This window comes from Levilactobacillus namurensis DSM 19117, from assembly GCF_001434785.1.
Classification (GTDB): Bacteria; Bacillota; Bacilli; order Lactobacillales; family Lactobacillaceae; genus Levilactobacillus; species Levilactobacillus namurensis.
Genome location: NZ_AZDT01000063.1, coordinates 30,944 through 88,614, shown reverse-complemented (window position 1 = coordinate 88,614; position 57,671 = coordinate 30,944). Strand labels below are relative to the sequence as shown.

The following is a 57,671-nucleotide window of genomic DNA, read 5'->3' as shown; positions in this document are numbered from 1 at the left end:
GTTTGGGGCCAACATCCAGATGATGGGCTAATTTCGGTTACTGGAAAACATCCGCAGAGGGGGGAGTTTATTCCTAGCTTTTGTGGGGTATTCGCCTTATCGGCCAGCGGTTAATAACCACGGATTCAGACGGCCCCAGCAGCCGATTGGCAGGGCCGTGACGCCAGTGGGCACGACTTTGAGCTTCGCCAAACCCGCGAATCTCAAAGCTCGGCCTTAGCCTAAGGCCAGAAACCCGCTGGCCTAACGCTAATTTCACCGGCTGGGCCCTATCGGCTGTTGGGTCCTAACGGTGGTGGTCATGTTTTTGGCACGCGAGGTCCAATTCAACGGCTAGTGTCAGCCGAGAGGTCGGCCAGACAGGGCTCAGCCGTGAAATTTTCCTTGGTGAGCGTCTTTCAGCTCGCCTAGGAAAAGGCCCAGCTTCGAGACCGCTCTGTGGCTCGAAGTGGTGCCCACGGCGTTCCAGCCCTGTCTGGCCGGCCGGTAGGCGAATGGAACCGACGTTAAAAAAACTGGGTCCAGCATAGGTGACTTGCTGGACCCAGTTTTAGTTGGGGTTAGCGGACCAGGTAAACGTGGTCCTTGATGAGATCAATATTGGTGTAGTGGCGGTTCAGCTTCCGGGTAGCGGCGTTTTCCACGAACTCGGCGTTGTCCCAGAATTCAGTGGAGCCAGTCGCGCCGTGGGGTTCGCCCAAGACCACGAAGTCGACCTGGGCGGAAGACTGGCGGATGGCTTGGAGAAGTTCCCAGTCCAGCGGTAAACCGTCTGGGGACCAAGACATCACGACCACGCCGACCTGCTCGCCGTATTTGGCGAAAGCGTCGCGGGCGCTCAGGGGTTCGATGGTGGTCAGGGGATGCCGGCCGGTCTCGTTCTCCGCGGTCCAGGCCTGACTATCCGTGGCGTAGACGGTCTTGTGGGCGTCACGCAAGCCCTTAGAGATGTAGCCGTTACCGGCCATGACTTCCAGCACGGCTCGGTCACCGACAAAGTCGGCCAGATCGCTGATAAACGGGCGGGGCGTATAGGCCCACATGCCGTAGTGTTCTTCGAGGTAGTCGCGGAAGTACCGCAGGTCGTGGTCCAGGTGCGGCAGGGCCCCGGTGAGCTTGTCCCAGAGCTTGTCGCCGACCGGATCGCCTTGAGGGAACTTCTGGTTGAGGTTCTGGTAGATCAGGTCCTCACTATCGTCGGGCAACTGCAGTAGGGGTAGCTGCTGGGGGAGGTCCCCGGCAGCTAACATCTTATCGGCCAACAGAACGTTACTAATCAACAGTTTAATGGCGGGATAGTCGTTAAATTCGTGGTAGTAAGCGGTCATGCGGTCGATATAGGCCGTCTTCTGTTCGGCCAATGGCTGGTGGCGGAACTGCTTTTTGAGTTTTTTAAGTTTACGTGGATTCAATCGTCTCATCCTTTTAGCGAAAATTTGAATACCCTAAGCTTACCATACTCCGTGGAGCCTGGCTGACGACGGCCTTAATGCCGTAACGACCGGACTAGAGCCGGCCTTAGAATTAATGGACTCGTGGGTATGATTAGGCAATATGGAAACGTGGTGACGAAGCATGAGTAAGCCGTGAGGCCGGCCAGACAGGGCTCAGCCGTGAAATTTTCCTTGGTGAGTGTTTTTCAGCTCGCCTAGGAAAAGGCCCAACTTCGAGACCGCTCTGTGGCTCGAAGTGGTGCCCACGGCGTTCCAGCCCTGTCTGGTCGGCCGGTAAGGCGCTGGCCAGCACCATGGATAAAAGAAAACCAACCGCCCGCAGGCAGTTGGTCACAAGTTAATGGTCGTCTAAATGCAGATCCAATTCTTCTTGTTGGTTGGGCTGAGTGTCGGTACCGCGGTGCTCCTTGCCGTGCAGGTAACCATCGATCAACTGGTAGATCTCATAGCGGTCCTGACCACTGAGAACGTCGCGATTGAAGCTCAGTTGCTTGCCGGAGAGGAACAGGCGACCCAGGTCGTAGGCGTCGCGTTCCGTCTTCCCCGCCAGGTAGTCCATGGTCACGTCGAAGTATTCCGCTAATTTTCGTACTTCGACGAAGGAAGGCGTCCGGACGCCCCGTTCCCAGTTGCCAATCTGTGACGCGGTGTTGGTGTGGTCGTCGCCTACCGTGTTCTGTTGATTCAAGGCGTCTGCCAGTTGCTCTAAAGTAATGTGCTGACCGCGCCGTAATGCCCGAAGTCGTTCCGGAAACATCTACTCACCCGCTTTATCTTGATTTAAACTGAATGTCTAAACCTATTATACCACGAAGCGTTGGGTCCTACCGGCGGTTCGTGGGTTTCACGAACGGTTCGGTCAGGTGCATGAATTCGGCCACGTCGCGCTTGATCAAGGCCACACCGTTGAGCCAGAAGTCCGGTTGGGTCAGGTCGACACCCAGGTGCTTTTGGGCCAGTTCTTCCGTGGACATGTTGGCAGTGTCGCGTAACAGAGCGATGTAATCGTCTTCGAAGTTCGCGCTTTGTTGCGCCTTGGCGTAGATCCCCAGGCTGAAGAGGTAGCCGAAGACGTACGGGAAGTTGTAGAAGGCCGGGTTATCGATGTAGAAGTGTAACTTGCTGGCCCAGAGGTGTGGCGAGTAAGTCGACAGGTCGTGACCGAAGGCTTCCTTTTGGGCGTTGAGCATCAGTTCGTTCAACTCGGCTGGCGTGACCAGCTTTTGTTGCCGTAACTGGTAGAAGCGCGTTTCAAACAGGAAGCGGGCCCGGATATTTAAGAACATGGCAACGGGATTATCCATTTTAGCGTTGAGCAGTGAAATCTTTTCGGCGTCCGTTTTAGCCGCTTTGACGTTGGCGTCGGCGACGATTAGTTCCCCAAAGGTCGAGGCGGTCTCGGCCACGTTCATGGCGTAGTCTTGCCGCAGGAAGGGCAGGTCGGTCATCACGCTGGAGTGAAAGGCGTGTCCCAGTTCGTGAGCCAACGTCGAGACATCGTTGGGGGACCCGGTAAAGGTCATGAAGATGCGGGCTTCGTGGGTCTCGGGCGCACTCTCCATCCAACCACCAGGCGCCTTACCCGCGCGGTCTTCGGCTTCGATCCAGCGGTGCTCGAAGGCGTGCTTAGCCAGGGCGGCCATCTTCGGGGAGAACTCGCCGTAGTGTTGAATAATGAAAGCGGCGGCTTGGTCGAAGGTGAAGTGGCGTTCGGTACTGCCAGGCAGGGTCAATGGTGCTTCGACATCCTGCCACCCGGCGTGCTTCTTACCCAGTAGCGCGGCTTTGCGGTCCAGGTAGTCGAGCAAGAACTGCTTGTTATCGTCGACCACTTTCCAGATTGTCTTAAGGGTCTGGGCGCTCAGCCGGTTTTGCTTGAGCGGTTCCTGTAAGAAGTCGGTGATGCCGTGCGCCTTGTACTGGGTCAGCCGGAAGCCAGCTAGATGGTTCAAGGTGTCGGCGAAGAGCTGCTCCTTATCGGTCCAGGCCTGTTCCCAAGCGGGTAAGAGGTCGGCCCGGTATTGCGGGTCGGCGTTGCCCAGCAGGTTGTTATCCGCTTGGCCCGCCGAGAGGGTCACGGGTTGACCGTTGGCGTCGTGGAAGGGCACGTTGACCGTGGCGACCAGCGAGTCGTAGTGGGCGCTCCAGGCGGACTTACCGTCGAGGTCGAGTTGGTTGATCAAGGATTCCGTCTTGTCGTCCAAGAGTTCCTTCCCGTGGTCACGCAGTTCGCGAAGGTTAAAGGCGATCGGGGCCAGTTCGGGACGGGCGAGCATGGCGTTGAAGTGGTCGTCTGGAACTTGGACCAGGACCTTTTCAAGCTTGTCGCTGACGGTCTGAAACTGGGTGCTGAGGTGTTGTAACCGGGCGTCCATGGGCGCGACGTCGGGGTTGGCAATGTCGGCCGAGCCGATTGCGGTGATGAAGATGCCGGCTTGGCCGATTCCGGCCGCAATGGCCTGTAGCTGATTCACGGCTTTGATGAATTGGTGGTAATCGGGTGCGTCCGTGGTGACGTCCCAGCGGTCGAGCAAATCACCTAAAGAAGCTGTGTCCGTTTTGATTTGGGAAAATTTCGCTTTGAGCTGTGCGGAGTGGATCCCGCCACTGAAGAGGGTCTCTAAATCCCAGTTTAACGAGTAAGTCATGGCAAAACCGCCTTTCTAAGTCTAGATTGGCTTCATTATAGCAAATTATCTCGGAATTGCGCTGGAAAAAAGAAACTCGTATACTAGGAGCATTGCAATTAGTCAGGGGGGTGTTGCAATTTTTAAGCAAGCGCGAAACACCCGCTAAATGACGGCTTATTGGAGGGAAAGAGAAATTGAAAAAACAACATAAGTGGTGGTTGTGGGGCTTGGGAACCCTAGTTGTGATCATCATTGTCGCCTTGATCGGGGCCAGTCTGTACTTTTATAATCTGACCGTCGCCCGGGGCAAGAAGAGCTTTATCGGGGGCCCAACGGCGTTAAAGACCAGCGACCCCTTGTACACCCAAAAACACTGGTTTGAGACCGCTCATAAATATCGGTGGACGGAGACCGCTGCGGGGGCCAACTTTAAGTTGGTCGCCGATTACGTGCCCGCCGCCAAGGCCACCAAGAAGACCGTGGTGCTGGTTCACGGGTTCGCATCCAGTAAGGAACAGATGGGCGGTTACGCGGGACTGTTCCACCAATTAGGCTACAACGTTCTGGTGCCCGATGACCGGGCCCAGGGGCAGAGTGGCGGTAAGGCCATGAGCTACGGGTACTTTGAAGCCCGAGACTACCGGAAGTGGATCAACCAAGTGATTGCCAAGCAGGGGCCCCAGTCGCAGATTGCCCTGTTCGGGGTGTCCATGGGGGGCGCGACGACCATGATCGCCAGCGGCCTCAAGATGCCGAGTCAAGTGAAAGCTTACATTGAAGATTGCGGCTACACCACGGCGGACGCGGAGATCGGGTACCAGGCCAAGCAGATGTACCACTTGCCGTACTGGCCGATGGTGCCTCTGACCAGCGCGGTGACCAAGTTGAAGGCGGGCTTTACCTTTAAAGACGCCGATGCGGTGCGGGCGGTTAAACGCAACCACCGGCCGATGCTGTTCATCCACGGCGGGGCGGACACGTTCGTCCCGACTAAGATGGTCTACCAGGTCTACCGGGCCGATGCGGGGCCTAAGGAACTGATGGTGGTTCCCGGTGCCAAGCACGCCGCTTCCTACAGTCACAGTCCTCAACGCTACCAGCGTAAGGTCCAACACTTCTTACGTCAGTACTTGGGTGAGTAGTGAGTGGCATTCGCCTTACCGGGCGCCCAGATAGGGCTGGAACGTCGTGGGCACCACTTCGAGCCACAAAGCGGTCTCGAAGCTGGGCCTTTTCCTAGGCGAGCTGAAAAACGCTCACCAAGGAAAATTTCACGGCTGAGCCCTATCTGGGCGCCCTCTCGGCTTACAATTGGCGTGAAGTGGGGACTTACTGGCTACTAGGGACTATCCGCGGGTCCAGACGGCCCCAACAGCCGATTGGCAGGGCCGTGACGCCAGTGGGCACGACTTTGAGCTTCGCTAAACCCGCGAATCTCAAAGCTCGGCCTTAGCCTAAGGCCAGAAACCCACTGGCCTAACGCTAATTTCACCGGCTGGGCCCTATCGGCTGTTGGAGCCTAGACGGTAGCGAAAATTATTTAAATCACGTCTAATCCATTTTTCGGCTTACGGTTGGCGTGAATTAGGTAATGTTGTTAGGGTTTAATGGCTGCCAGGGACTAACCGCGACAAGGGCTGATGCCACTCAGTAGTTGGTGAGTCCGGGTAATCCAGTGCGTTCTCGTCATTAGTGGCGTGATTGACCGGATAAGGTACAATGACTAAAGCTACTGGGGAAGTTGTTGGGCAGCTAGGACTGCCTACAAACTAATGAGAAGATTACTCATGACTAAGAAGCCTACGCCTCCGAAGCGGTCAACTATCATTAGGTTTACATGCCTGTGAGCCTTGTTTGCCTGTCCGGTAAGACGGATGATGATTGTGATTGCTTTTAAGACGGGCCCAGTCTGGTGAAGGGAATTGCCCTAGGCGTCTTAAGTTTCCAATTGAAAATTTAACAAATTTCACGGCTGACGGGAATTGGTTGGGCCGGGCGCTGACGTAGCGGCCCGTTCAATCAGTGACCGCCAGCCGTTTTGCGTTCAGTCAGGGAGGAGTGCGGTGATTCAGTTGGGGACTCTCGCCGTTTGAACAGTTGGGTTGTGCGTCAAAATGGCGTATAATTAACGAGAACCTGACCAACCAGCGGGAAGCCTCCCGCGGCCAATTAAGGAGTAATTATTTTGTTAGAAACCGGATTGATTATCGGTCTGCTTGTCATCGGACTGATTCTAGGGTACCTCGTCCGGCGTCACCGACACTTAGAGGCGTTAAAAGCCGTTCAGGCCCAGGCCCGAACCCTCATCGAAGAAGCCACCGCGAAAACCAAGCAGCGGGTGGCCGACCTCAAAGCCCAGAGTCGGCGCGAGACCTTAGCGTATCAGCAGTCCGTCAAAGATGAACTGACCGAACAAAAAAGTGACATTGCCGTGCGTGAACAACGCCGGCACCAACGCGAGCAGCTATTGAACCAGATGGCCGTTCGGTTGGATGATCAGACTCAGATGTTAGACCAACGCAGCCAAGCCAACCACCAGAAGCGTCAAGACATCCATGCCTTACACGACCAGGCGGACGCCTTACGCGAAAAGCGGCTGACCACGTTGGCGACCCAGGCGGGGATGTCCCCCGAAGAGGCCCAACAAGAGATCTTGCATCGCGGCGAGTTGGCGTTGAAGCGTGATCGGGATATTGAGATCAAGGCGCTCAACGACGATGCGGAAGCCAACGCCGAACGGTGGGCCAAGGATGTGGTCCTGGCCGCTACGGAGAGTGGGCCGCAAGACTTACCTAAGGAACACCTGGAGCACACGGTGACCGTCCCGAACGGTGAGATTCGCAGTAAGATCATCGGGCGCGACGGCCAGCATATTCGCCTGTTGGAGACCCTGACCGGAACGGACCTGATTTTTGTGCCCGATGACAACACCACGTTGTTCATCAGTACGCACGACCCGATTCGTCGGGAAGTTGCTCGGACGGCGCTGACCAACTTGGTCGCCAGTCGCCGTATTTCGGCCAACCAGATTGAAACGCAGGTCGAGAACGCCTTACGCGACGTTAATCACAGTCTCTGGGAAGTCGGCGAACAGGCGGTCAGTCGCCTGCACGTGGGCTGGATGCACCCGGACTTGATGAAGCTGATTGGCCGGTTGAAGTACCGGACCAGTTACGGGCAGAACGTCCTACAACACTCGATTGAAGTGTCCCAGTTAGCCGGCGCCATGGCGGCTCGCTTGGGGTATAATTCACGGTTAGCGCGCCGGGCCGGCCTGTTGCACGATTTAGGGAAGTCAATCGACCATGAAGTGGAAGGGACTCACGTGGAGATTGGGGTGGAATTCGCTGAGAAATACGGAGAAGACCCCATCGTGATCAACGCGATTGCGGCCCATCACGGCGACGTTGAGAAGAGTTCACCGATCGCGGTCTTAGTTGCGGCGGCCGACGGTATTTCTGGAGCACGTCAAGGTGCCCGGAGCGAGTCCGTCGAAGACTACATCAACCGCCTGCGGTCGCTGGAAAAGATTGCCAACGACCGGCCAGGGGTCACGGAAAGCTACGCCATCCAAGCTGGTCGGGAACTCCGGATCATGGTCAACCCGCAGACCTTGGACGACCAGGCGGCGGCGACCTTGACTCAGGAAGTGGCCCAACAGGTTGAAAAGCAGCTGACGTATCCTGGGAAGATTCGGATCACCACGATTCGCAAGCTCACGGCCGTCGAGTACGTGGGCGATGAAAAAAAGAAAAAGAAGAAGAAAAAGAAGAAAGCAGCCAATGCTTCCTAGCTTGCTATAGTCCCCCTTAGGGTTGACAGATGAAAAACTATAATTTCATCTATCAACTCTAAGGGGATTTTACTATGCCTAGCAGCAAATTCACGGCCGAAGAAAAGCTAGAAATTATCAAGGGGCTATCAGAGACCGACCTAACTAAAGCTGTGTATCTTAAGCTGCACAACGTCGGCCCCAAAGCCTTTAGACGCTGGCAGAAGTTTTACGCACAGGACGGCTTAGAGGGATTGTGAGAGCGAAAATGCTGGACAAAATATAGTTCTAAACTCAAGCAACAAGCTGTGACGGCCTATCTGAACCAGGAAGGTAGTTTGGATGATATTCGAATTAGATTTGGTCTAAGAAGTAAATCGCAACTTCGAGACTGGATCAAGAAATTCCAGTATAATGGGGCCAATCATTCATTGACGGCAACTCCGTCTAGAAAGCAGGTCCGCATTATGAGTCGGAAAACAACCTTTGAGGAACGTATCGAAATCGGCGAATACGTGACAGCGAGTGGTCACACTTATAGTCAAGCAGCTGAACACTTCAACGTCTCTTATCAGCAAGTTCGTTCTTGGGTCTTGAAAGCCAAGAGCGGTGGTTACCCAGCACTTAAAGACCGTCGTGGGCGGACGAAGTCCCGCGAAGAGATGACCGAAGTCAAACGGCTTAAACTTGAAAATCGGCAACTCAAGACTCAGCTCAGAGAACAGGAAATCTACGATATCTTCTTAAAAAAAGTCCGAGAAATCCGGAACAGGGAGTGACTGCACAACACAAACTAGCGTATCAAAACATCCAAGAAATCGGCGCCAATAGCCATGGTGCCCAAGCCATTATTCTTCGTAAACTAGGCCTTTCACGGCAAGCTTACCATCAATGGCTCCAACGTGAACCGACCCCCTGGGCCCAACAAGAAGAGCTACTTAAGGGCAAGATGACTAAACTCTTTAAGCAACATCGTCAATGCATCGGAGCTGGGAAAATGAAGCTCTATCTTGAGCATGACGAGTCGATTGACTTCTACGTTTCACTTAAGCGGGTTAAACGCTTGATGACGGTTCTTCACTTCAAGTGTCAAAGCCGAATCAAGAAGCATCACCGGGTAAAGCAGGAAGAGCAGGAAGTCCGTGACAGCATCTTGAACCAGCAATTTGACCAATCCACGAAGCCCAATCAGGTCTGGTTGTCCGACTCTACTGAGGTTCGTTACGGGGCCAATGGTGAGCATAAAGTTCGCTTGTGCGGAGTCCTCGATTTACACGGTCGATACCTTTTGGCTTATCATCTAAGCCCTACGGAGACCAGTGAAGCCATGATTGAGACCTTTGATCAGGCCTTCCAAAATGCCGGTGACGTCCATCCGTTAGTGCATACTGACCGTGGATCAGCCTTCACGTCCAAGGCGTTCAATGGTTTTATGACCGACCACCAAGTGATCAGAAGTATGTCTCGACCAGGCACACCCTACGACAATGCGCCTATCGAACGGTGGTGGAACGAGTTCAAGTTGAACTGGCTAGCTAGCCATCCGATGCCGAAGACCAAGCAGGAACTTATTGGCTTGATTGAAGCTGGCGTTTATTACTTCAACTACATCGATCGAACGACACAAAGAAACGGCTTCACGGCGAATGAATATCGCCGTGAAGCCGCTTAAGCGCCACTCCAAAATTATATTATTTCGTCTGTCAACTTGACAGGGACTAGTACAGTAGCCTCGCGAGATTACTTGGTAGTACCCGATAGCCTCTAAAATATAATCTTTACTGCCGCAGGATTTTAGTACCAATGTTTGTGGCTTGTTTTCGTGCTCTCAATCTTTAGTTCGTTGTTAATGGTCTGGGGATAAGCGCCCAGCCGACGAGCGTTTGTTCAATTAGACCTCTATTGGTGTATTTTAACAATTTTTTCACATTCAACTGTGGCTAGATGGTGCCCCTTTGGTCGAGACAGGGTGAGCTGTTCTTGAATCAAGATAAAAGACTTTTTCATGGTTTTGTTGTGGGACCTCCAATGATATCAAGCTTTTCTATGCTCAGTGTATTTATTTTGTAAAAGTAGTTAGTTTAATTTTAAAATCCACAATTAAAATTTTTCTTATCGTAAAGATACATAATACAATAAAATTATTATTAAAAAAGTTGTGCATGCTTTCTTTACATGATACAATTCTCTTTGTCGTTTTTAATCATATAAATCCAGGGGTGGAAAATAACATGAAATTTTCGCGATACTTTATTACGGAGCAGAATGAATTTTATATTTTTACAAAAGGGTTAGAAGATGTTGTGTATTTACTAATTACAGATACATTCTCAAAGGCCGACAAATCATTTGGGCTTAAGTTTTTTGATACAGATTTTGAGCCAAATGACAATCATATTAAGGTTCAGGCGGCAACTTTCAGGGATTTGACTGATGAGGAAGATGCTTTCATTAATAATTTTGTTGAAGGCCTTTTTTCTTTTAAACCTAGTATTGATATATTTATTGACTATTTAAGAATTGAAGATGAGTTAAGCTTTGATTATCCAACTGATTCTGGGTTTGAAGATATGGTCAAAAAAATTAATTTGATATTTAAATCATCGGTAATCATGAAAGAGCCCCGAACTATGAATAATTTAATTCAAAAATAAGTGGGGTATTTTAGTGAAGAAGATTGTTAAGATTTTTTCCTTATTTGCAGTATTAATTACAATGTTGACAGTTATGACTGTTAGTGCCAGTGCAGCACACAGCGTCAATGTTAATCTCGGTTCTGGCTGGCGAGCTAGAATAGACGGCCCGTTGAATGCACATCAGGGGAAGTTTCATGGGCATGTTTACCATGGTAACAAGCAAATTGGGGCAGAAAATGTTGATGGGACTAAACATGATGGCCGCAGTTTTAGTAGTGTTCCTAAAAAGAAAGTAGCAAAGCTTAAGGGGAGTGCTAAATGGAAAGAAGCCAAGGAAAAAAATGGAAAATTAATGAAGCAGCGTAGTAAGTTGACTTTTTCCAATATCGGGTACTGGATTAGTAGCCATACGATGATTTTAGAACTCTAGACGAGTTTTGACTCCGTACTAACGTACTAGCCTGGTTTTGTATGTTTTTTGTGGACGACGTAGGTCTGGAATAAAATTCCCAGTTCAATCGAAATATTTATTTTAGAGACATAGAAGTTACCTGACAGGGGCTCCTATGCCTCTATTATTATATATGGTGGTGGGGATTTCAGAAAGACAAGTATATAATTATGTGAATAATTATCGGACTCGGATTTAAAATTGAAGTGCGACACATAAAGGACTGAACCAAAAGATTATGAAAAATATTCCTAAATCATCCACGAATTAAGAATAGGAATCCATAGCCAGAATATCACGCATCGTCATTACCAACAGCTTCAATATGCTGAATGCCATTTAATCAAAAAGTGGTTAAATGAAAATTCTACTGAGAAATTTCTCGTTGCTGGGTCATAGTGTAACAACTATCAGTCGCGAGATTCAACTTAATAAGGTTATTCAGATTGTCCATAATTAAAAGGTTCAAGAAGCTTACCTGAGTATCGGTTCCTTAGTTCATTGGGTCAAAGCTGCTATACAGCTTTACCTTATCTGTCGCCCTTACTGTCTATTGTTGTTACATTTGATGTGGGAGTTCTTGATTTTATCTATCAATGAAGTTTCGTCAGCGTGTTAAATGACCGGGAAAACGATATGTACGGATGAAGAAACACGTGCTGGATTAATCCATTGAAGCATATCTGCAAGTAACTAATGATTGTACAGAAATTGGTCATTGGGAGGGCGATTTGGTTAAGGGAGAACGGGGGGCGTTAGCGAGCCCGTAATTATGATGTTAACAGAGCGTTCTAGTTGTTACGAGATTACATTGTACTGGTAACTGACTACTATGTGGGCACCTGTTGTAAAGTACTTCAAGGCGGCACTAACAACTATGGTCTGGAGTACTTTAAGAGAGTGATTTTCGATAACGTTTCGGAATTCTCAGGACTTTCGCAAGTTTCTAGAACAGACGTTTACTTCGTCTACCGGTACTTGGGAGTGGGTAAACAACGAGTGCCAAAATCAATTGATCCGTGGGTTTAATCCATGAGAGGTTTTACTTTGGTTGGTTCCCCAACCCGCCCGAGATAGAGATAATGGACATGTAAAGTATTAGATTATCGATTGGCCGTTGAAGTCTCACCAGATTTCTACTAAGATACCAATTGATGAGAATAGGTTATGGGGACTTCATTTTATTTGATAATTCAGGATTTGATTTTATAATTCACCTGTGGAACTCATATGTACCTTATGTGGTTAGTGTCATGCCCATGATTGAATACTATCGTATTTGATGAGACGGATGAAAACAAAAGGCCGTGTGCTCTAGGGATTAACGACAAGGTTAATCTCCAGGGCACACGGCCTTTTTAGCTGGTTCGGTCTCGCCGCTAGTTGCGCGGTTCGTTGACGATTTGGAAGTTTTGGTTGGTCGTGGCATCGACGACGGGGTGGGCCTGCAGGTAGTCGGCAATCAATTCGCTCATCGCACTTTGGCTCTCCGCGACAATCTTGTTGGCGCCGAACATGCTGTAGTGACCGCCCCCCACGGCCCGGTACTGGTTCAAGACGATGCGCAAAGGTTGGTCGTCCGTCACGGGTTGGCCGTGGTAGGTCAGGGCTTCGACCCGGTGACCCATAGGTTGGGCGATGTTCAACCGGTAGTCGATACCTTCGTACATGTCGTAGTTGTACTGCCGGTGTTTAGGATGGATAAAGGCCGGGTTGACCGCAATCTCACCATCGATAATGGTGAAGTAGCGCGCACTGACCTCGAGGGCGGCCCGTAAGTCGGCCCCCGTGATGTTCAGTAGGGACAAGCCGTTAGGGTAGACGTAGTTGGTCATGATGTTGCGCATGGTGATGGGGTTCTCGAACCCGCGGGCCTCATTACTGAAGAGGGCGGTAGCCGAGATATCGGCGCCCATGGTCGCCATCTGGACCCGTTGGATGAACTCAATATACGGGGTCTCCTTGAGGCGTGCCTGAACGGGGTCGTCGAAAGTCATGTCGCCCGTGATGTGACCTAATGGTTGGTCTAACCAATGGGCGACTTGATCATTGAGCCCCTTAGCGGCCGTTAAGACCTGCGGATCAAGGGGCGCTTCGGCCGCAGAAACCAGGGCGGTATCGTAGTTGGTCACGGTGACCTTCCCGTCAGCGTCCCGGTCGAGGTCTAAGGTGATTTTGCCGATGGCCTGGCCCCGGAACCCGGGTTGGGTCGTCGGGGTGTCGAAGAGGCTGGTGGCGATTTGGCGGTGTTGGTGGCCGGTGACTAAGGCATCGATGCCGGGAATCGCCTGTAACATGTGGTAGGCTTCGTTTTCCCCGACATGGATGTCGTTAGGTTCGCCAGTGGCCAAGTCGCGTTCAAAGCCGCCGTGGTAGCAGACAATCACCACGTCCGCCTGTTCCCGTAAGATGGGCACGTATTTCTTCGCGGCGATGTAGGCCGATTCGAATTGGAGACCGTCGATGTTGGTGGCTTTCTCCCATTTATAGACGGCTTGGGTGGTCAGACCCAGGACGCCGATCTTTAAGCCGTCCTTTTCTAGAATGGTGTAGGGCTTGCCATACTCGGGTTGACCGGTATGGTCTAAAATGTTGGCACATAAAATCTGGCGGTCGGATTCCCGAATCGCCGCTTGTAGGTAGTCTTGGCCGTAGTTGAACTCGTGGTTGCCCAGGATCCCGCAGTCGTAATGAATCTGGTTATAAATGTTCATCAGGGCTTGGGGGTCGCGGTGGTCTTGGACCCGGGCGACGTAGTAAGCCAGCGGTGACCCTTCCAGGAAGTCCCCGTTCTCAATGGTCACCACGGGACCCTCCGCGGCAGCCTGTTCCTGGGCGATGACGGTCGCCGCCCGGGCCAGGCCAAAGCCTTGTTGGGTCCCCTTCTTCACATAGTTTGTGGGGTAGACGTACCCGTGTGTGTCACTTGTCGATAAAATTGTCAGCTTCAATGTTGTCACCCTCCAATTACGTCTAACTGGCGCTATTCCGAACCGTCCAGTTGCTAGCAAGAGTGTTCGCCGAAAACGCGGAATTGTAACGTGTTAAAGAAATTATAAGCTAGTTTACCAGATGTGTAAATTTTTGATGGCGTTTTTTACCTGATTATGAGTGATTTTCTAACCAAAAAGCGCCGGGTCACCAACCAGGATGACATCCGGCGCTTTCGGTTAAAGCGTAAATTACGCGGTACACGGACGCCTGCACACAGCAAGCCAGTCCGGGTAACAATTACTTTGGAGGAGTAAAATTTCGTAACTTATTCATTAGATTCGTAAGTTATATTTTCACTATACCCCTAAATTGTGAAGAAAATGTGACGGACTAGAAAAATTAAGGGTCAACAGTGTCGGTTTGTGAAAACTGGCGGCCGTTCCGGTCAGGCGGTGGGGCGGCGGAGTACAGACGGGACGCTTTTCAGCAAGCTTTCATCGATCGGGTAAATTTGGAAAGGGGAGCCGTTGTGAACGGGCGTCAACCGGTGGGAAAATTTTAAGCTAAGCTTGGAGGTTACGGTTGCCGGGAAAGAAAATAAAATGGTTAACCCTGCCTCTCTTTCGGGGGCGTGGCGAATTTTTAGCCACTTTGACGGGACTGTGGAAGCCGTAAATGGGTGAAAGTGCTTGCTTGCATGAATGAATATCCAATATAAATGAATAAAATTACAAGTAAGCGTTCTCGAAGATGATGGCCCCATTTTAGTGAGATTGGGTAAAAAATTGGGGGACTATTCATGGACGGGCACAACCTTGTGAAAGATTTGAGGCCGGAATAGGACCTGATTCCCCGCGAATATCACAAATTTAATTGCAAACAAATGAATTGTTTTCTGAACCAACCAACCCCGAATCGGAAATCAAAAATAATTTAGAAACTTTCCAAAAAAGGTTGATTATTCATTCAATTGTGGTAACATATAAATTGGTTCTACTGGATAGTTCAATGAATTGTTGGTAGTGAACCAAAATGAGTCAGTTGTTGTTTTCTATCGTTAACTCAATCCAACGATGAGGAAGTGCTGAGATATGATTAATTTGTATATTGCACCAAGTAGTGCATCCAGTCGGAAAGCGCGGGCATGGTTGAAGGACCACGAGATTGCGTTCCAAGAACGGAATATTAAGTCGAAGCCATTGAACGCAGCTGAGGTTAAGCAGATCTTGCGGCTTACGGAAAACGGGAGTGAAGATATCATTTCGACGCGGTCGAACATCTTCAAGCAACTCCACGTTGATTTAGATAGTCTATCCGTTAGCCAATTGGTTGACCTAGTTGTGAAGTACCCCGACCTGATCAAGCGGCCCATTATCTTTGATGATAAGCGGCTGGAAGTTGGGTACAATGAAGAAGAAATTCGCCGGTTCTTGCCACGTGAAGTGCGGACGGCGGAACTCCACCACTTGGAGTCCCAATTAAGTTCATAACACCAATCGGTCAGTTCTCGGGGGAGTGCTGATCGATTTTTTGTCCATTGATTAAAATTTAACGATAATAGGCATTGGTAACAGCTCGGCTGTTGCCAATCAGGCCATAACCAAAACGGGAACGTCCAGTTAACTGCGGGCGTTCCCGTTTTTAGTTGGGTCTAAAAAACGGTCGGAAATGATTCCGGCCGCTGTGATCATTAAAGTTAAACTAACTATCCGTTAGGTTACCGTTGGTACTGACGCGCCATCTGGGTGTATCCCAGCTGTTCTAGAGTTGCGGTAATCGTAGCTTCAATCGTCTCGGTAGCGACGACGTCAAACCCAGCCAGCTGGGCGACAATCAGACTTTCGACGCGGTGGACGACCGTGGGATCATTCGTCAGGCTGGTCAGGTCTTGATGAATACGCGCAGAATCGAACGCAACGTGCGCTCCCGTGGGCGTCTCCACGGTAAGGCTTCTAGGATACATGGTTCCCTGTGATCTGCGAATAACGTCCATTCTTCCAACCCTCCTTGAGGTTTAGGCGACCAGCTCTGGTCATAGGTAATAACTGGTTCCTAATGAGTATAGGTCTATGTTACGATGAAAGTCGGGAAAAAACAACTATATATAGACAAAATTCTCTAAAAGTTTCGATAAAATCTACATATAGTAGGAAAACCACAGAGCGTGGTGCTAGATTCATTCCGAAAGTTATGGATAACGGGGAATAATTGGGAAATACTGAGGTGTGGGGTGGACGCCTTACCGGGCCCCCAGATAGTCGCGGGTCCAGACGGCCCCAACAGCCGATTGGCAGGGCCGTGACGCCAGTGGGCACGACTTTGAGCTTCGCTAAACCCGCGAATCTCAAAGCTCGGCCTTAGCCTAAGGCCAGAAAACCGCTGGCCTAACGCTAATTTCACCGGCTGGGCCCTATCGGCTGTTGGGGCCTAACGTTAGTGATCGTGTTTTTGGCACACGAGGTCCAATTCAACGGCTAGTGTCAGCCGAGAGGTCGGTCAGACAGGGCTCAGCCGTGAAATTTTCCTTGGTGAGCGTCTTTCAGCTCGCCTAGGAAAAGGCCCAGCTTCGAGACCGCTCTGTGGCTCGAAGTGGCGCCCACGGCGTTCCAGCCCTGTCTGGCCGACCGGTAAGGCGAATGGCGAATGACTCATACTGGTGATAGCTTGAAGAACGGCTAAGAATTGACAGGCTTACGGGGAACGGCTAGGATAGGGATAATCACTTTTGTGAGAAAACAATGAGAAAATGTAAAGGGAAGCGATGCGAATGGTAACAACGGGCGTCAGTGCACGAGATTTATTTCGATTAAAGTCCCTCTCTCAGCCGAATGCGGCGGGTGGTTCCTATTACTTTGTAGAGAATCGCGTCGATGAGGCCAGCAATGGCTATCGGGCGCAACTAAACAGTGTCGATGATCAGGGCCATCAGCGGGTCGTGGCCACGGTGGGTGAACAAAACGTTCAACCAGCAGTCACGGCAACGACGGTTTTTTTTGCGGCCAAATTACCGGACCAAGTGGCCCAGTTGTACCAAGTACCGCTTACGGGAGGCACGCCCAGCTGCGTAGCCACTCCCGGCGAAGCGGTCAAAACAGTGTTAGCCGCGGCGGATGGCCACAGCATTTATTTCAAGACCACGGCCACAACGGAGAAGCCTAAGTTACCGAACACGGAGAAGTTCCCGGTGACCCGGCACGTGGGCCGGTTGATCAATAAGGCCGATGGCTACGGGTGGTTGCCCGAGAAAGTCACGTATCGCTTACGGCGGTACCTGCCCACTAGTGGGGCCTTGGAAGAACTCTTCCAGACGCCGTACGACTTCGACCTGACCTCCGTGAGTGCCGATGGACATCTGGTGACCTACCTCCAAGACGACCAACCGGATAACGACCGGGACTTTGCGCACGGGGCGTATTGCCTGGACGTCACCACCGGCCAGACCAGCCATTTAACGGCCAGCCTACCAGCCGGTCAGTTCGCCGATGCGACGCTGGCACCGAACGGTCAGACCGTGGCGCTGGTGGGGCACGACGGCCAGTATGGCAGTCAAACCATTTCCAACTTGTACTTAGCGGACCGGGCGACCGGTCGCTTGACCAACTGCACGGCCGAGTTGGCGGCGGATCTGGTTCCCGACTTTGCGGGGGACTTCACCCAGCAGGTCGGCGGTAAGTTGGTTCGGTGGTTGGATAACGATCGGGTCGCGGTCGTGGCCGCCTTCCACGCCCACAGTCAACTGTACGTGGGGAACGCGGCGGGATTGCACCTGGTCAACGACACAGCCCAACAGATCGTGGACTTTGATGTGGTCGCCGCGAACAAGGTGGTCTTAGCCGTGTCCCGGCAGACCTTACCCAGTGCGTTGGTCACCGTCACGCTGGATGATCAGCAGGAACGGGTCGTGTACGATCCCAATGCGGCGTATGAACGCAACCACCATTTTGCGCAGCCCCGACATTTCGACTATCAGGCTGGTGACGGGCAAGCTTTAGAAGGGTGGTATCTACCCGCCCAGACCCAAGCACCTCGGACGCCAGTCCTGTTGTACGTGCACGGGGGGCCGCACGCGAACTATGGTGAGACGTTCTTCTACGAATTCCAGGTCCATGCCAGCTTGGGTTACGGGGTGGTCTTCGTGAATCCCCGGGGGTCGACCAGCTACGGCCAGGATTTTGAAAATGCGGTCAACGGCCATTATGGCGAGGGAGACTACACGGACGTGATGAGTGGGCTAGATTATGCGCTGGAGCACTTTACTGAACTGGACCCTGACCGGCAATACATCGCCGGCGGGTCGTACGGTGGCTTCATGACGTTGTGGACGATTGGTCACACCCACCGCTTCGCAGCGGCGGTCTCGCAACGGTCGGTCACCAACTGGATTAGTCTCTTCGGGACCAGCGACATTGGATTCCGGTTCAACCCCGTCGAACTGGGCCTCGACCTCTTCGATGAGGGTGGGGTCGCGGCTTACTGGCGACAATCACCGCTGGCCTACGCGCCACAGGTCACGACGCCGGTGCGGTTGTTACACGGTGAATGGGATATGCGGTGCCCCATCAGTCAGTCCGAAGAATACTTCACGGCGGTTCGCCGTGCGGGAGTCGATGCGGACTTCATTCGTTACCCGCAAAGCTTCCACGGCGTCTCCCGAGATGGCTTGCCTAGCTTACGGCTACAACGAATCGCGGACATGGACGCCTGGTTTACGGCCCATCCTACGGTTCAAAAAGATGCGCCACAAAATTAACCGTCATTTTTACGGAGTTAGCAGTATCTCCTCAGAAAACTAACGCGCGGTCACGACTGGGAAGTTTTCCCGGTCATGGCCGCTTTTTGGCGTAAAAAAGACCGTCATCGACTGAGAATCGATGACGGTTTAATTTCGGCAACATAGGATTGATTGTGAAGCTAATATTGAGGGTGGCTTCCGCCTTACCGGACGCCCAGACAGGGCTGGAACGCCGTGGGCACCACTTCGAGCCACAGAGCGGTCTCGAAGCTGGGCCTTTTCCTAGGCGAGCTGGAAGACGCTCACCAAGGAAAATTTCACGGCTGAGCCCTGTCTGGGCGCCCTCACGGCTCACGATGGGAGGGTGAAATTGAGGGCGGTGTTGCGGGTTTTTAACGATGTCAGGCACTGGTAGTCGCTAGGGCTCAGCCGGTGAAATTGGCGTTAGCCGAGTGGTTTTTCTCGGCTTAGGCCAAGGCCGAGTTTCAAGACTCACGGGTTGGGTGAGGCTTGAAATCGTGCCCACGGGCGTCACGGCCCTAGCGGCTGCCGGGGCCGGATTCTTTCGCCAATTTAGACTTAAGGCGGAAGGGTACGCCACTGTCGGAACTTAGAACTGCGTCAGTAAGGCTTGGTAGATGACGGAAATGACGATGCCGGCGCCGACGATGCCAACGGCTAGGGTGAGGCCGGTGGCCAGAAAGCTAACGATGGATTGAACGGAAATGGCCACAATGGAGCGGGTGAGTTTTGCAAGCATGATGGTTACCTCGACTATCTTGAATTCTTTTCGGTTCCCTATCATAGCAGAACCAGCGAGAAAGCCAAACGATTTTTTGAAAGAAAATCACCCGTTTTCACCCCGAAAGTAAGCTGGTGAAAGAATACAATCGATTGCAGAAATCTCCTGATTAACCGGGCGTTTTAGCGTTAGACACACAAAACCCCTCCGCACGCCGATGGTGGGAGGGGTCCAAGTTGTTTGATTTTAGAGTTAAAGTGGGAACTTAGTCAGCGACCACGTTACCAACGCGGGCGTAACCTACCGCATGCCACCAAGGGGCGTGAACGGCTTCCGTAACCACACCACGGTTTTGGGAATCGATCATCTTACCGTTACCGACGTATAACCCAACGTGGGAGATGGAACGCTTGCTACCACCGAAGAAGACCAAGTCACCCTTCTTGATGTGCTTGTAGCTAACGTGCTTGTACTTGTTGTATTGGGCTTGTGCGGTCCGGGGAATCTTCTTGCCGGCACCCTTCTTGAAGACGTAGCTAGTAAAGCCGGAGCAGTCGAAGCGGGAAGGACCAGTGGAGCCCCAACCGTAAGGCTTACCTAATTGTGCCTTAGCGACCTTGTGGATCTTGCTGTAGGACATCTTGGAAGCAGCTTGGGCTTCGGTTTGGTTCAGTTGCGTGCCGATGAAGGCAAATGCAACGATAGCGACTAGGGACATAACGATTTTAACTAACGACTTCTTCATAAAAGTAAACAAACTCCTTATTTTTTAGCTCGTATTTAAACAACTTATTTTTAATAACTCGTAATCGATGTGTTTAATACTATCAGGGAGTTGTTACAGAAGTGTCTCAAACCATTATCAATCCAATTAAAGTCATGGATAAGTCTGTAAAATAATGCGCTAATTAGCGGGATAGGCTCGGGGAAAATGCCGGCGGGCCGCCATTTCTGGCGTTAGGGTGATTTGTTGCAAGCGGTGTGTAGTTCGGGGCTTGAAATAATAAGTCAGGGTGTCGAAATCAATAATTCCACGATAATGGGTGTAATTATGGTTGGTTTCGAACCGTCGTTGGGGGTCGAACGGCAGCGCAACGTCGGCCAACCAGCTAAAAATTTGGGGGATGGCGTCACGGGTCGTCGCCAGTTGGGGAGTTCCCCAGCGGGCAATCGCCATGTGCACGAACCGTTTAGTGGGGACCGGGCCAACTGGTAGGGGCTGACCGCTTCTAAGGTATGTACTGGCCGCCTGAACCGTGGCCGCCGTGAACTGGTCGCCGGGGACCTGAAGGAACTGGTTAAGGTTTTGGAGATGCCGGTCGAGGGTGGGGGTGTTGGTCAGGACGCCGCTGGGATTTAGTTGGGCGTGTAAGGTCAAGTCGGTGGGTTCGATCACCAGCGTTTGCCCCTGGCGGTCACTGAGGATCCAGTGGAAGGGGTAGACGTAGGGGTCGTTGCCCCACCGGCGGTTCACCAGGGTCACCCGCGGGAGGTCGGCAATCACGGCCTCCAGTGTGGCGTGTTCACCCAAGACCCAGTTGATGAAGTCCTGCGGGGTCAGGTTGATCTGACCGGCGACGGGCTGATCAGCGTAGGTCACGGCTCCGGGTAAGTAGAGTTCGGCACAGCTGATGCCGGTCTCGTTAACGCCGTCAGCCATCAGGTAAGCGGGCCGATCGGCGGCGATGCGGCCCCCGCCTAAGAGGGCGTAGCGGGTCTTACGATCGGCGCCCAGCGCCGTTTGCCAGTGGTACTGACGGGGCAAGAAGACGGGCCGCCAGGGCGTGGTGGTGGGAAAGTCCATGGTCCGGGCAAATAAATGGTGGTGTGATGCGGTGGTGTAGGTTAAACTAGTACACACACGGAAGACCTCCTTATAGGTAGTTTTTCGAAGCATTGATGACGCAACGGTGTGCGTTGCGTTGTAAACTAAACGTGGCTAGCAAAAGTCGCGCTTCAGGTTACCAATACCTCTAGTATAACGGAATTTGTCGCGACTGGTGCTTGTATTCAGACGCTGAATCTCGTAAGCTAAAAGATAAATAAGAAGTCCCCACGGGGGTAAGATTTGGAAGGGAACGGACGACATGAAATCAACTTGGAACTTAGTTGGGATGGCCTTATGGTTATTAGTCTTGGTCACCTTAATCTGGATGACGCACGACATGCGCGTGCGGCGGATTCATTTAATCGTTAAGGAGGGACGGAGCTTTTCCTGGCGGAACTTTACCATTTCCACGGTGGAACTAGTGGTTTGGCTGCTGTTCTTCGGGGGGATGAGTTACACCACCTTCTTCCAGAACGTCAACCAGCTGGGCAGTCGGGTCAATCAGACCACGCGGTACGACCCCTTGGTCTTGAGTACGGGAGTCGGCAACGGCTCGTCCTACTACGTTGAAGTCCGGAACGGTCAGGGACAGAAGCCGATTCAGCGCTACACGTACCTGACGGAAGGGGAACGGTACCAGGTCGACAGTATGTCCGCCACCGTTTCCGCGGGGAAGCATCCCATCAATCTGCCGGCATCGGCCTACCACTGGAACCGCAAGGCGGTCGCTAAGTACGACCAGCGCCACCAGAAGGCCTGGGTCGGTGTGATTGAGACCACCTACAAGAAGAACTGGGTGAACGGCATTGGCCTTCACGCGGGACGGTTAGCGAACCGGTTCACGTTGATTCGGATTCCGGATCACTCGTTTATGGTCCAGAAGTAACCAATGGTAAAGGGGGATGCAACGGATGACTAGTCAAGCAGACTACATTGACCAGCTCGGCCTCGAACCTCATCCGGAGGGGGGGCTGGTTCAAGGAGACGGCGCATAGTGAGGACCGGTACTTCGCCTTGGAGAGTCACGGTCAACGGTACCGGTACACGGCCATTCTGTTCTTGTTGACGGCGGGCAATCCGTCGCACTTTCACCGGTTGAACCACGATGAGCTCTGGTTCTTTCACGATGGGGCACCCCTGACGATTCACTGTATCGCGCCCAATGGCCAGTATTCAACGGTCAAGTTGGGGTTGAACCTAGCAGCGGGGGAGGTCCCCCAGTTCCGGGTCCCCCGCGAGACCATCTTCGCTTCGGAAGTCACGGCCCCGGACAGCTTTGGTTTAGTTAGTTGTGTGGTGGCCCCAGGTTTTCATTATGATGATTTTGAGCTATTCACTAAGAACCAGCTACACCGTAAGTATCCTAAGCTGCCAACGGTCATTGACCGCTTGGCACTAGATACTATCGATTAGGGCTGACGATGGGAATTCAAGTCACCGTTATTAGTCATGGTCAATAAATTCGCGAGAACTGAAAACTTCCGCCCAACCAGGGAAATTGTCCTGGAGTGGGCGGAAGTTTTTTGGTGTTTAAGGTGGGGGGTGGCGGTCTACGTATTATCCTTGGCGATGGTCAACTTTGCCAAAGCGTATAGGATAATTAAAAAGACTACTTCCGCAAAGAAGTAGTCCCCCAATAATACCGCACTAGGCTTGCGAACTTGTGGCGGCCGGCGCAACGGTCGTCACTTTTTATATACTTGAGTATACGACAATCGTTGATTTGATTCAATAGATCTGGATTGGTGATGACTAGCACCAAGTACCTTAAGCCAGGTGAATCAAGGCCACGCCTGTAATCATGATGATGAGACCCAGAATTTGAACCGGGGTGATTGGGTTACGGGGACTGCCCAACCAGCCAAAGTGGTCGATCAAGAGGCTCCCGGTCATTAGGCCGACCAGGACGATGACCACGGTCAACCCCGTGCCGACGACGGGAACTAAGTAGACGTTTCCCAGCACGTACAGGGCGCCGATGATGCCGCCCAGCCACATCCACCAGGGGTTAGTCTGCCCCTGGGGATGGCGCAGTTGTAGGGGCGACCGCAAGCCTAAGTTTAAGAGCAATAGGGCTAGGGTACCCACCAAAAAGGATACGAAGGCGGCGTTCAATGACGAGGCTAAGACTTTCCCTAGGTGGCCGTTGATGGCGGATTGGGCGGCGCTCAGCATGCCGACTAGCACCCCTAGTAGGCGCCAAGGCCATAACCCGTTGCCGGGAACCGTGGTCCGATCGTAAGTCTTCCGGGTCAGGAACCAGGCCCCTACGGCGACCGTGGTGATAACGCCAACTAGGACCAGTAACGCGCCCACCAGCCGAATCGGTGTCAATGGGCTGACCTTAGCGTGGAACCAGCCGTAGTTGTCGATCAGAAGGCCCATCAGAATCTGGCCGAAGACTGGCAGAATCACGGTCTGGACGCTTCCTAGTTTAGGGAAGAGCAGGATGTTGGCGGTCAGGTACAGGACGCCGAAGATACCGCCAATCCAGAGCCAGGCGGGCTGGGTCTGAAAGAGCTGGGGGCTAAAGAGGAGGTGGTGGTCGACGATTAGCGTGGTCCCAGCCAGGAAAAGCGTGCCGATGGTAAAGGAAATCAGGGACGCCAAGAATGGGGTCCCCACGGCCCGGCGTAACCGGGAATTAACACTAGTTTGGATGGGGAGGCCGATACCGATGGCGACCCCGATGAGTATGGCAAACACAAAAACGTCTCCTTCCCATGTGGGTTTACTCTTAAGTAAACACCTAATGGTCCGGAGACGGGACAAATTAGCTCACTTGTTTAAGTGGTCGGACTTAGAAGTCGTTGGGATCGGCGGCCAAGGGCTGATAGGCGTCCATGTCGGCGTCACGGTAGTCCCACCATTCATTGTCGTAGCCCACGAACCCGGCCTGGGTCATGGCTTGATCGAGCAACTGGTAGTGGGCTTCCTGGGTGGGCGTCCGGGGGAACGTGCGGTGGGCCCGTTCGGAGAAGTCGTCGAAGGCGCTTTGCATCTCGAGTTCGCGGCCGGCCTGGTCACACAGGGTCAGGTCGAAGGTCACGCCCTTTTGATGGGAGAAGTTCGGGTTGGGTGGGGCCACGAAGCTGGGATCGGGGTAGACGTCAAAGAGCCGCTTTTGAGCGGTCACCGGCCGGTAAGCGTCCCAGACCTTGAGGCGGTAACCTTGGGTTCGTAGGGCAGCGCTGGCCCGAGCCAGTTTCTCGGCGGTCCCGGTACGGGCAATCGCCGTGGTGAAGTCATAGATCACTTGGTGAGTGAAGTTGTGAGTGGTCGCGTAACGCAGGTCCACGATGATGCTGGGGTCCAGCGTCTGAATGTTGGTGAAGCCAGTCTGGTCATGCATGGGAATCCCTCCTGTGTGTAAGTGCTTCCAGTATACCGGGAGGACAGCAGAAAGACAATCGAGGCACTACTTGAATAAAGTTATGCCACTCACGCAGAAAATTAATAGGTAGTGTCTACATGTTCTGGGCGTTTTTGACCATTTGTGCCATGACTCGGGCGACGGTATCTAAGTCCTTTTGGGGAATGTTCTGGGTTACGGTATCCTGAAAGGCGTCGGCAATCGGTAGACTACTAGTTAAGCGGCGACGTCCGGTGTCGGTGAGCTCAAGTAATCGTTCGCGCTTGTCGCGTTGGCTGGGCGTGATGGTGATTAGAGCATCTTGGCTTAATTGACCAACGATTTTGACCATACTGGGGCCGGTAATCCCAACCATTTCTGCTAAATCGTGTTGATTGATTCGGGGTTGCTGTTGAATATAGTACAGAGCCATCCAGGCGCTTTTGGCAAGTCCGGTTGGTGTCAGTGCTTGATTGAACTTAGTGGAAAACAGCTTGCTGCTGCGGGTGGTGATAAACATCATGCAACTGGCTAAGTCGAATTGTGGTGTTGCCATTTAAATCACCTACTTTAGTTTTTAATCAATTATAACATGGACTAGCCGTATAGATAGTTAGCTAACTATTGATTTTGCAAGCAATCATTGTATAATATAAATGTAAGCGCTTATAAAATACGGGTTAAAGGAAGTTAATCTAATGAGAAGATATCATGCTTCAGCTAGAAAGATGGCTAAAGGATTACAAGTTGATGTCCATACGCGAGGAATCCACGAGAGATTGGATGAACCCAAGAGCGGTGGGGGAACAAATACGGGGATGAACCCGGTTGAGATGGAACTGTGCTCGCTGGGAACATCATTGCAGGAAACGGCAGCGCGACTAGCAGCAGATCAGACCTTCAGCTACCAGAAAATGACGGTCAACCTAGAAGGTGATTTGGACCCAGCTGGGTTTACGGGGAAGGATCCGAATGTCCGGAATGGCTTCCAGGAGATTCGCTTGGCCCTGGATTTTGAGACTCAGGCCACCCAGGCCGAATGTGAAGCGTTTGCCGACCGGGTTGAAGCGGCTTGCCCGATGGCGCAGATGTTGCGTCACGGCGTAAAGGTTAGCGTTGATAAAGTTGAAGTAGTTTAGGGGGCAATAGTGATGTCAATTGATACTTATAAGGTTAAAGTTACGGGCTCAGCGACGTCGGATCGGTATCAGGCAAGTGTGCGTGATTTCTCGCTAGAGTTGGCACCAAATTCGACACAGGTGGCTAACGCTTACGAGGCGATTTTGGAGGCGCTAGGTGGTTGTGAATCCATTGTGATGGGGTCTTTCTATAGAAAACAGAAGTTCACTTACCGTAGCTTCTATCTCACTTTGGAGGGACTTCAAGAAGCTCCGATGCAGGGGTTGAGCGAAATCAAGGTGGGCGTTCACTTCGACACGTCTGAGAACAAAAAAGCTTGTACCGATTTTGTTGAATTTGCTGAAGGAACCTGCCCAGTAATGGACAACTTGACGAACACGGTGCCAATTAAACGAACTGCGGTTACGATTAAGCATTAGACAAAACAAGTAAGCAATCACCACTGATGATGGGCGGTCGCTTACTTGTTTTTTGGTCGTTAGAACGATTATTTAATGGATTCGACGTGGTCCTGAGCGTAGACTCCAATGTCGGCGATGTGGACGGTTCCGGCGTGGTGCTTGCCGTTGACCGTCAAGAGACCGATCTTGTTGTAGGCCATGGTCGTGGTCGAATCGGCGACCACTGCCACGCCTAGAGTCGCGCCGGTATCGGCGTTGATCCCCGATGGGACGTCGATGGCAACGGTGCTGGCGTCCGTGGCGTTGATCGCGTTGATGGCCGCCGCAAAATCACCGGTGACCTCGCGACTCAAGCCCACGCCGAAGATGGCGTCGATGATGGTGGTCGCGTTGATCACGTCATTGAGTTCCGTGGTGAACGGAATCTGGTAGTAACGGGCAATCTTTAATTGTTGCTGGGTCTGCTCGGAGGCCTTGTCAGGGTTCCCCAACAGGTAGATGGACACGTTAATGCCACGAATCTTTAAGAGGCGCGCGACCGCGATGCCGTCACCACCGTTGTTCCCGGTAGCTGCGACGACCACGACGCGGGTCAGGTCGTAGTCGTCATTTAAGAGGTTGTTGAAAGTCGCGAGGGCGGCGCGTTCCATTAAGACCATGGACGGGATGCCGATGTCGTTGATGGTGTGGGCGTCGTAGCGTTGGGCTTGGGCAATCGTAATGGCTTTACTCATGAGAATTCCCTCCTTGAATCTAAATCTTGAATCGGTAGTTGCCTTACAGATCATCGAACGGGTGATCGAAGTTTAAGACTTGCACCGACAGTTGTTGGAGCTGCTCGGTCAAGGTTTGAAAGTCAACGGGTGCATCATTCGGCGTCACGTGTTGCCACCAGTGGTGCAGGACCTCGATGGCCCGGGTAACCAGCTGTTTGCCTTTAGTGGTCAGGGCCAGTTGCTTATTGCGCCTTTCGGCGGGGTCATCCGTCTTGACCAGTAGGGAGAGGTGGACCAGGTGGCGGACCATCCGGGTCATCAACCCCTCATCCACCGCAAGCGTGCGCGCGGCCATTCGCTGATTGATGGGGCTGGCCTCGGATACCAACACCAGGAGATAGAACTCGGTGATGTTGATGGGTACCTGGTCAGCCTCCAGAATCTGGTTCATGTCGCGCTGAAATTGGCGGTGGAGGATTGCTAAGTTGGTGGTAAAGTCGAGAATATAGTCTTCCATCGTAGCCCCTCCTTGAAGCGTTATGCTCATCTCCTAGTTTACACCAGATGGGCGGGAAGGATAATGATTCGTCTCATAGGTTTCGGAAGTCGGAAGTGATAGAATAATTGTAAAACAAACTTTAGGGGGCACCAACGTGTTTATTCAAATTCCAACCGATATGGACGAAGTCGCCATGCGCCAACTACAATTGAAGAAAATGGGCGATGATCGCTCAGAAGATGCCATCATCCAGCAGGCCGTCTTGGATACCTTTCAGGCGTTCTTAGACCAGATTGAAGACGGCCACTACGATACTGCGAGCTGGCAGGGGAACGACTTAATCGTGACCGACATTCTGGGGCATCAGACCGCCACGATCAAACCACAGGGACAGTCACTGATCGAAGATTTTCGGCAAAGTGCCGACCAGACCCAGCAGTACCTACAAGACCAAGCCATCGAGGCTGCGGGGTCGCGCTAGGGGGCTGTACTCGTTTTGACATGACTTCAGGAAGGGGTGTTTCCGGATGGAACAGGAATCGTTGTTTAGGAACCCCCAGCAGGAGCCCTTGGCCAGTCGGGTTCGGCCGCGGACCTTGGACGAGTTCGTGGGCCAGACCCACCTGCTAGGCGCCGGAAAGATTTTGCGGGAGCTGATTGAAAATGACCAGATCTCCTCGATGATCTTCTGGGGGCCACCGGGTGTTGGGAAAACCACGCTGGCGGAAATCATTGCCCACCAGAGTCAGGCCAGCTTCCTGCGCTTCAGTGCCGTGGACAGTTCAATCAGTCAGATCAAAAAGATCATGCGGCAAGCCGAAGCTGACCGGGAAATGGGGGAACGGACGCTGGTCTTCGTGGACGAAATCCACCGTTTCAACAAGGCCCAGCAAGACGCCTTTCTGCCTTACGTGGAACGCGGCAGCATCACCCTGATTGGGGCGACTACCGAGAACCCCTCGTTTGAGATCAACTCGGCGTTGTTGTCGCGGTGTAAGGTCTTCGTCTTAAAGGCTCTGACCACCGACGACATTGAACAGTTGTTGACCAACGCGATTGCCAGTCCCAACGGGTTTCCCCAGACCCAGGTGACCTTAGAACCCGATACCTTGCGGGCCATCGCGGAGTTCGCCAACGGGGATGCCCGGACGGCGTTGAACACGCTGGAGATGGCGGTGCTTAACGGCGATAAGCAGGGCGACCAGGTCAAGGTGACGATGAAGGACCTCAAGCAGTTGATCAGCCAGAAGTTCGTCCTCTACGACAAAACGGGGGAGGAACACTACAACATCATCTCGGCGTTGCACAAGTCGATGCGTAATAGTGACGCCGATGCGGCAATCTATTGGTTGGCGCGGATGCTGGAAGGCGGCGAGGATCCGCTGTACATTGCTCGGCGCCTGGTGCGTTTTGCCAGTGAGGACGTTGGGTTAGCGGACACCAATGCGTTGAATGTGGCCGTGAACGTCTTTCAGGCCTGTCAGTTCTTGGGGATGCCGGAATGCAACGTCCACTTGACGGAAGCCGTGACCTACTTGGCTCTGGCCCCCAAGTCTAACGCCATCTATAAGGCTTGGCAGGGGGCGGCTAAGGACGTTAAGGATAGTCGCGATGAGCCGGTTCCGCTGCAATTACGCAACGCGCCGACTAAGCTGATGAAGGACCTTGACTACGGGAAGCATTACCAGTACGCCCACGATACGCAGGATAAGTTGACCACCATGCAGACCATGCCGGACGCGTTGGTGGGCCACACTTACTATCACCCCACGGATGAAGGTCGCGAGAACCTCTTCAAGAAGCGGCTGGACTACGTGCGGCAGTGGCATCGGGACCATCCAGCACCGGGGCCGTCGAAATCCGCCGATAAATAAACGGATAAATTATTCACCATTCACCCTGGTTTTGCGTTAAACTAGAGAGTGAAAGGCGCCCTTAGTGTAATGGATAGCACATAAGATTTCGGTCCTTATGATCCGAGTTCGACTCTCGGGGGGCGCATTTAAATTGCGATAATGAGCGATAAACGTTGAGATGACGCCAGTTAGAGCTGGCGCTTTTTTTGTGAGAAAAGTCTGTTCAATGGTGGTTATCTAGCTCTTTTGAGTGGCCTGTTTCGTTCTACGGATTAGTTAGTGGATGACTAGTTGTAAGTTGGGAGATGTTCACTCATAATTAAACGGTTGCCTACCTGCACTAGCAATAGTGAGGAGGTGTAGTAATGTTCACATCTTTTTTCGCCCCGCTTGCGGTTGGACTCTTAGTAACCTTGTTTACGGACTGGTTAGATCGTAGACGCCACAAGTAAAATTCTAATAGGCAACACCCTAACCCACCCGTTTAGTGATATAAACGTATAAAAAAGGCCCCGACTACACCCATAGTCGGGGCCTTTGGTGTAGCAATGCTACATCTTTCTTCGCAAGGTTATTATAGCATGAATGGAAAATGGATACACGTTTATGATACATATATGGACGTGAAAACAAACACTACTGGCTTTTTATCGTCCATGTCATATTTGATGATGACACTAACGATAATTAACAATGTAATCGTTGATATGACAGAGACCTCAGGCGTTAAGGCCGGGCGTACTGATTCCCGCGAGATGCCCGGGTGGCGCCGCTGGATTGAGCCTTGGACTCCGATTCGTACGTGTAGTTGCCCGGATTGGTCACCTGTGAATAGTACTTGTCGCTGTCGGAGACGTAGACCATGCCGGATGCGGCCACGTGCCACTGGCCGGATTGCGTGGCAGAGTGGGTCGTGGTCCGTGTTTGATGGCTGGTGCTGTTCGCACTGGCGTTGCTGGAACTAGCATTAGTGGTGTGGCTGGATTGCCGGCTAGCTGAGGTGATGGGCTTGGCGTTGTTACTACCGGTGGTGTAGTTGAGCTTGATGCCCTCCGCCGAATTGATCACAGCGACTGCCGTGTTGAGCTGGCCATCCGACGACTTGATGTCCACGATGGAGCCGCGGGGGATGGTTTCACTGCGGTAGTAGAGGGGCGTGGTTTGGTACTTGATGGTATCACTGGTGTTGGGGTTAGCTTTCCAGTAGTCTTCCGCGGTTTCTTCGGCGTAGCGCATGCCACCATCCTGGTCTGCTCCGACGTTTTGGGGCCGGGTACCGGTGGTGAAGTTGTTAGCCGAGGTGTAGGACTTGGCGCCTAGTAGGCTATCACCGATGGAGTGGCTCCGGTTATAGAGGTAGCCGTGGTAGGTCCGACCGGTGAAGACGTAACTGATGGCGACTTTGGGATTTTCGGTGGGCCAGCCGCTAGGTTCTAGCGGACTACCTTGCCGGGAGCCCCGGGAGTTGGCGTATTCGCCGTAGGTTAAAACGGCGCGGGCGGTGCCGGCCCGGCCTTGAGAATCACTGGCAAAATGGTAATTGCCAGCCTTCAGGTTCTTGAAGCCGGTGGTGTGGGCCTTGCCCAGTTTCCAGTAATAGTTTTGAGTTGGTCCCGCTGATTCCTGGTTAGTATAACTGACCAGTTTTTTGAGCACCTGACTATTCCGAGACGTGGTGGTCTGGGATGTTGCGGTCGCGGTGGACTTAGTGGCGGGGTGCTTAGCGGTTTTGTGGGAAGCGGCCGCGTGTTTAGTGGCGCTGGTGGCGGACTTGCTGGACGAGTTGGCCATGTTGGCCTGGTCCGAGTGCGTCTTAGTGGTTGAATCGTCGCCACTCCCCCCGATGCCGATGAAGATGAACGCAAGCACTAAGGCAATCAGGGCGTTGCGTCCTTGGTGGTGCGGGTTACGGTGGCGGACTTTGTTGGTCACCCAGAGAATGCCGAGAATCATGGCAATGAGCAGACTGAGTCCCCCGATGAATGATGACATGAAAATTTCCTCCTCAGGAATACTAGTATTTGGATAGGTCAGCTAACTTGGAGATGAAACACGACCACTAAAGTTGGTTGATCACGTCATTAAGCATACCAGAAATTCTAGAATGAAAGAAATTGAGGGCGAAATTTAATCGGCAAGCAACGGAATTGATGCGGTATTAATTTGGGACTGCGGCTTAGTGTCTGATTTGCGCATTGACGAGACAGACTTGAATGCACAATTAGGCAACCGCTGGCGCCCTCGTCTAAATGACCGACATTCCAAAAAGCCCGCAACTACTTACGATAGTCGCGGACCTGGAAGAACATTATAGATTTGGGTTGGCTCTTTCCACAAACTGTTTAAAATTATTAGCGAATTTGAGTATTGAGAACCATGAAAGTTGACTTAAATGGGGTAACCGTCTATCCTTATATTACCTAAAAGGTAATTTCAGAATGACGGAGGATGGCATGGACGTTGTTTATAAGAATGGAACTGTAAAAAAGCAGTGCACTGAGTTAAGTCAGGCTAAAAGAGATTTTTCGGAAAAAGTTGCTAAGAAGCTATTGAAAATAGTTAACTTTTTAGACGCTGCAGATAATCTTGAATCCATTCTTAATAATCCAGTGCTTCATTTTCACGCGCTTAAAGGGAAGCTAAATGGGCTGTATGCGATAGACATTGATGGCAGAAGGGGCTCGTGTAGATTACTTGTTAGATTTGACGATTATCCTCAGGAGATGGTGTTTTCGAATTCAAAGTCCATCGAAATTATTCAGGTTACGGAGGTAAGTAAACATTATGAGTAAGGAAGTTGAATACAAGGACTTAATTGCTTTTCATCCGGGATCCTATGTTGAAGAAATTGTAGAGGACTTGAACATTACCCAGGCTGAGTTTGCCAAACGCTTAGATCTCTCGCCGAAAACAATTAGTAAACTAATTAGTGGTGAGGATGGTATCAGTGCTGTTACAGCAAATAAATTAGCCAAGCTCACTGGTATATCGTTACAAACGTGGATAAACTTGCAGGCAAACTATGATGCGAAAGTTGCTGAAATTAAGAATGCCAAAAATACGGATGAACGGCATGTATGTGATTTAATTGATATTAAATATTTAAAAGATAATCATTTTTTGAAAGACAAAAGATATTCGGCTAATGAGAAGATTCAAAAACTCAGAACTTTATTGAAGCTATCCGATTTAACTCAATTAACCGAGTTTAATTCAGCAGTTAGTTATCGTCGTTCTAGAGTAGCAAAGGATGAAAAATCAATAGTTTTATCAAATGTTATGCTGGAGTTGGCTACCAATAATGCTAGAAACATCACAACGAATAAGTACAGTAAATCTAAACTCCAAAAGGCACTTCCCAATATAAAAAAAATGAATTTAGAAGCTCCAGAGAGTTTTTATCAGAAGTTGAAAGATACTTTGCTAGATTGCGGGATTGTGTTAGAGGCTTTACCTCAAATGACGGGGGCAAGATTAAATGGTGCAACCAAGAAATTTAAAAATGGTAGTGTCTTACTGATGATTACAGATAGAAATAAAGCTTCGGATATATTTTGGTTTTCACTAATCCATGAATTAGGACATATTTATGACGAAGATTTTTATTCTAGTTATGATGATAGAGAACAGTACGAGGAAAAAGAGAATAAGGCAAATGCTTTCGCTTCTGAATTTTTTATTCCAAGTAAAAGTTATAAAGAATTCAAAGCTAGGGGAGATTATTCGGCTATTGCGATAAAACAATTTGCGGCCAAACTAGGAATTTTGCCGGGGATCGTTTTGGGAAGACTACAATCAGATGGAACTGTAGATTATAGAGCTTTAAACGCGTTAAAGACTAAATATAAGATAAACGTTAACGGAGGCGATTAAGTTAATACGATGATTAGATGATCGATACAATGCGGCTAATCATATCACTAGACTGGATGTAACGATGGCCCCTAGCCATCATGCGTCCTGAACGAAGTCAGATCAAAGGAGTCCCAATCGTGTATCTAAATGTCCTCCAAAAAGGCCGTGACCTCTTTCGCGACTATCCTAATGTACGTGAACCCGCGCAGGCCAAGCAAGCGGCATTGGCGAACCCGACTTTTTCTTGGCACGCCACAGCCCTACAGGTGCAACGCCAGCGCTTCGTCCTCTTGAACCACGATGCCAGTGCGTTGTGCGTGGTATTGAACGCCACCGCCACCGACCAGCCCCGGTTGGCCGACCAATTCTGGGATCAGCTGGCCCAGCAGTGGCCCCAGTACGGTCTACCAGCAGCGGACTTGGCGACTTACCGGCAAGCCGCGGGGGCGTGGCAGATCATGGCCCCCAGCGACCACCGACAAGTGCGGCGGTTAAGTGAACAGGGGATGTACGTGGATTTCCTGTGGCAGCAGGGGATTACGTCGCCGTTAGAAATGGCGTTACTGGTAGCCCAGACACCGCCGTTGGGGCGGCAATTACCGCGCCACCAGGTCGCCACCATCGCAACGGATTTGGCACCGAGTCGGTTTCGTTGGCGTGAGTAGCGTTTGAAAAGTTTACCGGAGTAGCTCAGCGGGGCCGCTCCGGTTTTAATTTGGCAACTTTCTGGCGAATACGGCTTAAATCAGCGTCGCCTGGGGCTTAAAAGTGGTAATCTGAAAGACAATCAATCCCATGTGATAGAAGGTTTAGCTGTGAAAAAATCATTCAGTTATCTTTTAGTGGTCCTAACGGCGGTGGTGGTCTTACTGGCCGGCGTCTTCCTGGTCTCGCAACAGCACCTCGCGAACACCACGACCCGAACGGCGAAGGTCAAGCCGTCCCGGCCCAAGCAGACCGTGACGCCATTGACCGCTGCGGCATTAACCAAGAATCCTAAACTCAAGTATGCCAGCGTCATCTATTACGGGATCCACTACTCCAAGATTCAACGGTGGCAGGAAGCTTCTAATGTCAAACGGGGCTGGCAGGTTCAGCTAGACCGGGTTCAAGGGACCACGCGGTATTCGGTGTGGCCGGACCAGCACATCCAGGCCAGTCACAAGAATTTAGAGCCCAACTGGTTTACACTGAGCGGTCGGCAGGTGACCTACCATAGCTTTATCGTTCACTCGAACGGTGACTATACGGTCTTAAAAGTCTCGCAGGCACAGCTTTTAAAGCGGATCAATCATGATCAGGCCGGCCAGCGGGTTCGCAAAATGCTGGTTCGATTAAGCGTCTTGGATGAACGCTGAACGACCGATTTTCAGTGAAAAGGGCTGGTATTGGTTTTCTAACTGTTCTATCATCATTAGTAGCGGAACAACGCGACGACAAGACAGATAGGGGGGCCCAACCATGCAGGGCGATTACTTAGACCAGCGGCTGATTGGCCGTCAATTTACCATATCCGCCACCGATTTAAGCGTCGGGGCGACCTTTTACGGCATCCTGTACCACCTGAATGCCACTCAAGACTTACGGGTGGGGGATGTCGTGGAAGTGATTCACGCGGACCAGCACGGCTTGACCGTCCGCGTTGTGACTGCTGATTAGGAGGGGATTCAGATGTGGGGAGCTATGTTAGGATTACTAATCCTACTAATTATTATTTTGGGCTTACTGTTATCGGTGAAGATTATTACGCAGCCTGACCGGGGCGTGGTGATCACCTTAGGGAAGTACAACAAGACGTTAACGCCGGGGATTCACCTGATTGCGCCGTTTATTTCGCACGTGATTCGGGTCAGCACGGCCCAGACGCCGGTCGACTTGGACGAACAAGTGGTGATTACCAAGGATAACGCGGAGATTTCCGTGAAGATTTCGCTGAAATACCACGTGACCAATATCGAAGACTTCGTGTTTAAGAACGAGGATTCGGTACGTAGTATGACCCAGGATACCCGGGCGTCCTTGCGGGGCATTATCGGGAATAAGGAATTAAACGAGGTTCTGAACGGGACCGAAGAGATCAACCGGGCCTTGTTCGCGGGGCTATCGGACGTCACGGCGGGATACGGGCTCAACGTGGACCGGGTTAACATCGACTCCGTTAACCCGTCGCGGGATATCCAGGACTCGATGAACAAGCTCTTGAAGGCCACCCGGGAACGGGACGCGGCGATTGCGACCGCCCAAGGGAAGAGTAAGTCGATCACACTGGAGAACGAGGCCAATAACCAGGCCCTGTTAGCCACCAACCAGGCCCAAAACACGGCGCTGGTGAATTCGGCGACGGCCAAGGCAACGGCGATCCATACCGAAGCGGATGCGGATGCTTACCGAATCGGAAAGCTGAACGCGGCGTTGAGTGTGTCTTCGCAGAACTACTTTATTTCGCAAAACATCGCGGCCTTCAAGGAACTGGCCAACAGCGACGCCAATACGGTGGTCATGCCCAATACCGCCATCGACAGTTTAGGCGCCGTACCAGCCTTTGCGGAGGCGTTTAAGGCGACGAAATCGGCTAAGTAAAGTGTTGGCTGGCAGCGGCTGTGATGGCCCTTCGCCTTACCGGGTGCCCAGACAGGGCTGGAACGCCGTGGGCACAACTTCGAGCCACAGAGCGGTCTCGAAGATTGGCCTGATTCTAAGTCGGCTGAGAAACGCCAACTAAGAATCATTTCACGGCTGAGCCCTGTCTGTGCGCCCTCACGGCTGATGCGAGCGCTAAATTGTGCATACGTTTTGTCATTATTGGTTCAAGTGTGACGCTGTACGATATTATGAAGTTAAATGGACAACCTTCAAAAGTCGAGGGTTGTCCATTTTTTAATCGGAGTTTGTAGAGACTAACGTCAAGAGAAAGTAGCTAATTCATCTATAAAGCTATCGCTAACGGAGGGGAAATTTGATAAACTATTTTTCGTATCAATAATATATAATCATTACATATGGGAGAGTTAAGATGAAAAAGAGAATTTTACGTGGGTTATTAGTAGGAACGGTTGCAGTGGTGGTGGGGAGTTCTGCGGAACCCTTATTAGGGATGGTAACGCAACGTGAGGCAATTGTAACGGCTCAAGCTAGTGGAGTAACCAGTATTTCTCAAAGTCAGTTTACTTCTGATATTGAGATTTTGCGTGAAGCTGTGCGGACTAGTAGTGACTATATTCGTGACCGAATGGATATTGGGACGATTAACAATATTCGGGATGCGGGAATTGACGCTTATGCGGATGGCGACCGGGATAGTTTGACGTTTACGGGGACCTTTGAAGACTACAGCTATTCATTAGGGTTAGAAGACACTAATATTGAGTTCAATCAGGACCGTCAAGGCATTTTAGTTCTGTACCGTTACTTCCAAGACCGCTTCTCGGCTAGTGATAACGCTACTTTGAAACGTGATTTAATTGCGGTCGATCGTGATGAAGATTGGGAAGACCAAGCGCAGGGGATGGCGTTGTTTGCGGATGACTTGGCGGGAGCTTTCAATAATTACGCGCAAGACTTGGTTCGGTTTACGGAAGACATCGTTCCTGAACCGGTAGCACCAATCCCCGCACCTAAGCCGGATAAGCCGGTTAAATTCAAGAAACTGACGGTAAGCCGCTACCGCCGCAACGCTAAGAAGTTAACGGTCAAACATGCCCCAAAAGGGGCCCGGGTAGTCATCAAGAACCAAAAGCACAAGGTGGTTAAGCGATTGACCCTGACCAAGAAGGGAAAGGTCACGATTCGGTTGAGTAAGGCACAGGTCAAGAAGCTCAACAAGGTCAATAAGAAGTTTACCCTGGTGGTGGTAGCTAAGCATCACCGGACCTATACGGTAAACGCAACGATTAAATAACTAAAAATGAGATTTCGATGAAAAACGGTCTTGCATTTCTCATAATCTCTGCTTATAATAGCAACCAATACTTAAAAAAACGTTGAAGAAAAAAGTAGCGCTGCCGGCGATGCCCAGTGAGTCACGTGAAATGCGAAGTGACCATCTAGGCGGTGCGAAAATCATTTCTGAGTTCGGTGCTGAATTTGTAGGTTACCGTGGCAGCCACCATTACCAGGCTAGCGGATGTTGGTCCGTGATGAGTGTGACGTCGTTGGACGCCACAAAAAGGTGGTACCGTTCTACTGAAACTAGTGAGAGCCCTTTTCCCGTTGATGGGAGAAGGGCTCTTTTTGACGTTTAGAGGTTAATTTTAAGGAGGAATCAAGATGGAACAGACAAAACAGACGCGATGGCAATTATTAGTGGTGAGTTCGTTGATTTTCGGCATGTTCTTTGGTTCCGGTAACTTGATTTTTCCGGTCCACCTGGGGCAATTAGCCGGCCAGCACTGGTTCACGGCAGCGTTAGGCTTCGCCGTGTCGGGATCGTTATTTCCCTTACTGGCAATTCTAGCGGTGGTGGTCACCCAAAGTGATGGTCTCTATGACCTGGCTAAGCCGGTGGGGCGCCATTATGCGGCCTTCTTCTTGGTCCTAGTTCACCTGACCATCGGCCCGTTCTTCGGGACACCCCGGACTGCTGCGACGGCTTACCAGATGGCCGCCGAACCGTTCTTGCCTCAGCGATGGACCACGTTGGGCCAGTGGGTGTTTACCGCAGTCTTCTTCGGGTTAGCTTACCTGATTGCGACCCATCAAAACAGTCTGATTAAATGGGTCGGCAAGTACCTCAACGTCTGCTTCTTGGCATTACTGGCCATCATCTTCGTGGTGGCTTTCTGGCACCCCATGGGTGGCTTGGCGCACACGCCGACCGCAGCCTATCAGAGTGGTGCGACCATCAGCGGGTTGTTGGAAGGTTATAACACCATCGATGCCGTGGCGCTGTTGGCGTTAAGTGTCACCTTCGTTCACGCGGTGCGGGGATTAGGGTACCACGACCGGGAACTGACTAAGGTGACCGCCAAGGCGGGGGTCTTAGCCATCGTGGTCGAAGTCTTAGTGTACTTCGGGTTGGTGCTATTAGGCGCCTTTAGTCTAGGGCAGTTGACGCTGTCAGCTAATGGTGGGGTCGCGTTATCCCAGATTGTGGGCCACTACTTCAGTCGCTTTGGGACGGCGTTCTTAGGCGTCTTGGTCACGTTGGGGGTCTTCACCACGGCATTGGGTCTGGTGACCTCGTTTGCCCAGGACTTCCATAAGTTGTTCCCGAAAGTCAGTTACCTGACCTGGTTACGGATCACCACGGTGGCTTCGTTCGTGGTGGCCAACGCCGGGTTGGATAACATCATCGCCTGGTCGTTACCGGTCTTGATGCTGCTGTACCCGTTGTCCTTGGCGTTGATCCTAGTTTCCCTGACGGTGGCCAAATGGGCCTACGCGGGAGTGGTCTACAAGGCCACGATTGCCTTCACGGCGGTGCCCGCCATCCTAGATCTGTTGGCGAACTCGCCAGCCGTCGTGACCACTTGGGGCCCGGTCGCCCGGGTCTTACACCTCTACCACACCTACGTGCCCTTGGCGAGCCTGGGCTTAGGCTGGTTGGTGCCGACCCTAGTAGGCTTTGCCTTGGGCCTGGGTTGGGGGTACTGGCGGTTAGTCGTCGAGCGCAATACGCAGGAGGCTTAGAGTCGGTTGATCCAGTCGTCTAGTTGCCGCATCCGGGTCGCTAAGTAGCTGGGGAGTGCCAGGTTCGTCTTTTGAATCACCTGTTGTTGCGCCCAGATCATCAGGGCAGCTTCGATCAACGTACTGTGGCGGAGCTTCTTGAGATTTTCTTGCCGGTAGGTCTGCTGCAGGCGGACCCGCACTTCCTTGGTGAGTTCGGGTTCTAAGTATTTATCGTACACTCCGGGATTAAAGCCCTCGGGGTGGTCACAAGCAACGGTCCAGACCAACATTTGGAGCAGTTGGGGCCGGACGTGTTGCGCATTCATTTCACTAGCGTAGAGAAATTGTTTACGGGCCAAGCCCTTGGCCACGTTGCCCACGCACCAGTAGAATTCGTTTAGAACGGCGTTGAACGCAGCTTGGGTGGGGGCAAATTGCCGGTGACTGTGGTCATCGGTTGGCCGGGAGGTGAGCGCCGGATCCTGGGCCCACACGATGGTGTTGAGCGAGTCATTTTTCAGGTAGGGGGACAGGTCGGCCATGGGGGCAATCTTGAGGTCGATGCGCGTGGAGTTCACGAACTGGACCAAAAAGATGCGCCATTGGTTCGAGTGGGTGCCGAACAGATTGCTATGTTCGGTGTGCTGGCAGATACTGGGTTGCCCGAACTCGGTGACCCACGTGGTGAAGTCGAACGCGGTTGGGTCGGCGACAAAGTAGGTCACGTCGATATCCTGCCAGCTATCTGAACCGGTGGCGGTATCGTTGACCGACCCCTCGGTGCCCACGGCTTGGATGAAGGTGTGATTTTGGGCATAATTAATGAGATGAGTTAAGATTTCAGACATCAAAGATCACTCCAATTTCTCTAAACTAAGCAGTTAAACAATGGGGGTAAATGATTCACCCTAATAGGTTGATACCCATCAACATTATATGACTTGTCCGAATTGATAGCGAGAACTTGTCTCGAAAAAATGTTAAGAGGTTGGGCTATTGAGACAATGGGAGTAGGGGGCCTAATTGCGCGCGCCGGTTGGACGAGCAGCAATAAATTATTGATTGTCACGGGAACCAGCCTGCTGAAAATGGGGGCTGGTTTTTGGGTTGCCGGTCTCCTGTTAGTGGCCCAACCCCACTTTAATGGGGGAAGTTTGAACGGAAATCGGAAAAACGGTTGAATTTTTAGAGCGGGAGGACGATACTAGGGTTAGTTGGTTCGCCCAACCATCGTCGCAGAACTGCAATCGCTTTCAATCGAGGCTCGGTCCCGGTTGCTGGAGAATGAAGTTAGTTGGGATTTTGGCGGGGGCGCACCAACGGATTAAAGGAGGGAATGCGTATGGTTCGTCGCAGTATGAATCGTAATCAGTTGCACGACCAGAATCTCAAGCTGGTCCTACAACAAATTTTTAACAACCATCCAACCTCCCGTATCGAAATTTCTCACCAGTTAAACTTGAACAAATCCACGGTCTCCTCACTCTACAACACCCTGATGGCCGATGGGTACCTGTCCGAGCTGGGATTAGGGGATGCTTCGACGGCGGGGGGCCGCAAACCAACGTTAGTCGCAATCAATCAAGACTACGGCTACACGTTGACGTTTGACCTAGGCTACCGCCATCTTCACGCGTTAGCCACCAACTTGAACGGGCACATCTGGCAGTATGACCGCATTGACACTAAGGGTCAGACCATCCACGACATGATCGACCGGATCAACCAGTACATCGCTCAGCTCCAGGAGACCGATACCACCAGCCACGGCTTGCTGGGCATCTGTTTCTCGATTCACGGAATCGTGAACCAGAATCGGGTGCAGACCTCGCCGTTTATCGACATGGACGGGGTGGACCTGGAACAGGTCTTTAGTGACCGTTACCAGGTTCCCGTGGTGCTGGAAAACGAAGCCAACCTGTCGGCCATCTATGAGCGCGACTTTAACGGCGCTCGGCAGCTCAACAGTACCGTCACCATCAGTATTCATCGAGGAATCGGGGCCGGGGTCATTCTGCACCGCGACCTGTTCCGCGGGGAACACGGGGATGCTGGCGAAATCGGGCAGACGATTCTGAACGTGACCACTAATGACCAGGGCCGGTTGACGCCGATTCGGGCCGAAGAGATTAGTTCCGAAGACGCCATCATTCGCCAAGTCGAAGAGCAGAAGGGCCTGGATAACTTAGACAGGTCCGACATTGTGCGCCTGTACCGCGACCACGATACGGATCTGGCGGTGATTCTCCAACGGGCCACGATTGCCATCAGCAGTCTGATCTACAACACCATGCGGACCCTCGATCCTGACGCGTTCTTCTTGAACTCGCCGCTGATCGAAGAGTTGCCGGACCTGCTGACCCAGATTCGGGCGGGCTACCAGAAGTTGGCCCAAAACGACGTGACCATCGACCTGACCACCAACGCGCGGTTGGCGACGGTCCTGGGAGGCTGTTCCCTGATTACCCATAAGGCCTTAGCCTTGGACGGGTACGAATTAACCTTTGAACGGCCAGAAACGTCAACGCCGACGGAACAGTAAACGGCATTCGGGCCGACTGGTAGCGCTAGTCAGCGCCTTACCGAGCACCCAGATAGGGCTGGAATGCCGTGGGCGCCACTTCGAGCTTGAAGCTGGGCCTTTGACTAGGGCGATTTCTGAGTTATCGTGGTTAGTCAATTAAGCAGTCTGCGCAACTGGCGAATTGGTGTGGCGAAAATCAGCTCACTTTATATAGAAGAAACGCGTTCGGCGGTCCCTCATTAACGGGGGACCGCCTTTTTGAACTGGGTTTAAAATTTGAAAAACCAGGGAGGACCGGTCCGGCTTACGGCCAGTTGGGGTTAGCGGGGGCGCGTGTGAAACCGGATACAAAAAGTTGAACTTTTTGCCCGAAAACGCTTGCACCAAAAAAGAACCCGTGTATAATAAGATTTGTAAGTTGGTTGTAACAACGAACTAACCCAAAGGAGCTAAATTAATTATGACTGAAGAATATTGGAAAGGCGTCGACAAGATTCAATACGTCGGCCACAGCGACAAAAAATCAGGTTTAGGTTTTCAATACTACAATCCAGACGAAGTTATCGGCGGCAAGAAGATGCGCGACTGGTTACGGTTCGCCGTTGCCTACTGGCACACCTTTGACCAACGCTTAGTTGACCCATTCGGTGACGGGACTGCGCAACGTCCTTACGACAAGTACACCGACCCAATGGACTTAGCTTTAGCTAAGGTTGACGCAGCGTTCGAATTCTACGACAAGTTGGGCGTTGACTACCTGTGCTTCCACGACCGCGACTTGGCACCTGAAGGCGACACTTTACGTGAAACCAACAAGAACCTGGACAAGGTCGTTGACAAGATCGTTGACTACCAAAAGACTTCTGGCATGAAGGTTCTTTGGAACACGTCAAACATGTTCACCAACCCACGCTTCGTTGAAGGGGCCGCAACGTCACCATACGCTGACATCTACGCTTACTGTGCCGCTCAATTGAAGCACAGCCTGGAAATTGGTAAGCGGGTTGGCTCTGAAAACTATGTCTTCTGGGGTGGCCGTGAAGGTTACGAATCACTCTGGAACACTAACATGAAGGAAGAACAAGAACACGCAGCGAAGTTCTTCCACATGGCTAAGGACTACGCAAACGAAATTGGCTTTGACGCACAAATGTTGCTCGAACCAAAGCCAAAGGAACCAACTACGTTCCAATACGACTTCGATGCCGCAACTACGATTGCCTTCATGAAGGAATACGGTCTGGACAAAGACTTCAAGTTGAACTTGGAAGGTAACCACGCCAACTTGGCTGGTCACACTTACCAACACGAAATCCGCGTTGCCCGTGAAGCTGGCCTCTTAGGTTCTCTGGATGCCAACCAAGGTGACAAGTTGATCGGCTGGGATATCGATGAATACCCATCCAACTTGTACGAAACGACGGCTGCAATGTACGAAGTCGTTGAAAACGGCTCAATCGGCCCTCGCGGTGGGTTGAACTTCGATGCTAAGCCTCGTCGTTCATCCTTCGAACCAAACGACCTGTTCTACGGCCACATCGTCGGCATGGACAGCTTCGCCGCTGGTTTGCGGGTTGCCGTTGCCATGAAGGAAGACGGCTTCTTAGACCAAATCAAGAAGGACCGTTACAGCTCATACGAATCCGGTATCGGTGCTGATATCGAAAGCGGCAAGGCTGACTTCAAGTCCCTTGAAAAGTACGCAATCGACAAGCCACAATCCGAATTGTTGGCCGCAACGCACTCCGACCACTTGGAAGAAATCAAAGACACCATCAACCACTACATCATCGACACGCTGAGCAAGTAATGCGGTGATCGCGGTTAACTGAACACACGAAAGATGGAGGATGGACGGAGGTCCGTTCTCCATTTTTCGTCAAAGAACCCCTGAATTTCGGGGGTTGAACCACCACAAGCACCCCGTGTGTGCTGCACGGGTCGAACCAGATTGCTCCGGACGCCTTTGGACTGGTCAGTCAGGAACAGAATGCGGTTTTCTCGTCGTCATGCTTGGGTATACGATCAACTTACAGGCTCTGCCACGAAGATGAGTGGTGCCGAGTCAGGACTGATCAGAAGGCGTACGGCTTAAACGGGCTTGTGGGGGTTCAGCTTCCGAAACGGGGACGTACGACGCATCGTCAGTGATTATCAGCAGGAGGGTTATACTAATGGGAAAGTATGTACTGGGGGTCGACCTAGGCACGAGTGCCGTTAAGGTCTCCGCCCTCGACCACAGCGGGCAGATTGTTGCCCAAGAAAGCTTCGGCTACGACTTGATTCAGAAGCAACCAGGCTATAATGAACAGAATCCAGAAGACTGGGTCTCCGGGACCACGGTCGCCATTGTGCGATTGATTCTAAACGACCACTTGGCAGCCGAAGACATTGAAGGATTGAGCTTCTCCGGGCAAATGCACGGGTTGGTCCTCTTGGACGAAAACAAGAAGGTCTTGCGGCCATCCATCCTCTGGAACGATACCCGGAGTACGCCACAACGGGAAGAAATCGAAGCCAAGATGGGCGACGAATTCGTCGACATCACGCGGAACCGGCCCCTGGAAGGCTTTACGCTGACCAAGCTGTTGTGGGTCAAGGAGAATGAACCGGACATCTGGGCTAAGGCCAAGTACTTTGTACTGCCCAAGGACTACGTGCGTTACCGGATGACCGGGAACCTGGCCATGGACTACTCCGACGCCACCGGGACGGTGCTGTTGGACGTGGCTAAGGGCGAATGGAGTCAACGAATCTGTGACGTCTTCGATATTCCGATGAGTATGTGCCCACCGTTGATCAAGTCGATCGACTTGGCGGGGACGGTTACGCCCGCTTACGCTGAATTCTCCGGGTTGACCACGGACACGAAGGTCTTTGGTGGGGCCGCCGATAACGCGGCCGGTGCCGTGGGGGCCGGAATCTTACAGCCTAACATGGTGCTCTCCAGCATTGGGACGTCTGGGGTGGTCTTGAAGTACGAAGACAACGCGGACGTCAACTATCACGGGGTCTTGCAGTTTGAAGACCACGCCATCCCAGACAAGTTCTACTCGATGGGCGTTACCCTGGCGGCGGGCTATTCGTTGAGCTGGTTCAAGAAGACCTTCGCACCAGTGGAAGACTTCACGGACTTTGTTTCCAGTGCTGCGAAGTCAACGGTCGGGGCTAATGGTTTACTCTACACGCCGTACATCGTGGGTGAACGGGCACCGTACGCGGATGCCGACATCCGGGGGAGCTTTACCGGGGTCGATGGGACGGACCAACGTCATGACTTTGTGCGGGCCGTGCTGGAAGGCATCACCTTTTCGTTCCGGGACATCTTCGACATCTACGAAGAAAATGGCGGCGACTTCGATACGGTAGTTTCCATTGGTGGTGGGGCCAAGAGCCCACTTTGGCTGCAGATTCAAGCCGACATCTTTAACCGTAAAGTCGTTAGCCTGAAGAACGAGCAGGGACCAGGCATGGGGGCCGCAATGATGGCCGCCACTGGACTGGGCTGGTTCGATTCACTGCAGGACTGTGCCAAGACCTTCGTCGACTTTGGGAAAGTCTACGAACCGAACCCAGAGAACGTTAAGAAGTACGCTGAATTACACCAGATCTACAAGCAGGTCTACGCGCAGACCAAGTCGATCAGTGCCCAACTGTTGGACTACCGGCGGAATAACCTGTAAAAAATCATCCAGATTAATTGTCAATTACCGGATTACAGTTATGTGACCCGGCTTTTGGCGTCTCGTGAAAACGCCTAAATAAAAAGGTAATGAAATTTTCAGAAAACGCTTTCTTTTTACGCAAAACTTGTGTTAGACTACTCCTTGGTTGGTTGTCCACACCAACTAATTCGGATTTTGATCGACCAACTTACACTTATAGATCTCAATTCTCGAATGTCAAAGGAGCTAAAATTATGCATAAGGTATCAACTGGGTTTGTGTACTTCTTCGGTGCACTCGGCGGGTTGTTGTTTGGTTACGATACCGGGGTCATCTCCGGTGCCATCCTCTTCATCCAACGCCAGATGCACCTGGGATCCTGGCAACAGGGCTGGGTCGTGAGTGCCGTCTTACTAGGGGCCATCTTAGGGGCCGCCATCATTGGCCCATCGTCAGACCGGTATGGTCGGCGTAAACTCTTATTGCTTTCTGCCATTATTTTCTTTATCGGGGCGTTAGGCTCGGCGTTCTCGCCAGAGTTCTGGACCCTGATCATTTCCCGGATCATCTTGGGGATGGCCGTGGGGGCCGCTTCAGCGTTGATTCCGACTTACTTGGCCGAATTGGCACCCGCTGATAAGCGGGGGACGGTTTCTAGCCTCTTCCAGTTAATGGTCATGACGGGGATTTTCATCGCCTACGTGACCAATTACACGTTCGCCGGGATGTACACCGGTTGGCGGTGGATGTTAGGGTTCGCCGCGATTCCAGCTGCTTTGCTCTTCTTAGGTGGGCTGATTTTACCAGAAAGTCCCCGGTTCTTAGTCAAGACGGGGAAGGTTGATGAAGCGCGGGCCGTTTTGGATACCATGAACAAGCACGACCAGGCAGCGGTAAACGCCGAAATCACCCAGATTCAAAAGCAAGCTCAAATCGTCAGTGGCGGTTGGACCGAACTCTTCGGTAAGACGGTTCGGCCAGCTCTGATCATTGGGATTGGGTTAGCCATTTTCCAACAAGTCATGGGATGCAACACCGTGTTGTACTACGCGCCAACCATCTTTACGGATGTCGGTTTCGGGGGTTCGGCCGCGTTACTGGCGCACATCGGTATCGGTATTTTTAACGTGATTGTGACGGCGGTGGCCGTTTCCATCATGGATAAGATCGACCGGAAGAAGATGCTAATCATTGGTGCCGTGGGCATGGGGATTTCCCTGTTCATCATGAGCATTGCCATGAAGTTCTCCGGGGGATCTTTTGCCGCCGCTGTGGTCTGTGTGATTGCCTTGACGGTCTACATTGCGTTCTTCTCCGCCACCTGGGGTCCCGTGATGTGGGTCATGATTGGGGAAGTCTTCCCGTTAAACATTCGGGGGTTAGGGAACTCCTTCGCCAGTGTCATCAACTGGACGGCGAACATGGTGGTTTCGTTGACCTTCCCATCCTTACTGGACTTCTTCGGCACGGGGAGCTTGTTCATCGGCTACGGTGTCCTGTGCTTCTTGTCCATCTGGTTCGTCCACAAGATGGTCTTCGAGACGCGGAACCGGTCGTTGGAAGAGATTGAAGCCACGTTGCGTGAACGGAGTGGTGAAACGGTGTCAGCAACCGTTGCGCCCGCGACGCATAGCGCGAACTAACTGAATTGAATACCAGTTTTTGGGCCGTTCCGGTGAGGGCGGTCCTTTCTGCTGTTCTTAATGAACGCGGAGTTAAATTCAATCGCAAAACTATTTTAGTTACGAAGCGGCTGTGCTATGCTTCAAGTGAGAGTGAGAATTGGTGCAGTTAGTTTTTCTTCGAACTAGTGGATAAATGACCAGAATAAGGTCATAAATAGACAAATCCAAAAGGTTTTAAAGAAGGGTGATGGCACAAATGACCAACGATTTTGTCGCGATTCCGAGCTTGGAGTCCAGTATTCGGTTATTTGGGGGACATATGCGAACCGTGGCCGGTGGCTGGAAATTCTTCGGTCAGCAACACCAATCGTTTGAGCTAATGTGTGTGGTCGCGGGCCAACAGAAGACGGAGCTGAAGCACTTGCCACCCATGGTTTATGGACCGGGAGAGGTCTTGATCATCTCGCCGGGGACCTGGCACGTGAATGAGAACGCGAGCGCGACCGAAACAATGACCTACATTACCTGTCACTTCGATATGGAAAACCTCAACTTGAAATCGAAGCTGATCAGTTATGTGGCTAATTCGGTGTACCATGCTGATAGCTTCTTTGCCCAAATGGCGCTGGAAACGGCGCACCAATTCGTAGATATCAGTAAGGATGATCAGCTGACGGAGGAGGAAAAGCAGCTACAACTGCAGATTGTTTTCCTCCAGTTTCTCTACAGTATTGTCCATAACGGGGAGAAGTTCCGCAAATCAGAACGCAGCTATACCGACCGGGAAGCTAAGTTGGCCCGGTCGTTAGCCGATCTGATGACGGATGACTTGAAGTCTGACCAACCGGTATTGGGCAGTTTCGAAGAGACCTGTCAGCACTTGAACATCAGTGCGGGGTACGGTCACCGGGTCTTTCGTAAGGTTTACGGCATCACGCCGTTACATTATTTAGAAGACAAAAAGTATGCTAAGGCTAAAATGTTGTTGGGTTCGCCAGAATACACGATTGAGCAAGTTTCGCACTTGATCGGGGCCCAGAGCGTCTCTGCTTTTAGCAAACAATTCAAGAAATGGTCGGGAACGACCCCCAGCAAATACCAGCAGCAAGCCACTCAGAAGCGGCGGGTTCGGACCGTCCGGGGAAGTGGATATTTTGAATGAAAAGGTCACGATTTGACAAAAAGCCGTCACTCCTGAATCTATCTTTTCAATCTGTAAGCGATTACAATGTAGTTGTGAATGAGACATAGCTAAAATCATCACAAGTACAAATCCCCGGAAGGCGCCTTACGGGGATAATCACATAGAAAAGCATTTCGAAGGGAGTTCATACAGATGGCTGCAAATACGGAATCGACGACCAAAGCCGCGACCGATGAATTTGCCAAACTATCTTGGCGTGAGCGAATCAGCTATGGTGCTGGGGATTTAGCGCAAAACTTAATCTTCGGGACTGTTGGTTCGATGTTACTGTTCTACCTGACCACGGTTTATGGAATTTCAGCCGCTGCCGGGGCAACGATTTTCTTAATTGTTCGTTGGGTCAACGTCTTCTGGGATCCGTGGGTCGGCGCCTTTGTCGACAAACATAACTTTAAGGCTGGGAAATACAAGCCATACTTAATCTACGGTGGGATTCCATTGACGGTTATGGCCGCATTGCTGTTCCTGCCAAGTGCCAGCTTACGGGGCAACGTGATGTACGCATTCATCGCTTACCTGCTGACCGCTTTGATTTACTCGTTCGTTAACATTCCTTACGGGGCCTTGAACGCCTCATTGACGCGGGATAACAACGAAGTTTCAACGTTGACCACGGTCCGGATGACCGAAGCCAACATTGGGAATTTATTAGTTTACACGTTCTTGCCATTGTTTGTTCAATTAGCATCACCAAATCCGGTCTCTAAGGATATCGGGTTGTTCGGAATTCACCTGAACTTAGGGGATTACACGTCTCCTAAGGCCGGGAAAGCCTACTTCATCGTGATGGCCATCTACATGGTTATCGGGTTCATCATGTTGATGACCACGTACAGTGGGATCAAGGAACGGGTCTTACCAACGGAAGAAGAATCACAATCCGTTAAGTACTCTGACCTGTGGTACGAATTTAAGAACAACAAACCGTTACAAGTTCTTGGGTTCTTCTTCTTAGTCGGATTTACTTTCATGTTCTTTGGAAACACGGTATGGCCATTCTACATGCAATACAACATTGGTCACTCCGAATGGATGGCTTCCATCAACTTGATTGGTTCCATTCCTGGGATTTTCTTAGTCTTCTTATGGCCAATCGTCCGGAAGAAGATTGGGAAGAAACAATTCTTCTACATTTTCTTAAGCCTGTTCGTTATTGGGACGTTAATTCTGTGGGTATGGTCCTTCCCAGCCTTCAAGAACGCCGTTGCCTTAGGTTACATTGGCCGGTTCTTGATGTAATGGGGGATTACCGCCGCTACTGGTTACATGTGGTCTCTGGTTCCCGAAGTTGTGTCTTACGGGGAATACAAGTCCAAGAAGCGGGTTGCCGGAATTATTAACTCCATCATGGGTCTGTTCTACAAGATTGGGTTGGCCCTTGGGGGGATTATCCCTGGGTACATTAACGCCTTCTTCAAGTTTGATGGTGCCAAAGCTACGCAAAGTGCCGGTGCCTTAGCTGGTATCCAGTGGTCGATGATCTGGTTACCAATCATTTTGGCCTTCGTTGCCATGTGGGTCATGAGCCGTTACCCATTGAGCGATTCTGAAGTTGACCGGATCAACTTGGAAATCGAAAAGGAAAAGAAAGCTAGCCAAATTTAAAGCGTCGTTGCGTTAGTCGAGTTTAGCTCAGAAAGGACGAAATTACTGATGAAAATTCAAAACCCTGTATTACCTGGATTTAACGCTGACCCAAGTTTCATTCGCGTTGGAAACACGTACTACATCGCCAATTCAACGTTCGAATGGTTCCCTGGTGTTCGTTTACACGAATCCCAAGACTTAGTTCACTGGAACCTGTTGCCATCGCCACTGTCCACCACTACGTTGCTGGACATGAAGGGGAACCCATCTTCCGGTGGGATCTGGGCACCAGACCTGTCATACGCTGATGGGAAGTTCTGGTTGGTCTACACGGACGTGAAGGTCACTGAAGGACCGTTCAAGGATGTGCAGAACTACCTGACCACGGCGGACGACATCCGCGGACCTTGGAGCGACCCAATCAAGTTGAATAACATGGGCTTCGATGCTTCATTATTCCACGACGAAGACGGTCGGAAGTACTTGGTTCAACAGACCTGGGATCACCGTGAATACCACCACCCGTTCAACGGGATTACGTTGACGGAATTCGACACCAAGACCATGAAGCTGAAGCCGGAAACGGCCCGGAACATCTACAACGGTGACGATGTGAAGTTGGTTGAAGGGCCGCATCTGTACAAGATCAACGGTTACTACTACCTGTTCGCCGCTGAAGGTGGCACGGTCTTCACCCACCAAGAAGTGGTTGCACGTTCTAAGAGCTTAGACAAGCTGTCCTTCGAGGGCGAACCAGATGGTCCATTCATCACCAACATGGACACCCCAGACTTCTACTTGCAGAAGCAAGGTCACGGGGCACTGGTCAACACGCCAGAAGGCGAATGGTACTACGCATCCTTGGTATCTCGTCCTTGGAACCATGCAACGGAATCCAGCCATGATCCACGGGGCTGGAGTACCTTAGGGCGTGAAACGTCCATTCAAAAGGTTGAATGGGACGACCAAGGCTGGCCACGGGTCGTTGGCGGTCACGGCGGTCAAGTTGAAGTGGACGCGCCAAAGGGTGCCATCGAAACCAAGGCACCGAAGGACCACTCCCAACACGACGAATTCGACAGTGACAAGTTGGACCTGAACTGGAACACCTTACGGCAACCATTCACGGACAAGTTAGGGACGGTTGGTAACGGCAAGTTGACCTTAGTCGGGAACCACTCCTTATCCAGCACGTTCGACGTTTCCATGATTGCCCGTCGTTGGCAAGCCTTTAACTTCGATGCGGAGACCAAGGTCAAGTTTGACCCAGCCCGTTACGAAAACATGGCCGGCTTAGTTAACTTCTACAACGACAAGCACTACTCATGGGTCTACATCACCCGTGACGAGAACCGGGGCCCAGTGATTGAAGTTGCGCAAAACGACAACAACAATTACACGTCCTTCTTGAAGGACCAAGCTATTCAGATTCCAGCCGGAACGGAATATGTCTGGTTCAAGACTAAGGTGCGGAAGCAATCCTACACTTACGAATACTCCTTCGACGGTTCAGAATGGCACGAAATTCCAGTTGAACTGGATGCCGCAATTCTTTCCGACGACTACGTCTTACAAACGTACGGTGGATTCTTCACTGGGGCCTTCGTGGGTCTGGCAGCGGTCGACTACGCTGGCTACGGCCAAACCGCAGAATTCGACTACTTCGATTACAAGGAATTGGGCGACGACTAACGTTGCTTGAGACCAGCATATAGATGTTATGATCAGCCCTCAGAAGGTCCACCTTCTGGGGGCTGATTTTGTGAAGAAAATAAGGTGTTTCGCCAGGTCAACCATCACCCAAATTAATTATTGAGCAACCCGGTACGAATCCCGGAATAAAAGCTAAGTTACCGCTTTCATTAAACTGTAATTCTGGTAGAATAGGAGATGTACAAAGTTTCATTCATAAAAAAGGAGTGAATGGCACATGGCATCAAATGGTAAAGTAGCAATGGTCACTGGTGGCGGTCAAGGAATTGGTGAAGCAATTTCGAAGCGTTTAGCTAACGATGGCTTTGCAGTTGCAATTGCTGATTTGAACTTAGACAATGCCAACAAGGTGGTTTCAGAAATCGAAGCCGATGGCGGCAAGGCGATTGCGGTCAAGACGGACGTTTCCGACCGGGACAGCGTCTTCAACGCGGTCAACACGGCGGCCGAAAAGCTAGGCGGCTTTGACGTGATCGTCAACAACGCCGGCTTAGGCCCAACCACCCCAATCGACACGATTACTCCGGAACAATTTGATACAGTCTACCACGTTAACGTTGCGGGGACGCTGTGGGGCATCCAGGCGGCTCACGCGAAGTTCAAGGAACTCGGCCACGGTGGGAAAGTCATCAACGCAACTTCCCAAGCCGGGGTTGTCGGGAACCCGAACTTGGCCCTGTACAGTGGGACTAAGTTCGCCATTCGGGGAATCACCCAAGTGGCAGCCCGTGACTTGGCCGCTGAAGACATCACGGTCAACGCCTACGCGCCTGGGATCGTGAAGACGCCAATGATGTACGACATCGCGCACAGAGTCGGTCAAAACGCCGGCAAGAGCGATGAATGGGGGATGCAGACCTTCGCTAAGGACATTACCTTAGGTCGGCTCTCCGAACCCGAAGATGTGGCTAACGGGGTTGGCTTCTTAGCTGGGCCAGACTCCAACTACATTACGGGTCAAACTCTTGAAGTCGATGGTGGGATGCAGTTCCACTAACCGCTTAAGGCTTAAATAATAATCTTGATAGCCGCTGTAATCTGCTGGATTACGGCGGCTATTTGCGTAGCAGGGCAGGGAAGATGTGCTTTGCCAATCAACTCTGAGCACCACCGGAGGCTAGTTAAAAATAGTCGAAAGTTAGGCGGCGACATGCTATACTGTGGGTAAACAAAAGAAGCCCTGTGTGAACAGGACTTCCAATGTAGAGCCGTTTAAGACGGTGGTAGCTTAATATTGGTTAAATAACCGCTAGCTGTCCAGAGCTAAGGCGGTTATTTTTTTTGCTGATTTTTGATCAGCTCAACAATCAATGCAATCAGGGCGATGGTAAAGGTCCCGAAAGCTAGCATTAATTGTAACGCGTCCGAAACGGACACTACGGCTACTCCTTTCGTTAGGATTTTGGGGTGCTAAAGGAATTATCCCATGAGCACCACCCCCAATCGGAAATAGCCACCGCCTTAACTGCTCTACGAAATCTAGTATACAGGGACTGGTGACAACCAGCCAAGCCTCGAAGCTTATAATAATAGTTATTGTGGGTGAATCGGCGCCAGACGGTTTTGATGGAAAAGTATGCATGATGCCGGCTGGTTAAGTTCCCCCAAGAGACTTCTTTTAGTGTTCAGCTAAGGGAAGTCTCTTTTTGATCTCACGAGGGTTCAAAAAGGCGCCCCAACAAGCTAGCGGGGCGCCATTAATTAATGAATTATAGTTTCGGTTGTTCCTGGTTCTTCGTCGCAACTTGTTGCATGTCGACTGGTTCGCCGGTCAAGGTAGTCCGGACGACGAAGACGTCGACTTGGGCCATCCGACTGACGTAAGCCGTAACGGACCCTTCAACCATGCGAGCCACGGCACTCAGTCCGGTGGCCCCCAGCATGATCAGGTCATTTTGGTGGTCACGGACGAATTCGTGGGCGATGACGGTCTTGGGGTTCCCGAACCGAACGTGATAGTCGAGATCCTTGAAGCCGGTCGCAGCCGATGTAGTCTGTACCAGTGATTTCAGGTAGGACGTGGCGTCCTGAGTCAACTCGTGGATCACGTCACCGGGCATGGAACCACTGGCGTAGAAGCCGTAATGGTTGATGCGCAACACGTTCAAGAGGTCGATGTGGGCGTGATTGGCCTGGGCGACCGCTACGGCCTTTTTGAGGGCCAACTCAGCTTGAACGGAGCCATCGATGGGCACTAGGATACGTTGATAACTGGTTTGTTCTGCCATAGTGTCCCCCTAAGCCCGGCCACGAAGCGTGATCGTGGCGGTGTCTAAGACGTGGCCGTTGATCTGGTGTAACAGGTCGTTCAACCAGAACCCATCCTTGAGGTCCAGGACCGTGTCCAGTGCGTAGACGGTCAGACTGTAGTCGTGGTCCTTATCAGGTGGGAAGGGGCCCGTGTAGTTCTGGAAGACGGCGGGGTCGGTGTTGCCGACTAGTGAGCCGGCATTGCTGTTCCGGCCGTGGATGTGGGGAACCGCATTGGTCCGGGAAACGTCCGCGGGAATCTCGCGGGTCATGCCGGGAAAGTTCGCGGCGACCCAGTGAATCCAGGGGAACCCGGAGACGGGAACGGCGTCGAAGTCGATGAGGTTCAACGCTAAGGTTTTCGTTTTCTTGGGTAATTTACTGAGACTGATGGGAAACGACGTCACGGGTTGGCCACCGTAGACGTTGTCACCGGTGGCGTACTTACTGTAGTCATCGGCAAGGTACCCGTTTTCTGTCGGTACAAAGATACGCATGAAATCCCTCCTAAGTCGTGGTGCATACCTTATTATACCGCAGATACCAGGCTCCTCGCGAGTCTTGCGGGGGAACTCCTGAACAATTCCGGCCCCGGTAGCCGATGGCAGGGCCGTGACGCCAGTGGGCACGACTTTAAGCCGCGCAAAGCCCGCCCGTCTTAAAGCTCGGCCTTGGCCTAAGTCGAGAGGACCACTCGGCTAACGCCAATTTCACCGGCTGGGCCCTATCGGCTACCGGGGCCTCACGTTGGTGCTGGTCCATAACTAAGACTGCCAGATGATTTAAGCACTACAGTGAGCCGAGAGGGCGCCCAGACAGGGCTCAGCCGTGAAATTTTCCTTGGTGAGCGTTCTTCAGCTCGCCTAGGAAAAGGCCCAGCTTCGAGACCGCTCTGTGGCTCGAAGTGGTGCCCACGGCGTTCCAGCCCTGTCTGGCCGACCGGTAAGGCGGATGACACATTCCTAATTTTTTGGGAATATCGCCACTGATATTCATCTATAATGTATAAAAACTCATATATTTAAATAAACTAGCATAATCTTGCGAAAATGATTGATTTTTAGGATGATGAGTGTATGCTGGTAACATCTTACGTGTTTGGTGAAGGGATGGATGTGTAGTGACACCAGAGAAAAAGCTGACGATTTTACAGGACTTGATTCAGATTCCTTCGGTCAATGACCATGAAGCCGACGTGGCCGATTACATTGCGGACCTGTTTGCGCCGTATCCCCAGGCTAAGGTCGAACGTCTGACCTATGCGCCCGGGCGAGATAACCTGATTGTGACCATTGGCAATGCCGCGGGTCCCCGTCTGGGGCTGTCTGGGCACATGGACGTGGTCGCCCCCGGCGATACCACAGCTTGGCACCACGATCCCTTTGGCGGCGAGATAGTCGACGGCCGGATGTACGGCCGCGGGACTTCGGACATGAAGAGCGGCCTGGCTGCTTTGGTGGTCACCATGCTGGACCTCTTAGACCAGGGCGTCGACTTGCCAGGAAGCGTTCGGTTACTGGCGACGGTGGGCGAGGAGACCGGTGAGTACGGGGCTGCCCAACTGACCGACGCCGGCTATGCTGATCATCTGGCCGGCTTGGTCATCGCCGAGCCCAGTGGCCTGGACAACGTGGTCTACACTGCCCGGGGCGTTATCGACTACAAGGTGGTGTCGACCGGGAAAGCCAGCCACAGTGCCAGTCCGGAAAAGGGCATCAACGCCATCGACAACCTGATGACCTTCTATAACGCGGTTCGGCCCTTAATGGCGCAACACACCAAAGTCGATCCCGTTTTGGGTGGTCTGTTACATAACGTCGACCTGATTTCCGGCGGTGAGCAGATCAATTCGATTCCCGCCCACGCCGAATTGATGGCGAACATGAGGACGATTCCAGCGTACCCCAACCACGTCCTGTACGCCGAATTGGAGGGTTTGATTGCCCAGCTGAATCAAGAGCCCGGCGTCCAGCTAACGTTAAGCTACAGTTACCCCGAAGAAGCGATTCCGGGGGACCCGAACGCACCGTTGGTTCAACTGGCTAAGCAGGTCAGCGACCAGGTCTGCGGTCACGATACCCAGATCGTAGGGTCCGGCGGGGCCAACGATGGCGCCGAATTCTTGCGGGCTAAGGGTGACTTTACCAGCATCGAGATCGGTCCCGGCAGCGCAACGTCGCACCAGGTAGACGAGTATGTGGATTTGGACGACTATCTGCAAGCCATTCAGATTTACCAGCAGTTGATCCCCGCATTTTTCGCCCAATTTACTAAATAACCGGCTTAACTGATTCCTGAAAATAATCATCTGAAAACTTGAGAAGTTCCCGTTTTTAGCGGGAGCTTCTTTTTTGAAATAACCTATCATTAAATGATAGGTTTATATAGTATACATTTAATCGTAAATCATGTATGATGCTATCAGCAATAATCGGGCAATTGACCAACGGGGTTCGACACCTTTTTTGAAACCGCTTAATTAGGGGGCTGAAAGGGTGCGCAAAATTAAATGGGGGGAAACAACATGCGGATGAAAACGACCACGGCGTTACTCTTGGCAGGCTTACTTTTGGGGGGCAGCCAGGCCGGTAACTTGACAAAGCAAGCACTAACGCTGACCACGCCCATCGTGGCTCAGGCAGCGACTACTAAGGATGCCCTGAGTGGCACCATCGGCACGGCGACCTGGCAGGTTTCCAGTGACGGCAATCTGACCTTAAGCAACGGGACCTTACCGTCAACCACGGTCCAAACGAGTCCACTGCGAGCTATCGTTGACCAGTTGGTGGCGGACCCGACCAATATCACGGTCACGCAATTGACGATTGGGAAGCAGGTTAAGGCGCCAGAAAATTCGTACTATCTACTGGCGAATCTACCAACGGTCACGCAATTTAACAATCTAACGGACCTGGATGTCAGCGATGTGACGGATATGAATGGGATGTTAGCCTTGAATCCGGGAATCACCACGGCCGATATCACGGGGTGGGACACCCGCAACGTCACGACTATGGATGCCATGTTTAACTCGGACTCGGCACTAGAGACCGTAAAGTTGGGACGTTTGGAGACGCCCAATCTGACGCGGATGCAGGTCATGTTTGCACTGGATAGTCACCTCACGGACCTCGATTTATCTGGCTTGGATACGGCCGGTGTGACGAATAACTTCATGATGCTGTCCAACGACTATAATCTAATGAACCTTAACTTAGGAAATTGGGCGGCGGAGACCCCCACCAATTATCTGATGGGCTACACACAGATCAGCAACTTGCGCCAGTTGACCCTGAGTCCCAAGATGACGCTGAACCAGGGAACGTTCCTTAACCTGGACACTACGCACTACCCGTTATTGGATACCGAGATCTACACGGGCAAGTGGGAGAACGTTCAGGATAAGTACGTGCCTGCGGGGACGCCGGGCAAGCGTGCGTACACCACTAGCGAATTGGAAGCGCTCTATGACGGCACCCATACGGATGAGTTGTCTGGCAATGAGACTTACCAATGGGAACCGCTACTGACGCCGGAAAAGGAAAATGGCGCGCCGGTCACGGTCCGTTATCACGACCAGGACGGGAAGACCATTAAGGAAGACGACCAATTGACGGGTAAGCTGGATGAGACCTTTACCGTCGAAGCACCGACCATTGACGGCTACACGTTACAGGATACCCAAGGTGTCACTTCCGGGACCTACACCACGGACCCCCAGAGCGTGACCTTCGTGTACCAAAAGGACGCGGACGAGTCGTTGAATTCCTCGAGTTCATCTAGCGCCACGACCCCATCTGGCGATACTAATTCGGGTGGTGGCTCCAGTACGGATTCGTCCAGTACCACCGGCTCATCGTCTGCCGGAAGTTCCAGTAGCCTCGAATCGTCGGGGTCGGCCAACCTGGTTCAACCTAAGATGAGTGTGACGGCGGTCAAGAAGATTGGGTTCTACCGGACGGCAACTTTCTCGGCGAAGAATCGGGTGAAGTGGTTCCCTAAGCAGACGCGGGCCAAGCGGCCACAGTTCGTGGTGGTTAAGACGGCTTACTCGAAAAAGGGACTCTTACGCTACCAGGTCAAGGACGTGAATAAGGGCTCCAAGACTTACGGCAAGCGCGGTTATATCACGACTCAGCAAGCTTACGTCAAGGGAACTTACGCCACGACCAAGCCTAAGGCCATCAAAGTGGTCAAGGGACTAAACGGCTACCGGGATGTGAAGTTAAGCCACAAGCAGACTCACTACCGGCAGGGTCAACGTTTGGCGGTCAAGAAGCTGGTTCGGCATAACCTGACCACGCGGTACCTGTTGAAGAACGGGCAATACGTGTCCGCGAACTTGAACTTTAGTCAGGCAGTGAAATAAAAGGTGACACGCAAACATCCTAAGATTAGCGCTGTAAAACTGTCTTGGTTTTACAGCACTTCCTTGAGTGACATTGCTATAGCTTTATTAGGACCGGCCTTAAAACAAAAACGTGGTGATCGTCAC

At 51.8% G+C, this 57,671-nt stretch carries 50 protein-coding genes, 1 tRNA gene and 3 pseudogenes (1 of these 54 cut by a window edge); 36 read left to right on the top strand and 18 right to left on the bottom strand.

Translation table 11 applies throughout. The features are described from left to right. Positions 1-31 carry the 3' portion of a hypothetical protein gene (locus FD30_RS09720; protein ID WP_024747125.1) on the top strand. Its footprint begins 173 nt before the window's first position, so the window shows 31 of its 204 coding nt (coding positions 174-204); its start codon lies beyond the left edge, outside the window; it ends in the stop codon at positions 29-31. A gap of 529 nt (positions 32-560) precedes the next feature. Here FD30_RS09720 and FD30_RS09715 read toward each other — a convergent pair. The 3 genes from FD30_RS09715 to FD30_RS09705 form a co-directional block, all read right to left on the bottom strand. Then, the gene (locus FD30_RS09715) at positions 561-1,412 is read right to left on the bottom strand and encodes a hypothetical protein (RefSeq protein ID WP_024747126.1); all 852 of its coding nucleotides are present in this window, start codon (positions 1,410-1,412) and stop codon (positions 561-563) included. A gap of 379 nt (positions 1,413-1,791) precedes the next feature. After that, positions 1,792-2,211, bottom strand: coding sequence for a helix-turn-helix domain-containing protein (locus FD30_RS09710; RefSeq protein ID WP_056944859.1), 420 nt, complete (start codon positions 2,209-2,211; stop codon positions 1,792-1,794). A 67-nt stretch (positions 2,212-2,278) separates the two neighbouring features. Continuing rightward, a complete protein-coding gene (locus FD30_RS09705) occupies positions 2,279-4,102 on the bottom strand; it encodes a M3 family oligoendopeptidase (RefSeq protein WP_056944858.1) in 1,824 nt (607 codons plus the stop codon). Between the two features lie 176 nt (positions 4,103-4,278). Here FD30_RS09705 and FD30_RS09700 point away from each other — a divergent pair, with 176 nt between their 5' ends. The 7 genes and pseudogenes from FD30_RS09700 (at position 4,279) to FD30_RS09675 (ending at position 10,922) form a co-directional block, all read left to right on the top strand. Further along, the gene (locus FD30_RS09700) at positions 4,279-5,226 is read left to right on the top strand and encodes an alpha/beta hydrolase (RefSeq protein ID WP_056944857.1); all 948 of its coding nucleotides are present in this window, start codon (positions 4,279-4,281) and stop codon (positions 5,224-5,226) included. Between the two features lie 1,043 nt (positions 5,227-6,269). After that, a complete protein-coding gene (rny, locus tag FD30_RS09695) occupies positions 6,270-7,877 on the top strand; it encodes a ribonuclease Y (RefSeq protein WP_056944856.1) in 1,608 nt (535 codons plus the stop codon). Positions 7,878-8,164: 287 nt separating this feature from the next. Beyond that, a pseudogene (locus tag FD30_RS11870) lies at positions 8,165-8,266 on the top strand (helix-turn-helix domain-containing protein); the annotation flags it as partial. Between the two features lie 57 nt (positions 8,267-8,323). Further along, a complete protein-coding gene (locus FD30_RS11815) occupies positions 8,324-8,635 on the top strand; it encodes a helix-turn-helix domain-containing protein (protein WP_225426522.1) in 312 nt (103 codons plus the stop codon). Then, positions 8,632-9,528: an IS3 family transposase gene (locus FD30_RS09685; protein ID WP_056944855.1), complete on the top strand. Its 897-nt coding sequence runs from the start codon at positions 8,632-8,634 to the stop codon at positions 9,526-9,528. The genes FD30_RS11815 and FD30_RS09685 overlap by 4 nt, the downstream gene beginning before the upstream one ends. A gap of 559 nt (positions 9,529-10,087) precedes the next feature. Next, positions 10,088-10,510 carry a hypothetical protein gene (locus FD30_RS09680; protein ID WP_056944854.1) on the top strand — a complete coding sequence of 141 codons (423 nt, stop codon included), beginning with the start codon at positions 10,088-10,090 and terminating at the stop codon, positions 10,508-10,510. A 13-nt stretch (positions 10,511-10,523) separates the two neighbouring features. Beyond that, positions 10,524-10,922, top strand: a complete 399-nt coding sequence (locus FD30_RS09675; RefSeq protein WP_056944853.1) for a hypothetical protein — start codon at positions 10,524-10,526, stop codon at positions 10,920-10,922. 1,400 nt (positions 10,923-12,322) lie between these two features. Here the strand turns inward: FD30_RS09675 and FD30_RS09670 are convergent. Beyond that, positions 12,323-13,894, bottom strand: coding sequence for a bifunctional metallophosphatase/5'-nucleotidase (locus FD30_RS09670; protein WP_056944852.1), 1,572 nt, complete (start codon positions 13,892-13,894; stop codon positions 12,323-12,325). 1,074 nt (positions 13,895-14,968) lie between these two features. On the opposite strand from FD30_RS09670, the gene spx reads away from it, so the two are divergent. Beyond that, the gene (gene spx, locus FD30_RS09665; RefSeq protein WP_024747133.1) at positions 14,969-15,367 is read left to right on the top strand and encodes a transcriptional regulator Spx; all 399 of its coding nucleotides are present in this window, start codon (positions 14,969-14,971) and stop codon (positions 15,365-15,367) included. Between the two features lie 227 nt (positions 15,368-15,594). Here spx and FD30_RS09660 read toward each other — a convergent pair whose 3' ends face one another. Beyond that, positions 15,595-15,870 (bottom strand): hypothetical protein, encoded by a 276-nt coding sequence (locus FD30_RS09660; RefSeq protein WP_024747134.1) that lies wholly within the window; start codon positions 15,868-15,870, stop codon positions 15,595-15,597. A 774-nt stretch (positions 15,871-16,644) separates the two neighbouring features. On the opposite strand from FD30_RS09660, the gene FD30_RS09655 reads away from it, so the two are divergent. Then, a complete protein-coding gene (locus FD30_RS09655) occupies positions 16,645-18,627 on the top strand; it encodes an alpha/beta hydrolase family protein (RefSeq protein ID WP_225426528.1) in 1,983 nt (660 codons plus the stop codon). 592 nt (positions 18,628-19,219) lie between these two features. Here FD30_RS09655 and FD30_RS11590 read toward each other — a convergent pair. The 3 genes from FD30_RS11590 to FD30_RS09645 all read right to left on the bottom strand — a co-directional run bounded on the left by FD30_RS11590 (position 19,220) and on the right by FD30_RS09645 (position 21,212). Further along, a complete protein-coding gene (locus FD30_RS11590) occupies positions 19,220-19,369 on the bottom strand; it encodes a hypothetical protein (protein WP_156652560.1) in 150 nt (49 codons plus the stop codon). Positions 19,370-19,616: 247 nt separating this feature from the next. Further along, the gene (locus FD30_RS09650) at positions 19,617-20,096 is read right to left on the bottom strand and encodes a C40 family peptidase (RefSeq protein WP_056944850.1); all 480 of its coding nucleotides are present in this window, start codon (positions 20,094-20,096) and stop codon (positions 19,617-19,619) included. A gap of 159 nt (positions 20,097-20,255) precedes the next feature. Beyond that, on the bottom strand, positions 20,256-21,212 hold the full coding sequence (locus FD30_RS09645; RefSeq protein WP_056944849.1) for a linear amide C-N hydrolase: 957 nt from the start codon (positions 21,210-21,212) through the stop codon (positions 20,256-20,258). A gap of 226 nt (positions 21,213-21,438) precedes the next feature. Between FD30_RS09645 and FD30_RS09640 the strand changes: the two genes are divergently transcribed. Together FD30_RS09640 and FD30_RS09635 are read left to right on the top strand one after the other, a co-directional pair. Further along, on the top strand, positions 21,439-22,065 hold the full coding sequence (locus tag FD30_RS09640; protein ID WP_056944848.1) for an LVIS_2131 family protein: 627 nt from the start codon (positions 21,439-21,441) through the stop codon (positions 22,063-22,065). Between the two features lie 47 nt (positions 22,066-22,112). Next, positions 22,113-22,592, top strand: a complete 480-nt coding sequence (locus FD30_RS09635) for a cupin domain-containing protein (protein WP_307724580.1) — start codon at positions 22,113-22,115, stop codon at positions 22,590-22,592. 354 nt (positions 22,593-22,946) lie between these two features. Here the strand turns inward: FD30_RS09635 and FD30_RS09630 are convergent, their stop codons facing one another. From FD30_RS09630 to FD30_RS09620, 3 genes are all read right to left on the bottom strand, one after another. Next, positions 22,947-23,885 (bottom strand): DMT family transporter, encoded by a 939-nt coding sequence (locus FD30_RS09630; RefSeq protein WP_056944847.1) that lies wholly within the window; start codon positions 23,883-23,885, stop codon positions 22,947-22,949. 94 nt (positions 23,886-23,979) lie between these two features. Further along, complete coding sequence (locus tag FD30_RS09625; protein WP_056944846.1) at positions 23,980-24,531, bottom strand: M15 family metallopeptidase; 552 nt, start codon at positions 24,529-24,531, stop codon at positions 23,980-23,982. A gap of 115 nt (positions 24,532-24,646) precedes the next feature. Next, a complete protein-coding gene (locus FD30_RS09620) occupies positions 24,647-25,087 on the bottom strand; it encodes a MarR family winged helix-turn-helix transcriptional regulator (RefSeq protein WP_056944845.1) in 441 nt (146 codons plus the stop codon). A 142-nt stretch (positions 25,088-25,229) separates the two neighbouring features. On the opposite strand from FD30_RS09620, the gene FD30_RS09615 reads away from it, so the two are divergent. Both FD30_RS09615 and FD30_RS09610 read left to right on the top strand, forming a co-directional pair. After that, on the top strand, positions 25,230-25,670 hold the full coding sequence (locus FD30_RS09615; protein ID WP_056944844.1) for an OsmC family protein: 441 nt from the start codon (positions 25,230-25,232) through the stop codon (positions 25,668-25,670). Positions 25,671-25,682: 12 nt separating this feature from the next. Continuing rightward, a complete protein-coding gene (locus tag FD30_RS09610; RefSeq protein ID WP_056944843.1) occupies positions 25,683-26,090 on the top strand; it encodes an OsmC family protein in 408 nt (135 codons plus the stop codon). Between the two features lie 68 nt (positions 26,091-26,158). Here the strand turns inward: FD30_RS09610 and FD30_RS09605 are convergent, their stop codons facing one another. Next, a complete protein-coding gene (locus FD30_RS09605) occupies positions 26,159-26,806 on the bottom strand; it encodes an NAD(P)H-hydrate epimerase (RefSeq protein ID WP_024747142.1) in 648 nt (215 codons plus the stop codon). Positions 26,807-26,849: 43 nt separating this feature from the next. Continuing rightward, positions 26,850-27,305 (bottom strand): MarR family winged helix-turn-helix transcriptional regulator, encoded by a 456-nt coding sequence (locus FD30_RS09600; RefSeq protein WP_056944842.1) that lies wholly within the window; start codon positions 27,303-27,305, stop codon positions 26,850-26,852. Between the two features lie 136 nt (positions 27,306-27,441). On the opposite strand from FD30_RS09600, the gene FD30_RS09595 reads away from it, so the two are divergent. The 4 genes from FD30_RS09595 to FD30_RS11895 all read left to right on the top strand — a co-directional run bounded on the left by FD30_RS09595 (position 27,442) and on the right by FD30_RS11895 (position 29,595). Beyond that, positions 27,442-27,768: a hypothetical protein gene (locus FD30_RS09595; protein WP_056944841.1), complete on the top strand. Its 327-nt coding sequence runs from the start codon at positions 27,442-27,444 to the stop codon at positions 27,766-27,768. 46 nt (positions 27,769-27,814) lie between these two features. Beyond that, a complete protein-coding gene (locus tag FD30_RS09590; RefSeq protein ID WP_056944840.1) occupies positions 27,815-29,161 on the top strand; it encodes a replication-associated recombination protein A in 1,347 nt (448 codons plus the stop codon). A gap of 55 nt (positions 29,162-29,216) precedes the next feature. Beyond that, positions 29,217-29,288: transfer RNA gene (locus FD30_RS09585), tRNA-Arg, on the top strand. A gap of 220 nt (positions 29,289-29,508) precedes the next feature. Beyond that, positions 29,509-29,595, top strand: coding sequence for a type I toxin-antitoxin system Fst family toxin (locus tag FD30_RS11895; protein WP_147000031.1), 87 nt, complete (start codon positions 29,509-29,511; stop codon positions 29,593-29,595). Positions 29,596-29,869: 274 nt separating this feature from the next. On the opposite strand, the gene FD30_RS09580 is transcribed toward FD30_RS11895, so the two are convergent. Then, positions 29,870-31,135: a DNA/RNA non-specific endonuclease gene (locus FD30_RS09580; RefSeq protein WP_056944839.1), complete on the bottom strand. Its 1,266-nt coding sequence runs from the start codon at positions 31,133-31,135 to the stop codon at positions 29,870-29,872. A gap of 461 nt (positions 31,136-31,596) precedes the next feature. On the opposite strand from FD30_RS09580, the gene FD30_RS09575 reads away from it, so the two are divergent. From FD30_RS09575 to brnQ, 8 genes are all read left to right on the top strand, one after another. Then, positions 31,597-31,935, top strand: coding sequence for a type II toxin-antitoxin system RelE/ParE family toxin (locus tag FD30_RS09575; RefSeq protein WP_056944906.1), 339 nt, complete (start codon positions 31,597-31,599; stop codon positions 31,933-31,935). Beyond that, positions 31,925-33,016 (top strand): HigA family addiction module antitoxin, encoded by a 1,092-nt coding sequence (locus FD30_RS09570; protein WP_056944838.1) that lies wholly within the window; start codon positions 31,925-31,927, stop codon positions 33,014-33,016. Before FD30_RS09575 ends, FD30_RS09570 begins: the two co-directional genes overlap by 11 nt. An 80-nt stretch (positions 33,017-33,096) precedes the next feature. After that, positions 33,097-33,663 (top strand): DUF6933 domain-containing protein, encoded by a 567-nt coding sequence (locus tag FD30_RS09565; protein WP_235803267.1) that lies wholly within the window; start codon positions 33,097-33,099, stop codon positions 33,661-33,663. Positions 33,664-33,813: 150 nt separating this feature from the next. Next, positions 33,814-34,356 (top strand): hypothetical protein, encoded by a 543-nt coding sequence (locus tag FD30_RS09560; protein WP_056944836.1) that lies wholly within the window; start codon positions 33,814-33,816, stop codon positions 34,354-34,356. Between the two features lie 103 nt (positions 34,357-34,459). Beyond that, a complete protein-coding gene (locus FD30_RS09555; RefSeq protein ID WP_056944835.1) occupies positions 34,460-34,657 on the top strand; it encodes a hypothetical protein in 198 nt (65 codons plus the stop codon). Between the two features lie 24 nt (positions 34,658-34,681). Next, complete coding sequence (locus FD30_RS09550) at positions 34,682-35,578, top strand: SPFH domain-containing protein (protein WP_382405011.1); 897 nt, start codon at positions 34,682-34,684, stop codon at positions 35,576-35,578. Between the two features lie 433 nt (positions 35,579-36,011). After that, positions 36,012-36,896 carry a hypothetical protein gene (locus tag FD30_RS09545; RefSeq protein ID WP_056944834.1) on the top strand — a complete coding sequence of 295 codons (885 nt, stop codon included), beginning with the start codon at positions 36,012-36,014 and terminating at the stop codon, positions 36,894-36,896. A gap of 368 nt (positions 36,897-37,264) precedes the next feature. After that, entirely contained in the window at positions 37,265-38,626 is a 1,362-nt protein-coding gene (gene brnQ, locus FD30_RS09540) for a branched-chain amino acid transport system II carrier protein (RefSeq protein WP_056944833.1), read from the top strand. Here the strand turns inward: brnQ and FD30_RS09535 are convergent. Next, positions 38,623-39,456 (bottom strand): aminoglycoside 6-adenylyltransferase, encoded by an 834-nt coding sequence (locus tag FD30_RS09535; RefSeq protein ID WP_056944832.1) that lies wholly within the window; start codon positions 39,454-39,456, stop codon positions 38,623-38,625. The two genes, brnQ and FD30_RS09535, sit on opposite strands and share 4 nt — an antisense overlap. 494 nt (positions 39,457-39,950) lie before the next feature. Between FD30_RS09535 and FD30_RS09530 the strand changes: the two genes are divergently transcribed. From FD30_RS09530 to FD30_RS09495, 8 genes and pseudogenes are all read left to right on the top strand, one after another. After that, a complete protein-coding gene (locus FD30_RS09530) occupies positions 39,951-41,150 on the top strand; it encodes an ROK family protein (protein ID WP_056944831.1) in 1,200 nt (399 codons plus the stop codon). A 442-nt stretch (positions 41,151-41,592) separates the two neighbouring features. Beyond that, positions 41,593-42,942 carry a xylose isomerase gene (gene xylA, locus FD30_RS09525; RefSeq protein ID WP_056944830.1) on the top strand — a complete coding sequence of 450 codons (1,350 nt, stop codon included), beginning with the start codon at positions 41,593-41,595 and terminating at the stop codon, positions 42,940-42,942. 364 nt (positions 42,943-43,306) lie between these two features. After that, positions 43,307-44,815 (top strand): xylulokinase, encoded by a 1,509-nt coding sequence (gene xylB / locus FD30_RS09520; RefSeq protein WP_056944829.1) that lies wholly within the window; start codon positions 43,307-43,309, stop codon positions 44,813-44,815. Positions 44,816-45,051: 236 nt separating this feature from the next. Beyond that, positions 45,052-46,440 (top strand): sugar porter family MFS transporter, encoded by a 1,389-nt coding sequence (locus tag FD30_RS09515; protein WP_056944828.1) that lies wholly within the window; start codon positions 45,052-45,054, stop codon positions 46,438-46,440. A 238-nt stretch (positions 46,441-46,678) separates the two neighbouring features. Next, the gene (locus FD30_RS09510; RefSeq protein ID WP_024747158.1) at positions 46,679-47,584 is read left to right on the top strand and encodes a helix-turn-helix domain-containing protein; all 906 of its coding nucleotides are present in this window, start codon (positions 46,679-46,681) and stop codon (positions 47,582-47,584) included. 174 nt (positions 47,585-47,758) lie between these two features. Continuing rightward, positions 47,759-49,231 (top strand): annotated as a pseudogene (locus FD30_RS09505) (MFS transporter). A gap of 48 nt (positions 49,232-49,279) precedes the next feature. After that, complete coding sequence (locus tag FD30_RS09500) at positions 49,280-50,905, top strand: glycoside hydrolase family 43 protein (protein ID WP_056944827.1); 1,626 nt, start codon at positions 49,280-49,282, stop codon at positions 50,903-50,905. A 238-nt stretch (positions 50,906-51,143) separates the two neighbouring features. Continuing rightward, a complete protein-coding gene (locus FD30_RS09495; RefSeq protein ID WP_024747161.1) occupies positions 51,144-51,923 on the top strand; it encodes a (S)-acetoin forming diacetyl reductase in 780 nt (259 codons plus the stop codon). 275 nt (positions 51,924-52,198) lie between these two features. Here FD30_RS09495 and FD30_RS11890 read toward each other — a convergent pair. From FD30_RS11890 to FD30_RS09480, 3 genes and pseudogenes are all read right to left on the bottom strand, one after another. After that, positions 52,199-52,370 (bottom strand): annotated as a pseudogene (locus tag FD30_RS11890) (putative holin-like toxin). A gap of 265 nt (positions 52,371-52,635) precedes the next feature. After that, on the bottom strand, positions 52,636-53,154 hold the full coding sequence (locus tag FD30_RS09485) for a universal stress protein (protein ID WP_024747163.1): 519 nt from the start codon (positions 53,152-53,154) through the stop codon (positions 52,636-52,638). Between the two features lie 9 nt (positions 53,155-53,163). Further along, positions 53,164-53,673 (bottom strand): YbhB/YbcL family Raf kinase inhibitor-like protein, encoded by a 510-nt coding sequence (locus tag FD30_RS09480; RefSeq protein WP_024747164.1) that lies wholly within the window; start codon positions 53,671-53,673, stop codon positions 53,164-53,166. A gap of 623 nt (positions 53,674-54,296) precedes the next feature. Here FD30_RS09480 and FD30_RS09475 point away from each other — a divergent pair. Beyond that, positions 54,297-55,454 (top strand): ArgE/DapE family deacylase, encoded by a 1,158-nt coding sequence (locus tag FD30_RS09475; protein WP_056944825.1) that lies wholly within the window; start codon positions 54,297-54,299, stop codon positions 55,452-55,454. A gap of 246 nt (positions 55,455-55,700) precedes the next feature. Next, the gene (locus FD30_RS09470; protein ID WP_056944824.1) at positions 55,701-57,545 is read left to right on the top strand and encodes a MucBP domain-containing protein; all 1,845 of its coding nucleotides are present in this window, start codon (positions 55,701-55,703) and stop codon (positions 57,543-57,545) included. Positions 57,546-57,671 lie beyond the last annotated feature (126 nt).

Excerpts from the sequence above, each read along its gene's own strand:
- FD30_RS09680 (WP_056944854.1), top strand. The coding sequence starts at position 10,088 with ATGAAATTTTCGCGATACTTTATTACGGAGCAGAATGAATTTTATATT.
- FD30_RS09550 (WP_382405011.1), top strand. The coding sequence starts at position 34,682 with ATGTTAGGATTACTAATCCTACTAATTATTATTTTGGGCTTACTGTTA.
- FD30_RS09580 (WP_056944839.1), bottom strand. The coding sequence starts at position 31,135 with ATGTCATCATTCATCGGGGGACTCAGTCTGCTCATTGCCATGATTCTC.
- FD30_RS09620 (WP_056944845.1), bottom strand. The coding sequence starts at position 25,087 with ATGGCAACACCACAATTCGACTTAGCCAGTTGCATGATGTTTATCACC.
- FD30_RS09485 (WP_024747163.1), bottom strand. The coding sequence starts at position 53,154 with ATGGCAGAACAAACCAGTTATCAACGTATCCTAGTGCCCATCGATGGC.
- FD30_RS09710 (WP_056944859.1), bottom strand. The coding sequence starts at position 2,211 with ATGTTTCCGGAACGACTTCGGGCATTACGGCGCGGTCAGCACATTACT.
- FD30_RS09480 (WP_024747164.1), bottom strand. The coding sequence starts at position 53,673 with ATGCGTATCTTTGTACCGACAGAAAACGGGTACCTTGCCGATGACTAC.
- FD30_RS09605 (WP_024747142.1), bottom strand. The coding sequence starts at position 26,806 with ATGAGTAAAGCCATTACGATTGCCCAAGCCCAACGCTACGACGCCCAC.
- spx (WP_024747133.1), top strand. The coding sequence starts at position 14,969 with ATGATTAATTTGTATATTGCACCAAGTAGTGCATCCAGTCGGAAAGCG.
- FD30_RS09650 (WP_056944850.1), bottom strand. The coding sequence starts at position 20,096 with ATGAAGAAGTCGTTAGTTAAAATCGTTATGTCCCTAGTCGCTATCGTT.
- FD30_RS09495 (WP_024747161.1), top strand. The coding sequence starts at position 51,144 with ATGGCATCAAATGGTAAAGTAGCAATGGTCACTGGTGGCGGTCAAGGA.
- FD30_RS09660 (WP_024747134.1), bottom strand. The coding sequence starts at position 15,870 with ATGGACGTTATTCGCAGATCACAGGGAACCATGTATCCTAGAAGCCTT.
- FD30_RS09590 (WP_056944840.1), top strand. The coding sequence starts at position 27,815 with ATGGAACAGGAATCGTTGTTTAGGAACCCCCAGCAGGAGCCCTTGGCC.
- FD30_RS09640 (WP_056944848.1), top strand. The coding sequence starts at position 21,439 with ATGAAATCAACTTGGAACTTAGTTGGGATGGCCTTATGGTTATTAGTC.
- FD30_RS09615 (WP_056944844.1), top strand. The coding sequence starts at position 25,230 with ATGAGAAGATATCATGCTTCAGCTAGAAAGATGGCTAAAGGATTACAA.
- FD30_RS09510 (WP_024747158.1), top strand. The coding sequence starts at position 46,679 with ATGACCAACGATTTTGTCGCGATTCCGAGCTTGGAGTCCAGTATTCGG.
- FD30_RS09655 (WP_225426528.1), top strand. The coding sequence starts at position 16,645 with ATGGTAACAACGGGCGTCAGTGCACGAGATTTATTTCGATTAAAGTCC.
- FD30_RS09575 (WP_056944906.1), top strand. The coding sequence starts at position 31,597 with ATGGACGTTGTTTATAAGAATGGAACTGTAAAAAAGCAGTGCACTGAG.
- FD30_RS09610 (WP_056944843.1), top strand. The coding sequence starts at position 25,683 with ATGTCAATTGATACTTATAAGGTTAAAGTTACGGGCTCAGCGACGTCG.
- FD30_RS09530 (WP_056944831.1), top strand. The coding sequence starts at position 39,951 with ATGGTTCGTCGCAGTATGAATCGTAATCAGTTGCACGACCAGAATCTC.
- FD30_RS09535 (WP_056944832.1), bottom strand. The coding sequence starts at position 39,456 with ATGTCTGAAATCTTAACTCATCTCATTAATTATGCCCAAAATCACACC.
- FD30_RS09515 (WP_056944828.1), top strand. The coding sequence starts at position 45,052 with ATGCATAAGGTATCAACTGGGTTTGTGTACTTCTTCGGTGCACTCGGC.
- FD30_RS11895 (WP_147000031.1), top strand. The coding sequence starts at position 29,509 with ATGTTCACATCTTTTTTCGCCCCGCTTGCGGTTGGACTCTTAGTAACC.
- FD30_RS09555 (WP_056944835.1), top strand. The coding sequence starts at position 34,460 with ATGCAGGGCGATTACTTAGACCAGCGGCTGATTGGCCGTCAATTTACC.
- FD30_RS11815 (WP_225426522.1), top strand. The coding sequence starts at position 8,324 with ATGAGTCGGAAAACAACCTTTGAGGAACGTATCGAAATCGGCGAATAC.
- FD30_RS09625 (WP_056944846.1), bottom strand. The coding sequence starts at position 24,531 with ATGCATGACCAGACTGGCTTCACCAACATTCAGACGCTGGACCCCAGC.
- FD30_RS09705 (WP_056944858.1), bottom strand. The coding sequence starts at position 4,102 with ATGACTTACTCGTTAAACTGGGATTTAGAGACCCTCTTCAGTGGCGGG.
- FD30_RS09565 (WP_235803267.1), top strand. The coding sequence starts at position 33,097 with ATGCGTCCTGAACGAAGTCAGATCAAAGGAGTCCCAATCGTGTATCTA.
- brnQ (WP_056944833.1), top strand. The coding sequence starts at position 37,265 with ATGGAACAGACAAAACAGACGCGATGGCAATTATTAGTGGTGAGTTCG.
- FD30_RS11590 (WP_156652560.1), bottom strand. The coding sequence starts at position 19,369 with ATGCTTGCAAAACTCACCCGCTCCATTGTGGCCATTTCCGTTCAATCC.
- FD30_RS09470 (WP_056944824.1), top strand. The coding sequence starts at position 55,701 with ATGCGGATGAAAACGACCACGGCGTTACTCTTGGCAGGCTTACTTTTG.
- FD30_RS09600 (WP_056944842.1), bottom strand. The coding sequence starts at position 27,305 with ATGGAAGACTATATTCTCGACTTTACCACCAACTTAGCAATCCTCCAC.
- FD30_RS09500 (WP_056944827.1), top strand. The coding sequence starts at position 49,280 with ATGAAAATTCAAAACCCTGTATTACCTGGATTTAACGCTGACCCAAGT.
- FD30_RS09545 (WP_056944834.1), top strand. The coding sequence starts at position 36,012 with ATGAAAAAGAGAATTTTACGTGGGTTATTAGTAGGAACGGTTGCAGTG.
- xylA (WP_056944830.1), top strand. The coding sequence starts at position 41,593 with ATGACTGAAGAATATTGGAAAGGCGTCGACAAGATTCAATACGTCGGC.
- xylB (WP_056944829.1), top strand. The coding sequence starts at position 43,307 with ATGGGAAAGTATGTACTGGGGGTCGACCTAGGCACGAGTGCCGTTAAG.